Raw genomic sequence first — 57,671 nt, 5'->3', positions numbered from 1 at the left:
GGATCTACAAGGTAATCTCATTACTCAACCGTGGCAGGGACATGAGGAAGGAGTTATTTCTGTCGCCTTTAGTCCAAATAGCGATTCTATTGTCAGTGTTGGTTTTGACGGAACGGTGTGTTTGTGGGATTTACGAGGTAACGCCATTACTCAACCTTGGCGCGGACATAAGGAAGGAGTTATTTCCGTCACCTTTAGCCCAAATGGCGATTCTATTATCAGTGTTGGTTTTGACGGAACGGTGTGTTTGTGGGATTTACAAGGTAACACCATCACTCAACCCTGGCACAAACATGAGGCGAAAATTATTTGCGCTGCCTTTAGCCCCGATCGCAAGTTTATTGTCAGTGGTAGCAGTGATTGTACAGTGCGGTTGTGGGACATCCAAGGTAATCCCATCGGTCAACCTTGGCACGGGCATGAAGGACATGTAAATTCTGTAGCGTTTAGCCCTGATGGCAATTTTATTATTAGTGGTAGCTGCGATCGCACAATACGCTTATGGAATATCAATGGCAACCCCGTAACTCAACCTTGGCGGGGACATCAAGGACAAGTTAATTCCCTAGCCTTTAGCCTTGATGGCAAGTTTATTATTAGTGGTGGCGATCGCACTGTGCGTTTGTGGGAGCTAGATCAAATACTACAAGATCGAGTCATCGGGCGATCGCAGCGCAAATATGAGAATTGGGTTAATTCTGTCGCCTTTAGCCCTGATGGTCAGTGGATTATCAGTGCCAGCAATGATTCGACAGTGCGCTTGTGGGATATTCACGGCAACCCCATTGGTCAACCTTGGCGTGGACATGAAAAAGAAGTTAATTCTGTCGCCTTTAGCCCTGATGGTCAGTGGATTATCAGTGCCAGCAATGATTCGACAGTGCGCTTGTGGGATATTCACGGCAACCCCATTGGTCAACCTTGGCGTGGACATGAAAAAGAAGTTAATTCTGTCGCCTTTAGCCCTGATGGTCAGTGGATTATCAGTGCCAGCAATGATTCGACAGTGCGCTTGTGGGATATTCACGGCAACCCCATTGGTCAACCTTGGCGTGGACATGAAAAAGAAGTTAATTCTGTCGCCTTTAGCCCTGATGGTCAGTGGATTATCAGTGCCAGCAATGATTCGACAGTGCGCTTGTGGGATATTCACGGCAACCCCATTGGTCAACCTTGGCGTGGACATGAAAAAGAAGTTAATTCTGTCGCCTTTAGCCCTGATGGTCAGTGGATTATCAGTGCCAGCAATGATTCGACAGTGCGCTTGTGGGATATTCACGGCAACCCCATTGGTCAACCTTGGCGTGGACATGAAAAAGAAGTTAATTCTGTCGCCTTTAGCCCTGATGGTCAGTGGATTATCAGTGCCAGCAATGATTCGACAGTGCGCTTGTGGGATATTCACGGCAACCCCATTGGTCAACCTTGGCGTGGACATGAGTATTGGGTAAATTCCGCAGCTTTTAGCCCTGATGGTAGACTGATTGCCAGTGGTAGTCTTGATGGAACAGTCCGCTTGTGGCAGTGTGGGTGGCAAGAATGGTTGCAAGTTTGCTGCAACAGGTTACATTATCATCCCGTCTTTCAAAATCCTGACAATGGCAGTGATGTAGAAATTGCCCACCAAACTTGTCAAAAATATGTATGGAATCCACAATGCCCTAAACAGTTGAACAACCAAGGTGAGCTAAAAGAGAAAGCGTTTTCAGCAGCTTTGGAGGATTTTAAGCAAGCAGTTCAACTTAATTTCACATCGCACTGGAAACATCGCCTTGCTTGGCAATCAGTACCCACAGAGAACCAATAACTCGGCCTACGGTATTTAGATAGGGAGTTCTTCTGCATACCTGTAATCAGATGGTTGCAAGCTTTGGATATTCCATTTGAAATACCCGCTATTATCTGAGGTAAACATGGTGGAACTAAACAATTAATTAGAGGTAGGCGGAGTTATAAGACCAGTTACACTTTAAATAGCGATAAATATGGTTCAGTAACTTTTAGTGTGTGGATAGTTTGCGAAGTTTATTTACCGTCTGGGTGATTTTGGTTGATTTTTGGGGTTTATTAATAAATAAAACTTATCATAGAGCCAAGGCAATCAGCTTTTTTATATTCCCCAAAAACGGTATCGTATACTACTATTTTTTAGCGACCGCAAAACTTTTCGGTCTACTGAATGTTGCTCAATTTTTGCGCTCGTTATTGTGTCGTTACAATACTTTTCTATTCCATATTTAAGCTATTTTAAGTATTTTTTCTGATTGACAAAAGTGCAATTATTCTAAACTATCACGGATTGTATTAGCGTAATTAGCCGTTTATTATTTCCACGTAGAATTACACAAACAGCAAGTGAAATGTATTTAGTGATGAAATAATATCAGTTAAATGAGTGTATTGCCAACTTTTTTGGTAAAATATCCCTGACACAGATAAGTAAAATAATTCCTGTAATTCTTTTAACACAAGATTTTATCAGAACTATTGGCGTAAATACAGTTAAGTTAGTTTTACCAACTTTTTGATTAATGGCGGTAATCCCATTATTTTCACTAACTTTTTTGGTAAAAAATAACTGCATTGATACTGATGACAAGCGATCGCATCTAGAAGCGCTTGTAAATCATCCACCCAGAAGATGTACATATAATTCTTTATTTGTATAAAAATATATACAAACTTTTATGCTATCAATAAAAAATTTAATTTGATATAAGCCTAACGATAGATAGATTTTATGTAAACATGGTTTAGATTTGTAACAGGTTACACAGAACTAGGTAAAACACATGGCCAACATCATTGACACTGCCACTAATAATGGTTCTTTCAAGACACTAGTTGCAGCAATCGAAGCGGCTGGTCTGGTAGATACACTGAAAGGCGCTGGCCCATTTACCGTCTTTGCACCTACTGATGCAGCTTTTAATAAGCTTCCAGCAGGTACAGTAGACGCGTTACTGAAAGATATTCCTAAGCTCAAGAAGATATTGACCTATCATGTTGTCTCAGGCAAAGTGCTGGCTGCTGATGTGGCTAAACTGAAGACAGCTAAAACAGTTGAAGGTTCAGATGTAAAAATTGATGCTTCTAATGGCGTCAAGATAAACGATGCAAAAGTTGCAACCGCAGATGTTGCTGCTGATAACGGTGTCATCCACGTAATTGACACAGTTTTGATTCCTGCATAAGCAAACCTCACAATAGCGAATGCTATTTGTAGGACGGCGACTACCTAATAGTCGTTTCTCTATTACAGTCTGGTTGAATGTTTTTTAGTAAACACCAACTACCAACAAATCCATCTAGACAGCATCTAGATGGATTTATTGTTTTATTGGTGTAGGGACGTTGCAATTGCTTGTCTTTCTTTATTAGATGTAATCAAATTTTTAGTTTTGCCAAACCCAAATAACGGATACCTTCGGGGGAAATGTCAAAACGGCAAGGTAAAACTTCTAAACCGAGAGCGATCGCATCCCGTAATAATTTACCATAGACAGGATCTGTGCGATCGCCAGGGGAGAACTCGATACAATCACTACGATTGATAAAGTAAAGCATCACTGCACGAGTGGAAGGTAACAGCGCCATCAGTTCTCGCAAGTGCTTTTGCCCTCTTGTAGTCTCCGTATCAGGAAATAAGGCTAATCTCCCCTCAGACAAAGTTGTATTTTTCACTTCTAAATAAATCGGGCGTTCTTCATCACTCCCCGTCAAGAAAAAATCCACTCGACTTTTTTTATCTAGTCCATAAACTACCTCGCCCTTGATTTGGCTATAGTCGCCCAATTCTGGGAAAAGGTGTTTCGCCAAAGCTAGCTTTACCACCCGATTGGGCAAAAAAGTATTTATGCCTACCCAAGTCGGCTCATTGTCATGTACCTGAATTAGTTCTAAAGTGTAAGCCAATTTGCGGTTAAGATTATCGCTTTTGGAAAGCTGTACCGCACTTTGGGGAGTCGAGACTCCAGTCATCGGCCCTGTATTGGGACAATGTGCTGTAACTATCTCGCCAGAAGTAAGTTGAACATCAGCAAAAAACCGCTTGTAGCGTTTTAGCAGAATACCTGGATACAAAGGTGGGTAACAGTAAAGCCAATCTATCATTGTAAAACCTTGTTGCTGCTAGTAAATATACGTCGATTCCTTCTCCACCTACATCTCAACAGCAAATCTTTTCAGCAGCTACTCCATCCTGTGACAGAATTTGAGTAACTTTACATACCATGAATTGTCAATTTTTGTAGTCAAATTGACAACATATTAATAAAAAGTAGCATATACTAAGTGTTATCAGCCTCCCATAAAAAATCCGGGAGAATTTCAACGTGCAAGGAGGTAAATCCTATGCAAAAAGTGTGGACATCAACGGAATTAGAATATGCTTTTTTGTTTACTCTAAGAAAAGTAAATTCGATCAATCCAGAAGGTTTTAAGCCATTTTTTAGTAATATGCCTATTGATCCTTACATCAAAGGCAACTATCGTTCTAGAAGATTATCTCGGTTCACAGTCTCTGGAAATAAGTTAATCAAATTACCTCATGGCTACTTGTTCCAAAGTAAAGAGTATAATCCCTTAGTAGGTGACATAAAAAGAGAGTTTGCAGAATTAGATGATGCACTCATAGAACTTGATATTTTTAGAAATCTTGTCTTAGCATTTAGTGATTCTTGTAAACTTCATCCCGAAGCTGAAATCGGAATTCATCAAATTAGAACTATTTGTTCGCCAGATAATTTGGGTAATCCAGCACCTGAAGGTATCCATCAAGATGGTACTGATTTTATTGGCATATTTTCAGTAGATAGAGATAATATTCAAGGTGGAGAAACACATTTATACACTGCCAAAAAAGAAAAGCCTGTGTTCAGCAAAGTTCTAAATCCAGGTGAACTCTTATTGGTCAACGATCATGATTTTTTCCACTTCACTACTCCTATAAAACCACAGATTGATGCTCAGGGAAGTAGGGATGTTTTTGTGCTGACTTCTCCCAGTTTGCTTTCGGAATAAGTTTAGTCAACTGTAAATATTTTACAATCTACGAGATATGGGGAATTGAATGTAGTCATTTCCCCAGCTTTTTTATTTGGAATCGGGAATAATCTGGCTGAGAGTGGTTTATTCAACTTGATAGCTAAAGTTGCCATATCAATTAATAAAGCTGTAATTTTTTCTATCGTTATATCACCTGGAATCGGAACTGTATCCAGTCCGCAGCCACAAACTGCTGAATATAATAATAAATTTGTAATATCATAGGTTTGCTCATTAGCTCTTGCAGCTAGTCCAACATCTTCACAAACTGGAAGCATCAGTCCAGAGTAACCACAGATTTTTACTGATACGCTTTTCAATACACGAGTCAGCATCCCAGAAATTGCAAGAGTTCCTGAATGCCCAAACTTGCCACTCATCAATTTTTCATAAGCAAAAGCAATACTATTTTGTTTGTCTAAAGATGGAGCTATAGATGTATCAATTCCTTTATATGCTACGTTAAATTTATCAGATATTTTTTCAGCAATAGCTGCGATTTTATTTAATTCTAATTCTAAAATTAAGTGTAGTTTTTGCTCTGCTGTTGTAATATTTTTAGTTTGTGAGAATGCTTGCATTACCAAGTCGCCTAACTCTAAGCCTATAGCAAAAGATGTATTGCCTGTATGATATGCAGTAGGGAAAAATGGAATATGTGGCTGGCAGTTTGCCCATACACAAAAACGAAAGTTGCCATAGCCATTTTCACTTTCTTGGGAAATACGTTTAATAGCTTTAGCGGATTTCCTAGCATTCTCAAAATTGATGCCATTTTCCCTATCGCCAATTTTGCTAGAGCAATAAATAATCGATGTCTTTTTGTTAATATCTGGAATTATATCTATGGTTTCGGGTTTGCTGGCATAACCAATATTGAAAAAGCTGATATTCTGATTTTGGCAAAGTTGTTCTAGAGTTTGAATTTGATTGATAATTTCGATTGTGGAGAACTCTTGCAGATATTCTTCCCAGGTATTAGTGGCAATTCTAGTTGTTTGTACCTCATAGCCTTGTTTTTCCAAAAAAATCTGCGCTTGCCGATTAAATTCAGCAGCTTGCTTAATTTTTTCCTGTTCTTGTAGAGATTGAAGTGATATACCTGTTGTAATAGTTCTAATTTTCATTGCTATAAATTATGATTGATATTTGCACTACATCTAACTATAAAATCTAGAGGTGTAAAATATTTCATTGGGTGACTTCCATTTATAACAACTTAGGATACCGTGTTATTTTTATTTAACAAAAAATCTGAAATTAAGCAAAGCTATGCTGGATACTTAGAATATTAAGGGTGAGTAGATAGGTTAGAGGATGTTTGCAAAGTATTGGGCGAAAATTCGCTACTACACAAGCATTGTCCACCTCCGTGAACTAATACAAAATTAAGAGTTTTTAACCCACGGTGGTGGGTAAAGTCTCGTAAAGCCGCGACTTCTAGTCGCTCGGTGAGTAATAAATTAGACTTTTCAAAGAATCTCTTAGGCTATAAAGCAAGCTTGCTGGAATTCAACTAACTGAATCAACCAAACAAATGCCATGAATGACGAATTCTACAATAGAGGATTGGAAAAGGCTAGGCGAAAAGACTACGCTGGAGCAATTGAGGAATTTAACCATGCTTTACAACTGACACCTTACTTTAGCGAAGCTTACTTGCAACGGGGTTTGGCATATTATGACTCAGGAGCAATCCTTAAGGCTGTTTCAGATTATACCGAAGCCCTGAAGCTAAATTCTGAAAGTGTAGAGGCGTATTATTGTCGTGGATTAGCCAGGGTGGCGCTGAAAAATTTGCCGGGGGCGCTGGAGGATGTGGAACGGGCTATTCGTCTTAATCTCAATTATGCTGCTGCTTATAATCTACGGGGGATGGTGCGGCGCAAACAGGGTTATATTCAAGATGCGATCGCTAACTTTAAAAAAGCTGCACAATTATATCTTGAGCAACAGGATAAAGAGAATTGTCGTCTGTGTCTGGAACTAATTAAACAGCTACAACCCCCAGAAAAATCTGTTGTACAGCAACCACATTCCACTAATGCGCCAATTTTATCTACAAAGGAATATTTCACACAATTATTAGACAAGGCTGAAAAAGGAGATACCCAAGAGGCACTCGCCGATTTAAACTGGGTATTAAAAGCCGATCCGCAAGATGCCCAAGCTTACTGCTGCCGTGGTGTTGTGCGTTGTAAAATGGGAAATTATCGAGAAGCGATCGCAGATTTTAATCAAGCATTGCGACTAAATTTCCAAGATGCCATTGTCTATCGCAACCGAGGCAAAGCCCGTTCTGTATTGGGAGATCATCAAGGAGCGATCGCAGACCTTAATCAAGCACTCCAAATACAACCCGAAGATGCCTTAGTTTATATTGCCAGAGGTAATGCCTATCGGGCAATGGGCAATTATATCGATGCAATTCAAGATTACACCCAAGCGCTGCAAATTAATCCTGATGATGCTCATGCTTACTACAATCGCGGCATTGCCTATACTTGCTTAGAAGAAATGCAAAATGCCGTGGAGAATTATCAACAGGCGGCGAGTATTTTTTGTGAACAAGAAGATTGGGGAAATTATCAACAAGTCTTAAGTAGCCTAGAAAAGATCCAGAAATTTAGTCCAGAGTCAAAAAAGCAAAAATATAACTTGCTACGTCAGCGACTTTTACGAATGGTGGGGGGATACTGGGAGATTGCCGAACGATTAATTGAGCAAAAGCAGGATTACTATCCTGGGATGTCAGACGAGTGGTATTTGCAAAAAGTGATTGATGATTTAGAACGCGATCGCGGTAGATAAAATATAAATGCCACTACACACGTAAATTCACCCATACACTTGTACGGGTGAATATGCGATCAATCACTTCTGATATTAAACGCACCCTATATTAACAACGTTTTAAAGTTTAGTTAGAAGTGCGAGTTTGACGGCGACGACGCAATCCAAACATCCCAATTGCTCCCACTGCAAACATTGACAGAGTAACAGATGGTTCAGGAACGGTAGCACCAATTAACTCTCTAACATTTGCTTCGCCGATATCAAGAACGACAATAACATCATTAAAGTCACGGTCAGAACCTTCGTTCGACTTCCCAGTTGCAGAATCTACCCCTGAAGCGTGTAAACCACCGTATAAATCCTCGAATGCCAGTATGATGTAGTTGTTGTAAGCATAAGCAACGGCGTGCTGTAGTCCGTCAGCATTAGAGACAGTTTCAGTACCAAATATATTGGCAGAGTTGCCACGGTTGAGACCATCAGCTCTCAACCATAAGTCGAGTTGAGTACCTGCGGTAACATTGCCAATATTGACCCCATCACCAAATTTTAGGGCATTACCGCCCCAACCACCAACACACCCGTCTCCTTCACAAGAAATATCATTAAAAAGCAGCCCAGACTTGTTAGTAGTTCCTGTGGCATTAAAGGCTAACTGGTTTCTATAACCTGCGCCCTCATTGATAAAGTAAACAGAAACATCATGGTCGTATTTTAGGTTTAATTGAGTGGGGTCTAATTTAAATTGTCCACTGTTTGGGAGGGCAACGCTTTCAGCTTGGACAAATTGTTGAAAAGGAGTGTCGTTAAAACCAGTTTGAGACTTATTGTATACCGTTGGTTGAGTCCAGGAACTATCCCAGCTAAAATCAGCAGCAGATGCAGTTTCTACTTTAGAAACTAATCCGGTTAAGGTAGCTGTAGCGGCAATCAAGGCAGTGAGTAAATTAAGTTTCATATCAAGAGTCATTAGTAGGGAAAACAATTTAGATAATGCTTTTGGGAGCAACTATCTGTGTTCTGTCGTCTCTTACTTCTAACAGCTATTCTTCTGCAAAGTCAATCGATAATTTAGCTTTTTTTAGTATATTCAAATAGCTCTTTATTTAAAGTAATTTCACTTAAAACAGACTATTTTATATCAGTTCATTTACTGTTATTAGTACTTAGCATTTAAACTGATAGATGATGAAAAATTTATGAAGAACTTATACTTCTTATGAAAATAAGATGTGCAATTTCGATACTAAAAAGCTAAAAGCTTAATCTATAGGAATTTTCATTTGAATGAGGTCAATAAGTATGGGTATAGTGTCGTGCGTGTCAACTTAAGCTTTGGCGAAGGTTATTCGCCGCTATACAAACAGAGTTTATCTCCGTACCTACGTTGATAAACTTAGTATTCGATCAAGTCAAGGAAACCTGATTAAATAAGTTTGTAGTCAAGACTGAAGTCGTCGCCGGAAGCACTGAAGTGCTTACTATGTAACAAAATTTCGTTGACTTGATGAAGTAGTATTAGTCTGTCAACATCCAGTGGGGTATCGTTAGAATCTGTAAGTTCTGCCAAGGATGGTAGACAATCTGGGGGTTGTATTTTAGGATGACAGTTCTTGCTTGGACTTGATGACTATACTTTAGAGTGAAATAATCAAGCTTTTCCAGAGCTACATTCCCCTTCTCCCAGATAAAATTTATATATGAATGCTACACAAGAACAACTAAAAGAGCAGGTTGAGCAGGCTTTAGTCGCGGCTTTTGGCGCTGACTTCGCTGGAGTAGATCCAATTTTGGTTCCTGCTAGCAATCCTAAATTTGGGGATTATCAGGCGAATGTGGCTTTATCCCTGAGTAAAAAGTTAGGAAAGCAACCAAGAGCGATCGCAGGTGCGATCGTTGAGAAACTAGATGTATCCGAAATCTGCGAACCACCAGAAATCGCTGGGCCAGGATTTATCAATCTAAAACTCAAAACGGCATACTTAGAAGCACAACTCAATGCGATTCAAGCAGATCCCAGACTAGGAGTTCCAGCCGCGAAAACGCCAAAGCGGGAAATTGTGGATTTTTCCAGTCCAAATATTGCCAAAGAAATGCATGTTGGACACTTGCGTTCTACAATTATTGGCGATGCGATCGCTCGGATTTTAGAATTTCAAGGACATGATGTACTGCGGTTAAATCATGTCGGTGATTGGGGTACACAGTTTGGCATGTTAATCGCCTATCTCCGGGAAGTTTACCCAGACGCGCTTACTACCGCAAATGCTTTAGATATTGGTGATTTAGTCTCTTTTTATCGCAAAGCCAAACAACGCTTTGATGCAGATGAAGCTTTTCAAGAGACAGCACGCCAAGAAGTCGTCAGATTACAAGCAGGTGCAGAAGATACAATCCATGCTTGGAAACTACTGTGTGAACAATCACGTAGGGAGTTTCAAATAATTTATGAGTTGCTGGATATCAAGTTAACTGAACGGGGTGAATCTTTTTATAACCCTTTACTATCTGGCGTTGTAGAAGATTTAGATAAATCTGGATTACTGGTAGAAAACCAAGGCGCAAAATGCGTTTTTCTGGAAGGGTTTACAAATAGAGAAGGTGAACCTTTACCCTTAATTGTGCAAAAATCAGACGGCGGTTATAACTACGCCACAACAGATTTAGCATCTCTCCGCTACCGGATTCAGCAGGATCAAGCAAAGCGGATAATTTATGTAACCGATGCTGGACAAGGAAACCACTTTGCCCAATTTTTCCAGGTAGCACGCAAAGCCGGATGGATTCCTGATGATGTGGAATTAGTCCATATTCCCTTTGGGTTGGTGCTAGGAGAAGATGGTAAGAAATTCAAAACTCGTTCTGGGGATACTGTTCGGTTGCGAGATTTGTTAGATGAAGCTGTTTCTCGTTCCCATACAGACTTAAAAACTAGATTACAAGAAGAAGAACGTCAAGAAACTGAAGAATTTATTAATGAAGTTGCTAGGGTAGTTGGCATCAGTGCAGTTAAATATGCAGACTTAAGCCAAAACCGCACCAGTAACTACATCTTCAGCTATGACAAAATGCTGGATCTCAAAGGTAATACTGCGCCCTATATGCTGTATGTTTACGCCCGGATTCAGGGGATTAGCCGCAAGGGTGATATTAACTTTAAGGAGTTGGGAAACAATGCTGTCCTGTTGCAGCATGAAACAGAATTAGCGCTGGCAAAATATTTACTTCAACTGGATGAAATTATTAGTAGTGTAGAGCAAGACTTGCTGCCCAACCGTTTATGTGAGTATTTGTATGAACTGAGTAAAAAGTTTAATCAGTTTTACGATCGCAATCAGGGAGTTCAGGTGTTAGAAGCGGAGGAACCACAGCGAACATCCCGCTTGGTTTTATGTGATTTGACTGCTAGAACCCTGAAGTTGGGACTATCTTTGTTAGGAATTCAGGTATTAGAAAGAATGTAAAATCATCTAGATGAGATTTTTAACGCAGATGCACTTCGCCTTACTTCAGGGTAGTTACGCAGAGTAATATAGGACTCATATTTGATTTCTGAAAAAATTCAGTACAACTAAGAAGCCTTCTTGACTGTTGCCTATTGCCTATTGCCTATCTACGCAAATTCGTTCAGAAATCAAAGCGGATTCCTATATCAAGTTTGGATGATTACTTATAATTAAGCCGCCCTGGTTGTTGGCCACCAGTGGTAGCAAGTTAGTCCAGAGATTAAGTCGTGCTATTTCATGATTTCTTGGCAACGAAACACCATTAGTTCTTCGAGTTCATCTAAAGAACTTGGGGAACAATTGGCTACAATCTCGTTAGTTAGAGGCCACAACCTAACTGAAAAGTTGTAATTCAGGTGAGTAAGCGGGTAAGTAGATTAAATCGACACCTTCTGGTAAATCTAGATCATTACTTGTATGCCAACCAGGTTGATCAACAGCTAAAAGAATTCTTTTGTCAGACCCAATACCAGATGCGCGGACTCAAGAAATTGGAAACTCGCGTAGGCGGGTTTTGTCCTGTGTAGCTGCGAATTCCATTCGCTAGGCTTTTTACAAAAGTGAGATGCTCCCAAATGGAATGGGGAATGGGTAAGAAGCTGCAATGCCCACTTGGTGTTCACCTTATCCATATTAGAGATAAGGATTTGCTACCTTTTCTGAACAATTTTAGCAGCGTTTATTGAACAACTGAGGTACACTCAAATCTTTGTTTTACAGAGTTAGTTTCTTTGAAAATGTACTTCAACATTCCGAGAACCACTATATTGAAATTCAAATTTTTTGTAGATACTCAGGTGGCACATGATCTACTAACCAAACATCATTAGCAGAACAATAGAAGATGTAACCCGCCTGATGCATTGCCGCAGTATTTACAGCAAAAACCACTGGTTTTCCATGTCTTGCACCAACAATCTGTGCTGTTTCTATATCCTTTGATAAATGGACATGATGCCGTGACATTTTGCAAAGTCCTGTTTGCAGAATTGACTCTACAGATTTGCGTCCCGTGCCGTGATAAAGCTCATCTGGCGGAACAACAGGTTCTAATTGTAAATCGACTTTTACACTATGTCCTTGGTTTGCACGAATAAGATTACCTGTAGAATCAAAAGAAAAACGTTGTTTCTCGTTGAATTCAACTACTACCTGTAATTCCTGACGGGTGAGCGGAAATTTGTTTCTAGCACAAGCACTAAGTAGTTCATCAACAGCAACCCAACCGCCGGGAGCAAGTTTAATTCCAATTGCATCCGGTGTGTGTCGCAAATATTTGCTGAGATATTTGCTGATTTTGACGAGGCGAGAATCACTCATTTAATTGTGGTTGGCATATTTATACTACAAATTTATACTTTTATAAAACATCAAAATTTTATTGATGGTAAATTGACAGAATTTGTCTTCCCATCATGGCTAATGCTACTCCAATCATGACAATGAGTGTCACCTTTCCACCAGGAACCAGTGGTTGATTGATGCTATCTAAGTTTTCTTGTTCTTGACGTTGCTTCCAACTCATTAATGCCGGCATAATTCCACCGAGAACTGAGATACTAAATGTTCCAGTGTAATCTAAGGCAGTAAAAAAGATGCTGGGATTAAGCGTTCCGAGAGTCATAGGAGGGAAAAGAACCAGCGAATAGAGGGGGAGGCGTCTAGAAAGTCCACCTTGTGCAAGGAGAAAAATATCTTTGAACAAATCTAGCAATCCATACACAAATCCAATAAATGATGTTGCGATCGCAAATTCTGAAAAAATGGATACTAGCACTCCTAACCATTCCCCAGCCCCACCTGCTCGGAGAATTTGCAGTGGGTCAAAAATACTTGTACCGTCAGATGCGCCATATAGCATATCGGGACTGACGCTTCCTAAAATTACGGCATTCCACGCCAAGAACATAATTAGAGGAATTACAGAACCAATAAAGATGGACTGACGAATTTTGCTAGCATCCCCTTCAAGTTGCGTCACAACCAGCGGCACAACGTTTTGAAAAAATAGCGCCACAGACATTACTGAAATGGCACTACCAAGGGCACTCCAGTCCTGAAATACTAGTTGAGTACTCTGAATGTGCCCTCCTGCCAGAAATAATAGTCCTAAGAAGGAAACAATGACAATTCCGACAAAGGCGCTGTTTAATTTCTCAATAAACTTTTCTCGCCCAAGATACATAATCCCACCAAATAAGAGCGTAAAAGTCGTTGTGCCCACCCACATAGGCAATATTTGCACACCCCAGACTTTTGCCGCCGCAGATCCTAAAATCTCTCCACCTTTGGTGACGTATGCTACCAATAGAGCATAGTGCATGAATAAATATGCGCTGCCTGCAATTCGCGCTCCCAGTTTACCAAGGATTTTCTCAACAATTCCCAAAAAACCTATACTTGGAAGCCCTTCTTTTCGCATTGTGTTTAAGGTAACTTCCGCAACCAATAACCCTGAAACTAAAGCGTAGAGCCAAACAGCAATTAGTCCAGATGTAGACGGCACAATACCAGACGGCAGGGTAACGGCTGGTAGGGCGAGAATCCCAGCCCCAACGGTGGTTCCCGCAATCAATGCAGTACTTCCCAATACACTACCCGGTTGATGATTGAGTTTTTTTCCATCAAATTCGAGATGAGAAAACAACCGAGTGACTTGCTCTGAATCTTTTAGAACAGTCTTTATGGGAATCATACTGAGTATCCGTACCTAAACCAAACAATATTATCATGTGGAAATATTCTTGGCAAAAACCCTGATGTTCCTGCTTTTTCAGCCAAATTTTTGTGGTAAATCAGCGTAGGCGTAGCCCGTCGTAGATATCGCTACTTCATTATCAACACAAATTTTGGATCACAAATGTCACTTCTAGCACTTTACTAATTAAACAGACCACGCAGGAAAAAACATTTTGTCTATATACGGATGTAGTTTAAATAAACGAAAACTTGTTTAAGAAAACGTTTGAAAAGTAGTATTGCTAATATTAAAATCTCAGAAATCTAACCCACCGAGCAAGCTTTCTCTCCAAGAAAATGGTAGAGGATTTTCATCCAAGCAGAGAAAAACTAAAACTGGGTTTCAAAGCGTCTAACCCTGTGGGAGAGATAAATGGAAGTGGGGTAAAAAGCTATGCCACAGTTTTACTAAATATCAGATGGCTCGGTTTCACCAGGGATAAAATTTACGTTTACAGATACTTAGTTTTGCCTTATTATCAAAAATAACTGCATCAATACCTGATTTAGCGTTGAAACTGGCTAATTTTTTCACAAAGCAATATTGTCTTTTGAAAGCCAGTTATTAAGAGGCATTGGCATTTTTTAGAGATGCCAATTGGGTTAAATAAAGAAGTTAGCTCGAATCAAGATAAAGTATGATGTGATGTTTTTCATATTTTATTTAATTTGTCAATCTGGAATTATTGTTCCACAACTATCTTCTTTTATTTTCCTTTGAGAATTTCCTTTATGGAGATGCATCTGCTCAGTTTTAGGTGACGTTGATGAAACAACCAAGCAAACGCAGACGAGGTGTAATCCTTACCCTAAAAGGCTGGGATAAATTTCAAGCTGCTAAAGCTCAAATCGAATTTGATGAGAATGCTGGAGATAGCTTTTCATTAGAAGAACTGAGCGATCGCACCCGTTTAGCTCTACACACTATATCTAGAATTCTGGCACGTTTGGAACCTGTAGATAAAAGTTCCTTGCAGTCTGCCTTCGCTGCCTTTAATTTAGAGTTGTGTAAAGAAGATTATACTCGACCTAGCCCCCCATCTGGGGATTTAGAAATCCGACGCACAAATCCACAGTATGACTGGCAAGAAGCCCCGGATGTATCTGTGTTTTATGGTCGCAGTGAAGAATTATTGCAGCTACGACAGTGGATATTAGAAGAACGATGTCGTTTAGTTGGACTGCTGGGAATTGGTGGTATTGGCAAAAGCACTTTAGCAGTGAAGTTGGGGCTGCAAATTCAAAGCGAGTTTGAAGTCATGGTGTGGCGAAGCCTACTAAATGCACCACCAGTAGAGGAGCAAATAACAAACATACTGCAATTTTTGCTGTGGGCGTTGCGAAAGGAGATGGTAGTACCCGAAAGCTTTGATGGCAAACTATCGAAGTTGATGGAATGTTTGCAATCAAACCGATGTCTGCTGATTTTAGACAATGTTGAGACTATTCTCTCTGGTGGACAAGCAGGGCAATGTCGTCCTGGTTACGAAGGATATGGTCAATTACTAAAGCGCCTTGGCCAAGTACCTCATATTAGTTGCGTTCTGTTCACTTCTAGAGAAAAACCCAGAGAAATTGTACCCCTAGAAGGAGACAGAACAGGAGTGCGATCGCTCCCATTAAAGGGATTAAATTCTGCTGAGGGACAAGATTTATTCCAGCAGAAAGGACAATTCACAGGTACAGAACAAGAATGGCAAGTACTCATCAACCATTATAGTGGTAATCCCCTTGCACTAAAAATGGTCGCAGCCGGAACTCAAGAGCTTTTCAACGGTAGAATTGCCCCGGTTTTAGAGTATATGGAACAGGGAATACTAATTTTTGAGGACATCCGAGATTTGTTAGAACGGCAGTTCCAGCGTTTGTCTACGGTAGAAGAGGAAGTGATGTATTGGCTGGCAATTAATCGAGAGCCAGTATCCTTTGCTGAATTAGCTGCTGATGTCATGACATCTTCTTCTAAAGGTAAGTTACCGCAAGCAATTAAATCCTTATTACAACGTTCTTTAATTGAAAAAAGCGACGAGCATTTCTTCCTGCAACCAGTTGTGATGGAATATGCCACACAGCGATTGGTTGAACAAGTTTGTCTAGAATTAGTAAGAGAAAAAACTGTCCGTTTACGCTTATTTCAAACCCATGCTTTAATCAAAGCAATAAGCAAAGATTATATTAGGGAAACACAAAAGCAATTAATTGTGCAACCTTTGTTAGAGCAATTGTTAATAGAGTTGGGCAATCAACAAAAGTTAGTAATGTTGTTGCAGGATGTAATAGAACAGCAAAGGCATCAACCTGCACTATTAGCAGGATATGCGGGAGGCAATGTCCTCAACTTGTTAGCGCATTTGCAAATAAATTTACAGGGGTATGACTTCTCAAATTTGAACATTTGGCAAGCGGACTTACAGTGTGTCAATTTAGCTGAAGTTAATTTCCAAAATACTGCTTTTGATAAGTCTGTATTTGCTAAAAGCTTGAAGAGTGTTTATTCACTTGCTTTGAGTCCAGATGGAAAACTGTTGGCTACAGGTGATATAAGTGGGCAAATTCATTTGTGGCAAGTGGCGGATGGAAAAAACTTGTTGAGATTTAAGGGACATAAAGGTTGGGTTTGGACAGTTACTTTTAGTCCAGATGGGCAAACCCTGGCAAGTGGTGGTCATGATGGATTGGTCAAATTATGGAATATACAAACGGGAGAATGCTTAAAAATTTTAGATAAACACACAGATATTGTTTGTTCTGTCAGCTTTAGTTCGGATGGACAAACTCTAGCAAGTGGTAGTCAAGACACTTCAATTCGATTGTGGAATGTCCGTCTAGGTAAGTGTCTCAAAACACTGCATGGTCATACTAGTGCGGTATGTTCAGTCAGGTTTAATCCTGATAGTTCTACTCTGGCAAGTGGTAGTCTAGATTATGATATTCGCTTATGGAATGCCAGTACAGGTATCTGTATAAAAACTTTGCAAGGTCATACTGGCAGAGTATGGTCGGTTCGCTTCAGTCCAGATGGTAAAACTCTTGCCAGTGGCAGTAGTGACCATTCTATTCGGCTATGGGATGTGAGTAAAGGTACTTGCACTAATACATTCCACGGTCATAAAGATTGGGTGTGGTCAGTTAGCTTTAGTTCAGATGGTCAAACCATAGCTACATCTAGTAATGACTCAAGTGTAAGGTTGTGGAGCGTGCAACAAGGTACTTGCATTAAAATTTTCCACGGACATACTGGTAGCGTGTTCTCAGTCACTTTTAGTTCAGATAATCAAACCTTAGTTAGTGCCAGTAGCGATTCGAGTGTACGTTTGTGGGATGTAAGTAAAGGTCTGTGTGTGAGAATTTTGCAGGGTCATTTCAGTGGGGCGCATTCGGTCAGTTTTAACGCTAATAATTGTATATTGGCGACAGGTGGTTTTGATGCTTTGGTTCGGCTATGGGATATTGCGTCTGGATACTGTACTAAAATTTTCCAAAGTCACACAGATTGGGTATGGTCAATTAGCTTTAGTCCTAATGGTTTTTTACTAGCAAGTGGCAGTGATGACAAAAGTATTAAACTGTGGGATGTTATTTCTGGTCATTGTATTACAACCATTAACGACCATAGCGGTGGAGTAACATCAGTTACCTTTAGCCCAGATGGTCAAACCTTGGCTAGTGCTAGTAGGGATATAAGTGTGAAGCTGTGGGATATTCACAAGCGTAAATGTATAAAAACATTAGAAGGTCACACGGATGCAATCTGGTCAGTGAGCTTTAGTCCAGATGGCAATACTTTAGCTACAGGTAGTGGCGACTGCTTGGTTAAGTTGTGGGATGTGCGTGAAGGTAAATCTATAAAAACACTAGAAGGTCACACTGATGGAGTCTGGTCAGTGAGTTTTAGTCCAGATGGTAAAATACTTGCTAGTGCTAGTCTTGATGGCTCAATTCGATTATGGGATACCAATAACTTTATTTGCATAAAAATCTTACAGGGACATACTGCTGGTGTATGGTCAGCTAGTTTTAGCCCTGATGGTTGTACCTTGGCATCTGCCAGTTCTGACCAAACAATTCGCTTATGGGATCTCAATAACTTTACCTGTGTCAGAGTTTTGCATAGTCATAGTAGTGGAGTATGCTCGGTTAAATTTAATGCTCTCGGTAATATCTTAGCCAGTACTAGTCAAGATGATGTGATTAAGCTTTGGGATGTAGGAACAGGTGAGTGCATGAAAACCCTGAAGGTAGATCGTCTCTATGAAGGGATGAACATCAGGGGGGTGACTGGGTTAACAGCAGCGCAGCGATCGGCACTTTTGGCTTTGGGGGCTGTGGAAGGTGTGGGGTCAGCTTTATTGTAGGCGATCGCATAAAGCGGGGGTATGAATATTGGGAGTGCGTAGATGCAGCATTTCTAACTCTTGAATGCCAAATTTTAAATAAGATTAACGTAATTGCCGTGTTATAAATAATGTCGTAAAGCTTATTGCAGCTACAGATAATAATAATATATCTCCTGCTTCAAAAATAGATTTAGTTATTCTCAATGAAGAAAACAAAACTGAAACTAACAAAAATCTTGCCATGAAGTTTATTATATATATCAAAAAATCCCATGAAAAATCCTTATTTTCTAGAGGTATTCCTCTATTTATTTCAATAGCTTTAAATAACTTATTTTCTAACTCGTAAATTTCATTTTTAACAAAAAATACTCTTTTGTAAATAAAAGGAAATAGTATAAGAGGAGAGATAGCTATTAATAGTATACAAACTATAAAAGTAGTTAAAAATAGATCATTGTTACTTTTAAAAAAATCTGACAATATTTTTAATAACCCAAATATACTAAAACAACTCCATATAACTTTACTTATAAAAACAATCTTATTTAAGTTAATGACAGAAGACAAATGATTACAATCTTGAATAGCTTGTTCAAGCCAAAGTCTATTTTTTCCTGAATCAGGATTATCTTGCTTATTAATTAATATTAATTTATATACATTTTCTAATTCATTAGATTTTGCTTTAATGTGTAAACTTATATTTTGCAAAGTCAGAAATCTACCAAATCTATTTATTAAGGGAGTTTTAGCTATTACGATAGTAATAATCCATAATTCAATACAATAAGCACATAAAAACAAGAAAACTATAGCTTTAATAATTAATGCAAAAACTCTACCCAGAATAGGTATACTAAGCTTTTTTGTTAAAGAATTTTCAATATCATTAAAAGTTATGTGTAAGTAATCTTTTAAAACAGAGCAAGACTTATTGGAAAGCGTCGTATTTTTTTGAATTATATCTACATATTTACTCATTAAAGTTCGATGATAAACTTTTAAATTATCAATTGTATTGCTCATGACAATCCTTTATTAATACCCTATTCCGTATGAATTACACGAATTTCATCTACTGAAAGTAAAAGGCTTGAAGTTACTTGAGATATATCCCTCTTCTGTCACTCTCCGAAGAGATTTGCCTTTTCTAAAATCTAGAGCTTTTGTATAGCAAGCGATCGCGCGATTATTTTCTAATAACAAATACAAGACCTATTTTTTTAAAGTATAGCTTGTATTGATTGCCTCATGAGGCTTCTAGCGATCGCCCTCCCGGAAAGTGACAGAAGAGGGATAACTTCAGCATAGTTGTTGCACAATTACAGTTTGTATAGTTTAACTTACTTACACCCGACAACTTTAGCAAGTTAATTTCAACTCCTGGCCCTTCTTGGTCTTGGTCTTGGTCTTGCACCTCTGCCCTTGCTAGCTAACTGGGTTGGAGAATTAGTTGATAAAGTGTGAAATCTAAGCACAGAAGAGTTAGTAATCTTCGGATAACTAACAGAGTTCGAGATTGAGGCAAAAGCTTTGCTAGTAGAACCCGCATCCAAAGCTAAACCACAAAAAGCAAGAATCATTAAACCTATGTGCAGGCTTGGTTTTCTAAGATTGAGCATTGGTATTTTCCTTAACCTTTAGTTGTTACATAATTACAGTTTGCGTACTTTCCCTTATTTACACAATGCAACTTTAGCAAGTTAATTTCAACTTAAAGCTTTCGTAAGCAAACAAGAGCGATCGCCCACATAAACCCCATCATCAAAAGTGCGATCGCCTATATCACACCGTTCATCATCTGTGCGTAGGCGTAGCCCGTCGTAGACATCGCTTCTTTGAGACAGTTGGTAGGAGAGCGATCGCATTTTTGAGGATATGAATATTAGGGGGTGCGATCGCCATACAAGGTTTATACTTGATTTTACTTTGCTACATTTGCAATGACACTGTGTAGCTAGAAGAAGACTGACTATTTTTTACATTGTAATTGCCCATTATTGTTAATAATTGTACGTGCTTTACAAGAACGATAGTTGTCTAAGTATGTATTTACCCATCTACCCCGTCGATCCTGACAACTTGCTGACAACCTATCGATGTATTGCCCGCCATTATTATATCTTGATTCTTCAATGCCTCTGCAAGTCCGAGTGTAGCTTCCTGCGGGAGCAGCAAAAGCTGGTGCCAACACTATCTGAGCAGCAAATAGAGAACAAACTAAAATTACTTGCTTCATGAGCATTTTTCCTTTTTTTTACTTGATGCGATCGCTAATGTTTAGCTTGCCAAAAATATGATTAACATAGAATCTGACAGTACTCTCCGCGATATTTAAGACATGCTTATTAGCTGATTCAAAGATTTCTTCTATAGTTTGCGTGTTTTCCCTTACTCACACAAGGCAACTTTAGCAAGTTAATTTCAACTTAAGGCTTTCGTAAACAAACAAGAGCGATCGCCCACATTAACCGCATCATCAGCAGTGCGATCTCAGTAACTAGTTATACCAGATACTTGTAAAATCAAACTAATAGATAAATTTATAGCTAGACTTATAGCTAATAGATAGATTTAAAAAATAACAGAGCTAGATGATGCAAATCACTGTTGAGGTATCTGAGGAGCTAGGACAGCAATTACAGCAGTTCCAAGACCGTTTACAAGAGATAGTAGAACGCGGTCTAAAAGAGTTATTGAGCGAACAGTCTGGCAATTTTCTCGATGAGAAACAGATTATTGGGTTGTTAGCCAGTCAGCCTACACCAGAACAAATTCTAGCAATCCGACCCTCAGCAGAATTCCAGGCTCGTGTCAGTGATTTGCTAGCACAAAGTAAAGCAGGAACACTTTCAGCCAAAGGTGAAGCGGAACTAGAACGCTATTTGACCATAGAACATCTTGTCCGTATGGCAAAAGCTCATACCTTCGAGCAATTACGCCAAAATCCATGAGTTATGTATCAGCCCAATTACGGAAACTCGTAATTGAAAGAGCGAACCAAAGGTGTGAGTACTGCTTATTTCCTCAGAGTGCGGCACTATTTAGCTTTGAGATGGAACATATTATTGCCGAAAAACATCGTGGCACTACCGAAGCAGAAAATCTAGCTCTCGCCTGTCCATATTGTAATCGTGCAAAGGGTACTGATTTGGGGTCACTCGATCCTGAAACGGGGAAACTAACACCCTTTTTCAATCCAAGGACTCAAAAATGGAGCGATCACTTTCAGCTGAATAGAGCAGAGATTGCACCATTAACAGCAGTTGGGCGCGTAACTGTTGCAATTCTCCAATTTAATCAATCAGAACGTTTAGAAGAACGGGACAGATTGATCTGGGCAGGTCAGTATTCTTAGGTTTGCTGTTCATCCTCATGCCACTAAGCTATTTATTTGACTTGCGTAGAGAGCTACGCTTCTTGTCGCCAGACATCACTGATTTGACACAATTTTTCAGAGTGCGATCGCCGAATAGCCCATTGTAGACATCGCCCACATCCAACGCATCATTACAAGTGCGATCGCACTGCCAACTGCGCTCAATTTTTCCATCCCCGCGAGGGATAATAATTCACTGTCTGTCAACTAGTTGAAGACACTTATACTCAACAGCAATATCGATTAAATCAATTAATAAAATCACCGCTTTTGCCCCGTCTTCAACTTCGCTTAGATGATACTCTTCCTCGTTGAATATATTAATACGGTCAATTGGGAATTTAACTTTTCAATCCAATCCCACAGAAAACAATTTACCAACTTGCGCCAAATCTACATTTCCACCACTGATGATCACACCAATTTTCGCCTCTGGTGCTGTCACCACACCTTCAAGTAAAGCTGCTGCGGCGAGGACTCCGGTGGGTTCAACGACAATTTTCAGGCGTTCCCATAAGAAAAAAATGGTGCGAAGAATCGCTTCTTCAGATACCGTCACCATATCATCGACGTAATGCAGCACTAAGGGAAAAGTAATTCTACCAAGGCTAGGAGTCCGCGCACCATCAGCGATGGTATTAGGATTTTTGACAGTTTGCAGAGTTTTGGTGTGAAAGGAGCGGGTAGCATCGTCAGCAAGGGCTGGTTCAACTCCGATTACTTTACAATTAGGTAAAAGTGCTTTGGCTGCGATCGCACATCCTGAAAGTAATCCACCACCACCACAACAAACTAATAATAAGTCCAATTGACCAACTTCTTGGATCAGTTCTAAAGCAGTTGTCCCTTGTCCGGCGACGACATGGGGATGATCGTAAGGGGGAATGAGTATCAAAGAGCGCTCATCTGCTAAATTTTGGGCTAATTCTTCTCGGTTTGTTTCTTGGCGATTGTATAAAATTATCTCTGCACCATAGCCACGAGTGGCAGTTTGTTTGACAATGGGTGCATCATCAGGCATGACAATGGTGGTGGGAATATTTAGGATTTTTCCAGCTAAGGCGATCGCTTGGGCATGATTTCCCGATGAATAGGTGAGAACACCTGTTTGCTTTTCTGCTACCGATAGTTGGGCTAGGGCGTTGTACGCACCTCGAAATTTAAATGACCCTGTGCGTTGAAAGTTCTCGCACTTAAAGAATACTTGGCTATTGGTGCGATCGTTAACAATTGTAGAAGTCAGCACAGGCGTGCGGTGGGCAATTCCCAAAATTCGCTCTTGTGCTGCTTGCACGTCAGTTATAGTAACAGAATTATGCTGTGGCATTGATGATGAGATTAAATATTTTTGCTCTTGTTTATATAGATACAGATTTTTATATGTGCGCCTAATATGCTGAATCGAAGCATACTCAATTTCAGGTGGATAGCATCATTTATTGTCCCCATAAAAATAGCTACAGCAAACATTATATATTGCTGTAGCTAAAATTATGAAGCTTAAATTAATTATCACGTTAGTAATTTTCGCAACATGAATAAAACATCTGAAATTCGGCAAAAAAAAACTGCTCTAATTACAGGGGCGGCTAGTGGAATAGGCTATCAATTAACCCAGATTTTTGCTCGTCATAGTTACAATCTTGTGTTAGTCGATAAGAATGAAGAAAAGCTTACCGAAATTATAAATGAATTCCCGCAAAAGTTTGGCATTTTTGTGAAAATTCTTACTAAGGATTTATCTATACCAACATCGCCAGAAGAAATTTTCACAGAACTACAGCAAGCATCGATCAAAATTGATGTGCTGGTTAACAATGCTGGCTTTGGTACTTATGGAGCATTTAGTGAAACAGACCTCAACCTTGAACTAAAAATGCTACAGGTAAATATGGTCAGTTTGACTCATTTAACTAAGTTATTCCTCAAGGATATGGTCGAGCAAGACTATGGAAAAATATTGAATGTTGCCTCAGCAGCCGCTTTTCAACCAGGGCCTCTAATGGCAGTTTATTTCGCTACAAAAGCTTATGTTTTATCATTTTCCGAAGCGATCGCTAATGAATTAGAGGGCACAGGTGTCAGCGTGACTGTTCTTTGTCCGGGGCCAACAGCATCAGAATTTCAACAAACTGCTGCAATGGAAGATTCCAAGATTGCAAACGTTAACAGAATGATGGATACAGCAACCGTTGCGAATATTGGTTATCGGGGCTTAATGAAAAACAAAACTGTTGTTGTTCCTGGGATGAGAAATAAGCTATTGACTGAAAGCGTAAGATTTACGCCCAGAAATTTAGTAACAAAGGTCGTGAGAAGTATGCACGAACTCAAAAAAAATAGGTAGTTAGATACTCTATAATATTTTCAATTAAATCACGGGAATCCCTTTCCTCAAAGCAATGAAGCTGAGTAGAGAGGGGAGGCATAATGACTAGAAAACAGGGTTTAATGCCCTGTTTTCTATAGGACTCATATTTGATTTTTGAAAAAAACTTGGTACACCTTAATCTTCTGAAATCCTATTGCCTATTGCCTTTTGCCTATTGCCTACCTACGCAAGTGATTTCAGTAATCAAACCGGATTCCTATAGTATCTAGATGATATCCTAGTGACTCTAAATTTCACTCTTCTCAAATGTTTCAATATCTGCCATAAGATAGCTGCTTTTTGGGATATATATATGCTGTGAAATTTGGGCAGAAGTAGCTGGATATAAAAACATCACCATAGTAAGATGTGTACTCACTATCTCAACCGTTATTCTATTTATTAAAGATAAATCCAAGATGTAAAGAGGTAAATAATGGCAATTAAATTAAAAGTTTCAAATATTAAAGGTGATGACTGTGCCAAGAATATAACTAAATCTATTCAGACTATGGAATCTGATGCCAAAATAGATGTGGACGTTAATGCAAAAACTGTAACTGTAGAAGCTGCGGCTTCTGAAGAGTCAATTAAACAGATAGTTCAATCTGCTGGTTATACTATCGAGGGCTATTAATTACATTTCTAAATGTCTGAGGAGATTTAGATGATGTAATTTAGTTAGCACAATTACTTAGTCATAATATTCGCCCGTAAAACGGGCGAATATTATTAATTACTCTACTTGATAAAGCATATTTTCCTCTTCTGACACGCTTGAAATAGTTGGATTTATGCGGAATTATAAGCTGTAACAGATACATATCAAGACTGTAGCATTTTGAAAGTATTGCTGTCTCTTTGTTTGCTCTACAAAATTGTTAAATTTTCTGGTAATCGTTTTCAAGAACGAATTAACATCGGGTCATAAATTTGACATTCTTGAACCCCATAACTGCCTAGAATTAAGCTAGCCTGTTCAAGCTCATTGTCTGTGCCACTAACGATAAGTATGTAATTGCCTTGCTCAATTTGCTCGTTGTAAAAGCGTGCCCAATCATCTGGGATTCCGAGTCTCATAGCGTCAAAACGCTCACTTACATTAACGTCTGTTGACCCAATCAATTGAGACAAGTTTTGGCAAATTAAGGAAATCTGGTTTGTTGGAAAACCGGCGGTATACATATCGTTAATTGCCGCTTCAGCATTATCTAAGTTATTAAAGTAAGCGACAGCATATTTAGGTAAAATTCCGCTTTTATTAGGAATGGCAGGTGCAGAAGTTGTCGTGGTCAGATAATTTGTAGTTCTCTGCTCATTGTTGAAATACTCGTAAATGCCAAACTCTTCTATACCCCAACGTTGTAGAATTGCTTCTACTTTAGGAATTTCAGCAGGTGTACAATCCACGATTATGAAATAGTGTCCATGCTCTACTCGCTCGTTGTATGTTTTAGCTTGTTCTTCGGATATTCCCCAACCAACTAGTGCGCCAGCAAAAGTTCCAGTAGCAGCACCAATACTTGCACCGACAAGGGTTGTAACGAAAGCAGTTGCCGCTGCGCCAGCTAGCATTATTGGTCCAACTCCAGGGATTGCTAAAGTCCCAAGACCTACTAATAAACCAGTTAACCCACCAACAGCGCCCCCAGAAAGCCCTCCTACTGTTGCGCCTTCGTCAGCTTTATCACCAGTGCGCTCTTTAATTTCATCATTGGCAATCTCATGATTGCGGTCTGCATTCTGTACAACTACAGATACTTTCTCCATCAATAAGCCAGAATCTCTCAATTCATGTAGTGCCTGTTCTGCGTCTTGACGATGAGTAAATACGCCTACAGCACGTTGATATTCACTTAAAACCATTATTACTCCTTGATAGTAGGGGAAAATTAATTTTCCACAAATCTAGTTTTTCATTATCTGTAATCTTAAATACAACTTTATTTAACTCAAAACCATCCTAAGTAATAAAATTCATTACAAACCCCGCCCTCAGCATTAGCAGAGCGGGGTAGTTGATGAAAACCCGATCAACGGATTCTTTCGTCTCAAAAATCCGTTGATCGGGTTTAGCCTTTTGCAAAAAATCGTTTAGGATTACACTCTATCTACTTTGATAGTTCTGGTGTGAAGAGAATGCGGCTGTCATTAATGCGATCAAACGTAGGTGTAGACCAGCGATCGACTACTTTGCCTATAATTGACATTTCTTGAACTAAGCGGTCAAATTTATCAGGGGTGAGAGATTGAGGCCCATCGGATAAAGCTTTGGCGGGATTGGGGTGAACTTCAATCATTAAGGCATCTGTACCAGCTGCGATCGCAGCCATTGCCATCGATGGAACATATTCAGACCTACCCGTACCATGACTAGGATCAATCATAATCGGTAAATGGGTTAGCGATCGCAATACCGGAAGCACTGATAAATCTAAAGTGTTCCGGGCATATTTACCATCAAAGGTTCTGATTCCGCGTTCACAAAGAATCACATTTGGGTTTCCAGACGCCAAAATATATTCTGCTGCCATCAACCACTCGTCAATTGTCGCAGACATCCCCCGCTTGAGTAGCACAGGTTTATCTTGAGCGCCTACCTTTTTCAGCAGCGAGAAGTTATGCATATTCCTAGCTCCAATTTGGATTATGTCAGCTGTTCTCGCCACTGCTGATAAATCCGCAGCATCCATCAATTCTGTGACGATACCCAAACCAGTAGCTTCCCGCGCTGCTGCTAATAAATCTAAAGCGCTTTCACCATAACCTTGAAAGGCATAAGGTGAAGTGCGGGGTTTATAGGCTCCGCCACGGAGAAACTTTGCTCCGGCTGCCTTCACGCGCTTTGCTGTTTCGACAATCATCGCTTCATTTTCAACGGAACAAGGGCCGGCTACAACTACGATGGGGTGATGTTCACCGAAATAGACATCACCGTTAGGTGTAGGTACGACAACTTCGCTGGCTTCTCCATGTCGGAATTCTCGACTTACCCGCTTGAAAGGTTGTTGCACTCGTAATACTTGCTCAATCCAAGGACTGAATTCTTGAACCTGTAATTTATCGATGCTGGTGGTATCACCAATTAGCCCTAAGACAACTTTATGAGTGCCAACGCTTTTTTCAACTGTGACTTTCCAAGTTTCACTCAGTTCTTGGCTGATGCGAGTAATTTCTTCAACAGGTGTACCGCTTTTAAGTATGATAATCATCTATTTTTCCTTGTGTAAGTTATTGGGTGTAATACAGTCCGTTCGTAGGACACAGCAATACTCTTTGGTGTCAACTTAAGCTCAAACGCTTATCCCACAGGTGTTTTACCCCACCCTAACCCTCCCCTTGGAAAGGGGAGGGAACAAGATTTTCCGGTTTCCCCCCAATGCATCGGGGGGATTAAGGGGGGTAATTCGACTTGTGTGTACACTGAAACGAAGAGAGATTTGTCTAGTGCAAAAATGCCGCAAGTTGTTCTAGTTTTGTCCAAGCCGCGCCGCTTTGCAGAATTTCCTTCGCAAGGACAATACCTTTAACACAACCGGCTAAAACATCCGTTTCCCCAGGAATGGCTTCACCAACTTGGAGTGCGAGGGCTGTATTTAAAGCGACTACATCTTGCTGCGCTTGAGTACCTTTACCTTGGAGAACTGCCTTCAAAATTTCGGCATTTTCTTCGACATCTCCACCGCGTAACGCCGCAGTGGGGGCAAAATTCAAACCAAGTTCTTGAGGATTCAGCGTTAGAGAACGGACTTTTTTATCTTGGAGTACAGCTAAGTCAGTGACATCTGCTAAACCAGCTTCATCTAAACGTTCCCGTCCGTGAAGTGCGATCGCTTGTTGACATCCCAGTTGCGATAAAGCTTGAGCGATTTCCTCTAGTAAAAGCGGATCGTTCACACCAATAATTTGCCCCGTTGGCCGCATGGGATTTACTAGCGGGCCGAGTAAGTTAAAAACAGTCCGCACTTTCAAAGTTTTTCGCAAAGTAGCGATCGCTTTGAGTGCAGGATGCCAACCTGGAGCAAATAAAAAGGTGATTCCAACTTCACCTACTGCGGCTTGCACTTTTTCAGGAGTGGCGTTGAGATTTATCCCCAAAGCTTCCAGTACATCAGCCGAACCAGTCTTGCTAGATGCTGAACGATTGCCATGTTTGGCAACTTTTACCCCGGCGGCGGCGGCGACAAAGGCGACAGCAGTGGAAATGTTAAAAGTTGAAGCGCCATCTCCACCAGTTCCACAGGTGTCAATTAGGGGGATTGGGGATTGGGTACTGGGGACTGGGGACTGGGATTGTAAGACGGTGGCCATGCCTACTAATTCTTGGGCGGATACGCCTTTAGCTTGGATTGCGGCTAAAATTGCTCCTGATAGGACATGGGGAATGGCATCTGTGAGCCAACCTTGCATCAAATCTGTAGCTTGGGAAACCGTCAACGATTGCCGATTTAACAACTGTTGCAATAAAGCTGGCCAGTTGTAGAACTCAGGAGTAACGGGGATTTCAGGTGGAATTTGAGTTAGAGCTATCATATTGGGTATTTGTCATTAGTCATTAGTCATCAGTCATTAGTCATTGGTCATTCACGAAGGACAAAGGACAAATGACAAATGACAAGAAAATTAAGGAATCAGGACTTTGGCGACGGTTTGCACATCTTTGTCACCTCTACCAGAGCAGTTGATGACGATGCGGGGATTGCCTTTTAATTGAGGACAAAGGGTTTCGAGATATGCGATCGCATGAGCAGTTTCCAAAGCTGGGATAATTCCTTCTAGTTGCGAAAGTCTTTGGAATGCATCTAACGCCTGTTTATCGGTGACGCTGTAATATTCGGCGCGACCAAGATCCTTTAAATAACTATGTTCTGGCCCTACACCGGGATAGTCTAATCCGGCGCTAATTGAATGGGCTTCGATGACTTGACCATCATCATCTTGCAGTAAATAGCTCATTGCACCATGCAATACACCTATTTTTCCCTTTGTCAAGGTAGCAGCGTGTTTTTCTGTATCTACACCTTCACCCGCTGCTTCGACTCCGATTAGACGCACCGAAGGTTCATGGACAAATTCATTGAATAAGCCGATGGCATTGGAACCTCCACCCACGCAAGCTAGTAAAATATCTGGTAATCCTCCCCATTTCTCCTGGGATTGAGCGCGAGTTTCTACACCAATTACCGCGTGGAAGTCACGGACAATCATCGGGTAAGGATGAGGCCCGGCAACGGAACCGAGGATGTAATGGGTTGTTTCCACATTTGTCACCCAATCCCGAATTGCTTCGGAAGTTGCATCTTTGAGAGTGCCAGTACCCGCTTCTACTGGACGAACTTCTGCACCCATTAATTTCATGCGGAACACATTCAGCGATTGGCGTTCCATATCATGGATGCCCATGTAAATCACGCATTTCAAACCAAACCGCGCACACACAGTTGCAGTTGCTACGCCGTGTTGTCCTGCACCTGTCTCTGCAATAATCCGTTGCTTACCCATGCGTTTAGCTAGCAACACTTGAGCTAAAGCATTATTAATTTTGTGAGCGCCTGTATGATTTAAATCCTCACGCTTTAAATATATTTGCGGCCCAGTGCCATCTGGTCTAGCGTAGTTTGTTGTCAGGCGTTCCGCAAAATATAATGGGCTGGGTCTTCCTACATAATCACGCAGTAAGTTTTGCAGTTCTGCTTGGAAACTCGGCTCGTTGCGATATTGATGAAATGCTGCTTCTAATTCACTTAATGCAGGCATTAAGGTTTCTGGGACGTATTTACCTCCGAATTTTCCAAATCTGCCCAAAGAATCTGGTTGAACGGTTGCAGTTTTGATGTCTTGTATGCTTACCACTGGTTAAAATCCTTTTATGTTGAAATATATTTTTGAGAACTGAATATAGCGGTTCTCGGTTGAGTGAGGTAAAGGAACCCCACCCTAGGGTTTACCCCCCTTAATCCCCCCTTGCAAAGGGGGGAAAAAGAAATCCAGTTCTCTCCCCCTTGCAAAGGGGGAAAAAAGAAATCCAGTTCTCTCCCTCTTGCAAAGGGGGGAAAAAGAAATCCAGTTCCCTCCCCTTTCCAAGGGGAGGGTTAGGGTGGGGTAAAACCTTGGCTAATGCAGCTATTTCAGACTTGTGTTTACACCGTAGGTTCTTCGAGAGAGGACTATGATGTACCTTTTTACTTAGCCGAACCAACTTGTTGCAGGGATACTGGGGTAATAGCTGCTTTGAGTTCCTGACAAAATTTTTCCACGGCTTGCAATCTCTCAGTTGGGCTACCTTCAGCTAAACGTTTGACGAAGGCACTACCAACAATCACTGCATCTGCTCCCCATTCCATGACTTGATGCGCTTGTTCTGGTGCTGAGATGCCAAAACCAACGCCAATTGGTTTATCGGTGACGCTTCGCAAGTCGGTAATTAAATCTTTTACGCGGTCTTGGATTTGAGCGCGGATACCTGTAACTCCGGTGACGCTGACTAAGTAGATAAAACCTTGAGATTGACGAGCGATCGCTAAAATTCTATCTTTAGAACTGGTAGGAGCTACGAGTAAAATTACCTCGATTCCAAAAGATGCAGCAGTCTGGATTAATTCTTCTGCTTCTTCTAAGGGTAAATCTGGCACTACTAACCCGCGCACTCCAGCGGCAGCAATTTGCGCTAAAAATGACTTAATACCCCGGTGCAAAATGGGATTGTAATAAGTAAATAGAATTATTGGCGCTTTCAGGGTAGGAGTTACAGCTTCTAACATCTCTAGCACTTGCTCTAATTTCGTGCCTTTTTGCAAAGCGCGAGTTGCTGCTGCTTGAATTACAGGCCCATCTGCGAGAGGATCGGAGTAGGGAATGCCCAACTCGATAAAGTCAGCACCGTTGCGATCTAAGATACGTAAAGCTTCAGCAGTGGTTTTTAAGTTAGGATCGCCTGCTGTGATAAAGGGGATTAAAGCACACTGTTGGCGATCGCGTAAAGTTTGAAAGGAAGCAGATATAGAAGTCATTCTGAAAAATAGTTAATGATTGGTTAATAGTTCTGGAATAATCAACACTTAGCAATTAGCGATACCCACGCTAAATTTTTTGTTAATGAGTCTTTGATACTCGTGAATGAGGCTTTTATCTCCGTTAATGAGTCTTTTAGCTCCATTAATGAGTCTTTTAGCTCCATTAATGAGGCTTTTATCTCCATTAATAAGTCTTTTAGCTCCATTAATGAGTCTTTTAGCTCCATTAATGAGGCTTTGAACTCCATTAATGAGGCTTTTAGCTCCGTTAACGAGTCTTTGACCTCTCTCCAAACCTCTCTCCTAAAAGGAGAGAGGCTTTGAATCTTACTCCCCTTCCCTTGCAGGGAAGGGGCTGGGGGTTAGGTCTGTATTCTAAGAAAGGCTCAAAAGATTACGCACAGCTTGTTCTACATCGCTTTGTTTAACTAAAGACTCTCCAACCAAAACCGCACGGACACCAGCTTCAGCAACAAAAGATAAATCAGCAGGTGTATACAGTCCAGACTCACTAACGACGGTGATATCTAAACTTTGCAAATATTGCTGGCGCTGTGTTAAAAGTTGCTGTGTGATTCCTAAATCAACGGTAAAATCTTCTAAATTGCGATTGTTGATTCCTACTAAATGTAAATCGTCAAGCTTTAGCACCCTATCCAGTTCAGCTAAGGTATGGACTTCTACCAGTGCATTCATGCCCAAATAGTGAATTAGTCGCAAAAAGCTTTGAAGTTCTTGGTCTGATAATATAGCGGCAATCAACAAAACGGCATCTGCACCTGCTGTCCGTGCTAAATAAATTTGATAGGGGTCAATGATGAACTCCTTGCACAGTAGGGGTAATGCTACTTGCTGACGGATACCACGCAGATTATCAAAACTGCCCTGAAAAAACTTATGATCAGTGAGGACTGATAGACAAGCTGCGCCACCTCGTTCATAAGCTTGAGCGATCGCTACAGGGTCAAAATCTGCCCGAATAATCCCACGGCTAGGTGATGCCTTTTTTACCTCGGCAATTAAGCTAGGTTGCTGAGGATTTTGTTGTAAAGCAGCCAGGAAATTTCGGACAGTTGGAGCCGCAATTAACTGCTGTTGCAAATCAGCTAAAGAAAATTCCTGCTGCATCTGTGCAACTTCTTGCCTTTTATGCAACACAATCTCTTCAAGAATATGGCGGGAAGTCGTAACTTGCTTAATCATAAAATTCTTAGGGAAGGAAGAAGTGATGAGTTTATTCTCAATTCTCGTTCCCAGATTCCATCTGGGAATGCATTCTGGGTAGGCTCTGCCTACCCATTACAACTAAAAACACTGTTAATCTGGTATGAGGCGGAGCCTCAAGGATTGCATTCCCATGCAGAGCATGGGAACGAGAAATGACAAATGACAAATGACTAATGACCAATGACCAATGACTAATGACTAATGACCAATGACTAATGACTCTTCGATTTGCGTATATGCCCGTACCACATTTTTAATGATTTCCAGACCGACTTCTCCTGCTAAAGTCATGATTGATTCTGGATGAAACTGAACGGCGGCGATGGGGAGTGTCTGATGTTCAATGCCCATAATTACGTTGTCATCAGAAATTGCTGTCACCTTCAGTTCTTTTGGCAAATGCTGCGGTAGGGCAAATAGTGAGTGATATCTACCGACTGTGAAGGATTCCGGTAAATTTTTGAAGGTGACAGAATCGGAATCAGTAACGAAAATCCGTGAAGATTTACCATGTTGAGGATAGTTGAGAACTCCCAATTCTCCGCCAAAAGCTTCAACGATACTTTGCAGTCCTAGACAAACTCCGAAAATAGGAATTTGGCGATAAAGAAGGGCGCCGATAGTTTCCGAAACTCCAAAGTCACTTGGTCTACCAGGGCCAGGAGATAATACAACTAAGTCAGGGCGTTCTGTGTCGAATAGTGAATCAGAAAAACCGTGACGTAATGTAGTAACGCTTGCACCAGTTTGGCGAATGTAATTAGCTAATGTATGAACAAATGAGTCTTCATAATCTATTAGTAAGATACGTTTGCCATCTGCTCCACTGGGGAAGATTTTAGTTAATTTTAGGGAACTGGATTCATCAATTTTCTGACTCGTTTGCTTAACACGGCGAATCGTTTCAAATAAAGCAGCAGCTTTCGTAATTGTTTCTTGTTCTTCTGCTTGGGGTATGGAGTCATAAAGGACAGTAGCGCCAACTCGCACTTCGGCGATGCAGTCTTTTAATCGAATTGTCCGCAGAATTAATCCAGTATTTAAATTGCCGTTGAAATTTAAATAGCCGACTGCTCCACCATACCAACGGCGGGCGCTGCGTTCATGCTGTTCGATAAAATCTATGGCGGCTTTTTTAGGTGCGCCGGTGACTGTAACCGCCCAAGTGTGGGAAAGAAAGGCATCTAAAGCATCAAATTGCGATCGCAATATACCTTCAACATGATCCACAGTATGGATCAAGTGGCTGTATAATTCAATTTGGCGACGACCAATCACTTGTACTGAACCAGGTTCACAGATTCGGGATTTGTCATTGCGATCGACATCAGTACACATGGTCAACTCAGCTTCATCTTTGTGGGAGTTGAGTAAATGACGAATTTGCACCGCATCATCAAGAGCATCTAATCCCCGGCTAATAGTGCCACTAATAGGACAAGTTTCTACCCGTTTCCCTTCAACTCGCACAAACATTTCTGGAGATGCGCCAATCAGATATTCTCCACCTAAATTAAAAATAAACCCATAAGGACTAGGATTTATATCCTTTAAAGTTTCAAATAGTTTGCTGGGTTCATCTTCATAGTCTTCAAAAAAGTTTTGACTAGGAACAACCTCAAATAAATCGCCTCGGCGGAAATAATCGAGTGCAGCCTCAACTTTTTTGGCATACTCGCCTACTTTATGATCAGCAGCTTGATTCGGGAAAAGATGTTTTCCGCGATAATCAACAGACTCACCTGTTCGAGGCAAATTCTTCGTGTTGCCGTGCGCTGTTTTAAAATCATATTGGAGACGAAATGCCCGTTGCTGATAGTAGTCAACAACTATCAATTCATCTGGTAGATAAAGCACCAAATCACGCTGATCTGTAGGACGTTCCAGAATTTGGGTAATTGGTTCAAACTGAAAAACTAAGTCATAACCGAACGCGCCATATAATCCTAAATGCTCGTCTTCTTGACTAGAAAAAGTGTGTAGAACTTCGCGGACAACAGTAAATGCTGAAGGTTGCTTACTGCGTTCTTCTTCAGTAAATAATCTTTTTGTAGATTTAACGAAGCCAACAATATTGTTATTATCTAGAGTAACTTTCTCAAGTTGTGTCGAGTTAGATAAGCACTCTAAAAGTAATGGTAAAAGTATTTGACCACGTTCATTTAACGCTATCAAATTAAAAGCATTTTCCTGTGTAGTCAATTCCAGTGGAGGATTGACAAATCCGATCGCCCATCTTTTGTATCTGCCTGGATATTCGTAGCTGCTTCTTAGCAAGCCTCCACGCTGAGAATTTAAGTGAAACAGAATATCTTCAAGGGCAGTGTCCATCTTCACTTCAGTGATGGAGCGAGAAACACTTACACCGCCAAGGGTTTTATAAGAACGTGAATCAAAAATCATGGGTAATTTCTCACTAATTGTCATTTGTCATTGGTCATTTGTCATTTGTCATGATTAATAGTTGTTTGTAGATATGACGATGCTATCTGAGTTGTGAAGATTAAATAATCGCCTTATCTACTAGAGGCTTTGCCAACGCGAAGTGTATCGTAGAGAAAAAAGAATATTTATGAATGCTCTAACTAACTTAGATAACTTGATATCAATCTAAATCAACCTATTTTAATCTACGGATTATTTGTGAAAAATATAATCAAAAACTTGTCGCTTCTTACTTAAGAGTACTAGATATCAAGCAGATAATACATTGAATAATTTTTCGATCGGGTGTCAATTTATTCGCTTTTTATACTGCTTATCTAGTACTTTTCCGAGTAACGCTGTTTAAAATTCACCGCCTCCCTCAAAAGTAGTAGATCATCTCATTAAACCTCTGCGTTACTCTGCGCTTCCCTTTGCGTCCCTCTGCGTTTAAAATCCGATCCTAAAACTCCCTCAACAGCGATATTGCTTCCCTATACAACAACAAATTCACCTCATGAACCTCAATTCCTTTCCCAATCCCTTGTAACAACATTAAAGTCAATTCTCCCCCCAAGTGTTCGCGGAATTCAGTTAAACCCCGAAACAAACAATCAGGATGTTCCAATTGTGATAAATTCTGGGCTAGTTCTGGCACATACAACGTGAAACCCAAAGCCGATAAAGTATTTAATATCCGTTGCCATTCTGAGCAATCAAGCAATCCTAATAAATAAGAATAGGTGCTATCCAAAGCAATACCGATCGCAACTGCTTCGCCATGACGCAAGCGATAATTAGTCAAATGCTCCAGTTTATGAGCCGCCCAATGTCCAAAATCCAGGGGACGAGACGAACCCATTTCAAAAGCATCGCCGCTATTGGCAATATGTTCTAAATGCAACTGGGCGCAACGATAGATAACCTGTTGCATAGTATCCATGTCTCGCCGCGCCAGGGCTGCGCTGTGAGAGTAAATATAATCAAAAAAGTTAGCATCCTTAATCAGCGCCACTTTGACGGCTTCTGCAATCCCAGAACGCCAATCGCGATCGTCTAGGGTTGTCAAGAAGGCAGAATCATTTATAACAGCATAAGGTGGCGCAAATGTGCCGAGAAAGTTCTTTTTACCAAAGGCGTTGATGCCGTTTTTTACGCCAACCCCAGAATCATTTTGCGCTAACACCGTTGTCGGAATGCGAATCAGGCGAATTCCCCGGTGAGCAGTTGCGGCTGCATAACCTACCAAATCCAACATCGCCCCGCCCCCGATCGCTAATATGTAAGAGTGGCGACATAATCCGGTGGCTTCAATCTGTTGGTGGATTTGCTCTACTAAAGTGCGATCGTTTTTGGCAGCTTCTCCTCCCGAAATTATCATGGGTTCAGCTGCGATCGCTAGTACTTCTGCATAAAACTTGGTATACGCGACTAATTGCTTCACCAATTCCGGTTGAAACTTTAATATTCCTGCGTCTACCACTGCAATTAATTTCTTCGGCTTTGTCTCCCCATCTGCTGTAACCACTTGCGCTAGCGTCGGGTTTTTCAACTCAAATAAATTTTGAGTGAAGTAAACCTCGTAGTTGAAAGTAACCGCAACACGTTGATGAATTAATCTACTTTTTTGCTTGATGTCAACTATCATATTTTTGCAGGTATATCTAAAAGTGCAGCACGATTCAAAGTTTCGAGGAACACCTCTACCGAGTGAGAACCATTTACCTTGACTTGATTATTCATGATGAAAAACGGCACGCTGTTAATGCCATTTAACCGAGCAAATGTTGATTCAGCAACAACTGCATCACTCACAGCATGATTATTTAATTGCAACTTTAATTCGCCAGCATCCATCTGATATGCTGTACCGATGGCAACAATAACGTTAATATCTCCGAGGTTCAAACCGTCTTCAAAGTAAGCTTTATAAATAGCTTCTACAACATTGTTTTTTATGCTTGTGGGTGCAAGTGCAATCAGTTGATGAGAAAGCTTAGTATTGACAGCCAAACGAACTTTTTCAAAATCTAGCTTAACTCCAGCCGCCTCACCCGCGCGTTGCGTATAATCAAACATCTGTTGCAATTCTTCCGCTTTCATGCCTTTTCTATTTTGCATAAAGCTACGAAATTCATAACCTTCAGCAGGAACGGTATTATCCAAAAGAAAAGGATGCCATCGGATATGCACTTCTTGTTCTTGCCATTGTGCCAATGCATCAAACAGATGTTTTTTCCCAATTCTGCACCAAGGGCAAACGGTATCGTGAAAGATATCTATCAGCATAATTTTTTTACTCAAATGCTAATATTTGTGTGCATCTGTGGTTTAAAATCTCGCTGGAGAGTCGTTGTGTGTAAAGGCTGGAGAAAAGTGTTAATTTTTTCTTCCAAAAAGCTTTGAGTATTTTCAAATTCTTTAATTAATGCGTCTCTATCTTTCCTTGCCACCAGTTTCGCTAATCGGCTGTAAGTATTAGCTAAAAAACTAATAGCATTACATCTTTCTTCGGTAGCCAGCATAATATCAACACATAAATTAGGATTTTGGGAAAACAAACGTTTAAGAATATCAATTTCTTGACGGTAGTTAGGAGTTGACATTGTTAAACTCTGCTCTATGTCCACTCTTGTTTGTGCTAAGAAAACGCCAAGACTAAATCTACAGAAGTGCTGCGTTGCTTGAACAATCACCATTATTTGATCATGTTCTTCAGGCGTGCAAACAATTAACTCTCCACCTTTATTTTTAATAAAGTCTAATAACCATTCAAATGAATCATCGTTCCGACCTGGACACACTACCACTTTTTGTCCCAAAAACGATTTTATATTTGGCCCAAACATTGGATGTAAACCCATGACTGGGCCAGAATGATGTTCGAGCATTGCCTGAGTTGGCTGAGTTTTAATACTCGTGATGTCACACAAAGCTGTAGTTGGATTAAGATATTTTGCTGCTCGCTTGATAACATCAACCGTATGTTCAATAGGAACGCTGACTAATACTAGTTCTGTCTGACTTAACAGTTTTTCTGCATATTCCCAATCTTCATGTTCGAGAACGCTAACATTATGACCTACTAGCGAAAGCTGCTCTTTGAATAATCTTCCCATCCTACCGCGTCCACCGATGATGGTAATTTGTCGGGGGCTGACATGATTTGTGGCAGATTTAGGAATCAGAGTAGCGTGACAACTCTTCAGCACAGCAACCCAAATAGACTCAGGAATACCAGCTTGAGCGAGTAGGGGAGCGACATCAGCCAGTTGTTCATCTAAAGAAGGTTGTTCTGATGCTGCTAATAATGATATGCGATCGCTAAGTAGGGCGATCAAGCTCTGGTCAGTTTTTTTCAGATGCTCAGAATAAGAGGATTTCAAAGGCATTTTTCCTATCCCCAATTTTCAAATATCAACAAGTGATTCCTTGGAACTCATTTCTGGCAAGATATCCAGAGTCGTTGCTTCTTTTGCGATCGCATCATAAAATAACTCTTCATACCGATCTAGCGCTTGTTCAAAGGAATAGTTTTCTACCGCAAACTTTCTTCCTTTACGACCTAATTTTGCTGCTAATTCCGGCTGATTATATAAATCCAGCACCGCCGCAGCCAAAGCATCTGCTGACTCAGGCTCAACGATAACGCCGCCGCCACTTTCTTTGATAGCTTTCGCAGCAGTCCCAGTAGCGGGAACTGAACCCACAATTGGGCGGCCACTAGCTAACAACAGTGGTATTTTAGAAGGCATATTGAAGGAAATCACATTGCACTTTTGCACAATCAACCCCACATCGGCAGCTGCTAACATTTGCGGTAGTTTTTCTCGCGCTTGCAACGGTAGCAGCAAAACGTTATCAGCACCACAAGCAAGACAATGTTTCTGCAACCTTTCGAGGGCTTGGGATTCACCGGCTATGACAAAGACAATTTCTTTGAGATGACGCAACCGAACTGCTGCTTCTATGACTGTCTCCAAACCTTGAGTGAGAGCAATATTACCTGAATAAAGCACTACAAATTTACCATCTAGTTGATGAGTAGTTCTCCAGAAGTTATTCTCCTTCGGTAAAGGGCGAATAAAATTTAAATTTACCCAATTGGGAATGCAAGCAATTTTATTAGCAGGTACATCTTTATTGATTAAATTATCTACAAAGCCATCGGCAATTACGCTAATAGTATGTGCAGTTCGGTAGGCAAATTTTTCTAAAGCTTCCAGAGCTTTAATCATCAACTTATTCTTAATTAGCCCAACACGCACAGCAGCTTCCGGGAGAATATCTTGCACATTCAGCACTACTGGGCAATTGTATAGCCAACCTATCAAAGTTGCAGGTAAACAAACTAGTAGCGGCGGTACTGTTAAGAGAATTACATCAGGTCGTTCACCCTTAAGGGCTTGTGGCAAACTTGTAAAAACAAAGCTCAACTCTAGCAGTAGACGGTCTAGGAGGTTAGGTTTAGACTTAATTCGCAGGTAGCTACGCTGAATTTTGACACCATTTTTCTGTTCAGTAACGTATAACTTACCCCGATATCCGTCGTAAATCTGACGCTGAGGATAGTTAGGCATACCTGTAATTACCCGCACTTGATGCCCCCGCTTCACTAGCCCTTCTGCTAGTTCAGTCATCAAAGGTGCAATACCAATTGGTTCTGGATGATAATTGTATGAATAAATCAGAATGTGCATGAAATGTTAATGTCCTGGAAGCACCTTGATTTTGTAATTCGTAATTCGTAATTACAATTAGCCAGTAGCGAAGCGTAACGTACCGAAATTATTGAGATGGTGCGTTAGCCAAGGGCATAACGCACCCTACGAAACTACAAAACTCTTTAATTACGAATTAGTAATTCTTTAAATTAAAGGCTGGCTTTTGTTGTCCACGTTTCCGCAATGTGATAGTAGCAGCCCCAAGTCCGAGCAATGCTAAACCCAATGCTGAACTAGGCTCCGGTACTTGCTTTCTGCCTTCTACGTTTAAAACTTGGACGCGACCTTGAAAGAAATCGCCCACATACAGCTTGTCATCTTTGAGGGTTGTGCCACCCGTCCAGTTAAATCTGCCGGGAGTAAGGTCGAGGGGGTTGCCAAAAGGAGGGCCAGTTAATGCTGGAGGCGGGACTGGGTTGCCTGATGCATCTAGGGCTGGTTCACCGTAGGAAGTCAAGAAGTTACCGTTTTTATCAAATACCTGAACACGGCTGTTTATAGAATCAGCTACATAAATATTCTCTTGGTCGTCCACTTCGATGCCAATTGGCTGAAGAAACTGTCCAGGTTCGCTACCTGCTGAACCAAATGCCAACAGAGGGCTACCATTTGGATCGAGTACTTGAACCCGGTTGTTATACTGGTCAGCTACAAAGATATTTCCACTAACTGGGGAAATTCTTATACCTGCTACACCTTGGAATTCCCCAGGTGCAGTGCCAAGAGCGCCACCAATGACACCAATTGGCTGTCCGTCTGGTGTGAATTTAAGGATTCTTTCGCCGTTAAAATCACCTACGTAAACGTTGCCAGTTTTGTCAAATGTCAAACCAGATGGGCCAAAGAAAATTCTATCATTTACGCGAGGGGTAAAATCTCCGTTTGCAAAGGATCTAATAAAGTTACCCTGAGAATCAAATTGATTGATGCGGTTGTTGTAAACATCACCCGAATACAGATCCCCTGTTACTGGATTAAAGTCTACAGTTGTTGGCTCGTCAAACTGTCCGGGCCCTGTGCCGCCGGAGCCAATTGCTCCAATATACTGACCGCTAGGATTAAATATTTCAATTTTGTTACCGAGGTCGTAGTTAGGAGTACCATCTGCGGGGTTAATACCGCGTCCGTTAGCTATGAGGGTATTCCCTTGGCTATCCACCGCTATCCCTTGGGGAACAAAAAGTTCTCCAGGGCCGAAGCCGGGGCTACCAATACTTCTGTCGTAAGTTAATGTTACAGCTTTGGCTTGGGCCACTGTTGCCAACACGGTGAATCCTGTACCGAGAATAGCAAGCGACACATTTTTGACTAATCCCATGAGTTTGAAGTCCTGGTTGTATGAGTGTATACTCTTTCCTAGACTAATTTTGTTCCCAGTCCTAGTTGGGGAACCCTAATATTCGGGCTGCTGCCTCTTGTTTGAAATGCAACTTTCTGTGTGGGGCAGCAGCCTATTCTGTAAGCTATGCCTGACAGAATAGGCTGGTAATGAGGAATTAGACTATCTCTGCTTTGGCTAGCAATTCACCCAACTTGTTTTGGCGTTTGCGCTTGGCGATCGCACCAGTTGCGCCTACACTAGCAAGTGCTAATAATCCCAAGATTGAGGTAGGTTCGGGGACTCTTTCTGTAACGACATTATCCACACGAACAACTGAACCTAGTTCTGGGCCAACACCGCGCTTGGTGATGTATATCTTCCCGTCAGGGCCAATATCGATTCCAGCAGATGATTCTAGTCCTTCACCAGCAGCCACCAATGTTGTCCGAGTTAAATCTGGAGCAACTTGAATTAGAGAACCGGGAAGAAACCGTAAGTCACCCTGCAACTGAGATTCGTCGCCGAACTGTAAGACTAGTAAATTGCCTTCTTCATCAAAGGTTAAGTCTGTGATTTGCGTAAACCCATCCAGAAAAACCTCTGGGTTGCCATCTTCGCCGATGCGGAAGATCCGCGATTCATTTTCTGGATATGGAAAACCTGAATATTCGGCAACATATAAGGCTCCATCGGGGCCGATTGTGCCACCTGTAGGTACTGATTGAATTGCGATGTTTCCTCCTGGAAGTACCTCTACTAAACCTGGAGGCAGTTCTTGTCCTGGTGGAAGGGGTGGTAATGATGAGGCACTAAGGACTTTTTGGGGAATTGCGATCGCCTGAAAGTCACTTCCATCAAGTTTGACTTTGTAGGCGGTGTTTCCACCCCCGTCAACGACATAAGCAGTATCACCACTAACGGTCAAATCAAAGGGGTTGGTAACTACGTCCCCACCGTCTGGATTATTAGTAATTTCATACTTGCCGAAGTCGAAAATACTTTCTAGTTCTCCGGTGTTCAAATCAGCTTTGAAAAGTTGTGCTAAAAGCGGGGTATTCAGTACTTTATCGGGTGTGGATGGCGGGAAAGTAACAAGTTGCTGCTCTGGGATCGGGAAATTAGCACCAAGGTTAAGTGATTCTAAATCACGATTTCCTGGATAACCAGCAAACCCAGTTAGAAGATAAGCATTCCCTTGAGAGTCGAATTGTACGTCTTGAATACCAGCGCCTTGGTTGCCACTGGGTTGCTCTGCTATAGATTCAAAGTTATTGAATAGACGCTGTGTGGTTCCATCTGATGCAACTTTGACCAGCGAACCACTATTACCAGCACAAATAGGCTGAAACAAGGTACTCGGAGATGGTTGGCAATTTCCGTTTCCGCCGATACCTGGCTCTGCTACGTAAAGACTGCCGTCAGGGCCAAAGCTAACAGCCCGTGCATTACTGATTCCATCGACAATTGTCGTTAATGTTGCAGCTTGTACAGATGGTGTTCCGCAAATAGCAGCAAAACAAAATGTCAGAGATGTAAGAGCAAATGATTTGAGTTTCATACCTTTGGAGATTGAGAATTAAATAAGTGGAAAACTTTATGGTTATTAAAAGATGACTAATCCCAGTCTTTGAGGAACTTAGGATTGGTTTGAAACTCTTTACTTGAGCGCCACAACTCCATTTATGGGAGGTTTAGTAACTTCTCTTTTTGTGCAACCAACCAATGCCCAAAGCACCGATCGCAAACACGCCGAAAGCAGAATTGGGTTCAGGGACAGATTTGGTATTCTCAATTCTGATCACTTGTCCAAGTCCTGGGCGATCGCTCCGGTTTGTGACGTATACTGCACCATCAGCACCAATAGTCAGGGCGCTAGGTGACTCTAATCCATTGCCACTCAGAAGAGTTGAGCGTGTCCCATCAGCAGCTATTTTGATGACAGAACCATCAAAATCACCCTTCCAGGCTGACTGATTGGCGTACTGCAAAGCATATAAATTGCCTTCAGTATCAAATTCCAAGTCTGTAAGTTGGGTGAAACCATCGGCGAAAACTGATGATTTACCATCAGCACCGACTCGATAGATTTTTGCCCCACCTTCAGGGAAGGGAAAACCAGTAAATTGGCTGACGTAATAAGCGCCATCAGGGCCTTTTGCCACACTTGAGGGTACTGGTTGAGTTGCAAACTGCGATCGCACCTCTTCACCTTGAGATGGAACCTGTGCAGGTTCATTGGATGGTGTACCAGAGGGTGGAAAGACTGGATTAGTCAGTATGTCTTGGGGAAACGCAACTATAGATTGCAAATTCCCGCTATCAGTATTAACACTAAGTAGGTCGTTTGCACCTGCATCAACTGCAACTAACTTATTGCCATCGATGACAAAACCCAAGGGATTGCTACCGACATCACCACCATCGGGATTGTTGGCGAGTTCATAGTTAGCTAAATCGGCAACACTCGTCCAGGAATTAGTATTAAAATCGGGAGCGATGATTTTACCGAGGTCAGTGTAACCTAAATTGCGATCGCGAAATGCTGGATTCGCCCCATACCCAATCAGAACATAAGGTTTACCTTTAGCATCAAATTGGATATCACGAGGCCCACCGGCTCCAGTACCATCTGGTAATGCTAAAGAAGGAAGTCCTGTAAGTATGCGTTCGGTTTTACCATTCTCAATTTTGCTAACTGCACCACTAGTGCCATAGCATAAAGAATCGCCTTGACCACTTGGTGGTGGAACACAAGCCCCATTTCCCCCGATTCCTGCCTCTGTAACATAAAGATTGCCATCAGGGCCAAAACTCAGACCTCCGGCATTATATAGACCGTCGGCGATTACGGAAAACGATGCAGCGGAGGCAGCTTTCATTCCCGAAAAAACGGCAACACAAAAAGTTAGGATGGTAATAGTGAGTGGCTTCAGTTTCATATTTTTGTCCTTTGTCATTTGTCATTTGTCCTTTGTTAATTCACCAAAGACTAATGACCAATGACCAATGACTAATGACTATTAACTAATGATTCTTGAATTTTTGGGAGGTAGCTCATTCCTCGGTCAAATGATTTGAGGTTGCCAGCTTTGGCTTCGAGTAAACGTTTGATGTTCATGCTCTCAGCACCATAGTCTTCAATTTGAAGTTTGCCGTGGCTAACAGTTCTATCTGTTTTCCAAAATGTGATTCGATGCAGAATAAAACCAGAAGCTTCGGGGTCAGCGAAAGCGTAGGCAGTTGGAATAAGTAACGCTACAGAACGCTGATAATATTCGTAGTCTGGATAAAAGTGTTCTTGTTCAAGTAAGTAGTATTTACTCAAACTATGAACTCGCACAGAAACTTTTACTCTTTGGTCATATTCATCTTTGAATTCACCTGATTCAGAAGTAATATCACCATTCGGTCTTAGTAAATGCGCCCATTCATCTACGTTTTGTAAGTCTTTTAAGTATTCAACGCCGATTTCAATTGGGGCATCAACATAAATGGTGTCTGTATCGATAAAGTGGCTTCCTTTGGCTGCTGAGGTCAGACCCGCCTTGCGTTCCAAATTACCTTTGAGAGAACGGCATTCGGAAGTATGTACTGTGTGAATCCCCTGCATAATCATCTGAGTCTGTCGTTTGGGATCGACAAAGCTCAACCAATGAAAGTACACACCTTTTTCATCTGTTCCCGGCTCGATGTAGTCTGTAGGAAACAGCAAAACCGGGTAAACCTGAAAATATTTCTGATACTCTAATCCGCAGTGCCACTCAATACCATAAAATAGGGGATTTTCTAGTTTCTTAACATGATAGTAAAGATTTTTGTGATAACCAGATGCAGTTCCGAGCCAGGTATCTTCATCAATTTGCTCTTTCATCCGGCTATAAAGTGTCCATTCATCCAAGTTCTTTAAACTACAAAGGTAGTCAAAGGCGCTCTCTGGTGAAGTCGCAATATATGCTGATGTTGCAAAGGTATTTTTTTCCACTTCTCACTCCTGAAGATAATAATAATTAAGCTGCGATCGCTTTAGTTTTGTTCCGCTTACCATTCTTGATCCGGTCTTCTGCTAAACGTTTGGCAGCATCGTTGGTAGTAACTCCCTGCGCTTTAGCAATCTCAAAAATCGCTAATAGAGTGTCATATATGTTATGCACTTGTTTGAAAGCTTTTTCTTCGTCATAACCAATCATTTCGTTGTAAACATTAATTAATCCTCCAGCATTAATTACATAATCAGGGCTGTAGAGAATTCCTTTTTTGGTAAGCATTTGACTATGTAGTTGCTCATTCTCCAATTGATTATTAGCTGCACCAGCAATAATCGAAGCTTGGATGAAAGGAATTGTGTGACTATTAAGAATTCCTCCTAAAGCGCAAGGAGCAAAGATATCTACATCAAGAGAGTAAATTTCAGTTGGTTCTACAATAGTTGCGCCAAAAAGCCGTTTTGCTTCTTCCGCTTTGGCTGGATCGACATCGCTAACAAAAAGCTTGACATCATGCTCATGTAAGTGCCGACAAAGATTTTTACCTACATTTCCTAAACCTTGAACTGCAACTTTCATCCCATCAAGTCTTTTGCTCTGCCAACGAGACTCTACAGCAGCTTTAATTCCGAGAAAAACTCCTAGTGATGTTATGGGAGCAGGCCCACCAGATTTTTCTGATACCCCAACAACGTGTTTTGTTTCTTGACTGATTGTCCGCACATCGTCAGGAGTAATATTGACATCTTGTCCGGTGATAAAACGTCCGTTTAGACTATCAACAAAACGTCCATAAGCTCTCAACAAATCATCTGTTTTATTTTCAGGGTTAGCGATAATGACTGCCTTTCCTCCACCAGCCGGAATGTTGGCACAGGCAGCTTTATAAGTCATACCCCGACTCAGACGAAGCGCATCTTTTAAAGCTGCTTCTTCGTTAAGATAAGGCATCAGTCTTGTAGCTCCCATCGCTGGACCTAAGCTCGTATCATGGATGGCAATAATTGCTTTAATTTCGGGATTTTTACCATGACAAAATAGAACTTGTTCGTGACCCATTTCTCTAACAGTTTCAAATAGCAGCATGTTGACCTCTTGATGTTGTTTGGGGTTGGTTAGAGAAAGTAATAACCATTACAAAATGTAAAGATATAGACACAAAAACACTGGCGAAGATTAAGATTGGATGAAGTTAAGAAAAACTTGGTACTTTGCGTAAAATCGTGGCGAATTGAAAGTGGAAATTTAAACGCAAAGGGATTCAGAGGTAAACGCAGAGGGACGCAGAGAGTTTGCTACGAATTAGTAGAGTTAAGATTAGTTATTTCTGACTTTGCGTCCTTCTCTAACGGTTGGCGGTTCGTACTTATTCGATTACCAACTTTCCAAATCAAACCATTGGAAATGAAACTTGCTTGGCTGCACTTTTTGCCGAGCTTGATTTCACTCCTTGTGCTGCCAAGCTCTTATTACGTCCACCAGAAGGTGCTGGTCGATCGGCGTCAATCACTACATCGATCAGAAAAGGAACGCTTGATGCGATCGCTTGTTCTAATGCCGCTTCAATATCCGACTCTCTAACAACCACGATCGCTTCTGCTCCCATCCCACGAGCAATCATGGCAAAGTTTGTCGGTGGAAGTGTTGCATCTGCGCCCTTTAATCCCAAGATTTTCATCCCTTGATGGCACATGTTGTAACGCGCATCATTGAGTACAATCCAGATGGCGGGAATTTTGTATTTCACGGCTGTGCTGATTTCGTTATTCATCAGCATTGCTCCATCACCAACAATCCCTACAGCCTTGCTATTGTTCGCCAAAGCTGCACCCAACACTCCGGTGACGGCGTGACCCATTGCACCAACTCCGGTGCTGACTCGGTAACGATTGGCTTGGGCAAATTGGAGTAGATGGGTTGACCAAGTAAAGGAGTTACCACACTCCGCCATGACTATCGCATTGCTACCCTCAACAATGATCTTTTGAATTGCTGCCATCAATACTTCTGGCCGCACTGGATAGTCTACGTCTGATGCAGGTTCAATTGCTTTGTGTTCTGGACGAGGTAAAGACAAAGTTGTGGAATGAGGAGCATCTGGTAATTGCTGCAACAACTCTTCCACAAAAGCTTTGATATCAGACCGAACCCCGAAAGTTTCCACGTGTGGATATGCAACCCCTGGCACTTCGGGATCAATATCGACATGGACAAAACCTCCTTTGGGAACTAGCGCCGAACTCCAAAAGGAAGTCGGTTCACCAAGGCGAGTTCCTAATACGAGTGTGCGTAGTGGAGGTTGTTCTTCCATATAAGTTAAGACGGAAGCATGACCGCCTAAACCTGTGACACCCACAAATTGCGGATGATCTTCGGGAAAGATACCTTTAGCACGGGGTGAGCAGATAACGGCAGCTCCAGTTTTTTCTGCGAGTTGGAGGATTTCGGCTGCTGCGTCACGCGCACCAAAACCAACCCAGATAGCAAAGGGGCCGGATGATAATAACTCTACCGATTTAGCGATCGCTTCTTTAGAAGCAGTCATCGGAAAGGGAGAAATATCTAGTTGAGGTAAGGCTATATCTTCAACTAAACTTGTCTGCACAGCGGTGGGAATGCTCAAATGTGCCACAAATCCGCCTGGTTGCGCCATAGCCAGAGCCAGTTTACGAAAAATCTGCGGTAATTGAGCCGCAGATTCAATAGTGATTGCATAGTTGAATAGCGCTCCTGGGGTAAAAATTCCCCCACTGGGCAATGTATAAGTGCTGGTTTCTTGAATAGCCCAACGTCCACGCTGTGGTGCTGAGGTGCAAGCTGACAACAAAATTACCTTTGCACCTTCCCCACGAGCCGCAAATAATCCAGTCAGTGCATTGGTGATCCCCGGCCCAGCTGTGGTAAAAACTACCGTGGGGCGATTATTGGCAAAGTATGCTTCGGTAGCTGCAAATGCTGCTCCGGCTTCATGGCGGAAGTTCAACACTTCTATATTGCTATTGGATAGCGCCCCCCAAAGGCTGGCCATTGCCCCACCGGCGACACCAAAAGCGTAACCTACTCCCAAATTTACCAACATCTGAGCGATCGCATCGGCAACTGAAAGCGTTGGGGGTGTTTCGTCATTTAAAAAAGGCTGAATTCCCCCATTTTTCTCCGATTCATCAAGCTGACGGGAGTCAGATACAGATTCTACATATCTATTTGCTGGAAATTCCTTGTATGGTTCGGTAGTGATGAGAGGAGAGTTTGAACCAGTATAATTTTGACTCATTAGTTTCACTTAATTACATAAAGTTACACAAAGACTTTTCAGTTTACAATCACAGCGCTAGAAATCTAGAAATATCTAATACAAACAACTCTGTTGTTTCTTACAGCTATGACCTAACTTGGTCGCTAGTAGAAATGGTTGATCGCTGCTGATTGATGCTTGTGAGCGCGGTAGCAAAAAATTTTTACCAAAAGCAGACAACAATCGGGGTTGTGCTTCTTGTGACCAGAATAAGGCAGAGAAAGACTGTTGTGCAATCAAAAATCTTTTGATAGAAGTGTCAAATTTTTCGCTTCTGTGGTGATGATTACAGTACAAAAGGTAGGTTTGCGGCGAAAAACTAAATCATGTAAGGGTATATAAACTAGCAACTAACCTGAATTCAACCATGTCTCAGAATCTTTACAAAGCTTAATATAGCTAGCTTTAATTGCACCTATCTACTTGCTAAATTGCCTGGGGAGGTTCTTGATTTATCAGGGTTATTATAGTTGAAAGCTAATCTGCAATGAAAAATCTTTTGATGTGGGTGTCAATTCTTTCGCTTTTATTATGATTGCGACATTCTCAAATTAGTCACTTTGAAAGATTGATATTTTACCTAGGCGTAACCCAACCTAGGCATCGCAGAAGCAGCAGATGACCAAATTTACAATAGGAAATTTTTTGATTTGGTGATCAATTCTTTTGCTTTAGAACTTACACAACTTTTCACCTGAATTAAAGCATGAGTTGAATTACACCACTTTGGTGGTTTTCATATTGCCACCAAAAACTCTTTGAGTCAATTATTTGTAACGATAAATACATCGTTTTTTAACTTGTGATATTTCCTTAGAGAGATGACTAAGGGTTTAGTATGCATTGCCTAAGAAGTATGTTTTATTGCTACTGAAACAAGTTATATACTTAGTATAGTAATGCAGTGTTTCTTTATGACAAAACAAACACAACGCTATACGTAAAAATATACGTATATATTTAATACAAATGTACTTCTTGCGACAGATGACTAAGCATATTCTTCTATAGTTAAATCCCTGAAAGAGTAAGTTAAGATAAATTAAGAAAATAAGTTGATGAGTAAAATTTGTTCATTTAAGCCAAGCACTGCAAATTCATTTATGTTGAAAATAAAACGACTTTACAGTATTACAGCACCGTGGGAATCTACCTACTATCTCAACTAACCAGACAAGTTGCCTAGAGCAACTGGTTAAAGATTGGGCAAACTTCCGCCGTGTTGTACTAGTAGTTCGCCAAAGTCCTTGGCGAGCGAAAAATTAAAGGATAATTTGTTATCCTTTAACTTTTCCCCAGTCCAAACGCAGCAATTTTAGGTTGATAAACTACTAGTTACCTCTGTAGAGAGCTAGTTTAAATTTAAAATATCTTTCCTACTGATAGATTAAAAGTTTTGAACTCTTAATCTATCATATCTATTGACTAATCTAGATTTGATTTGTCTATATTTTGTGCTGCTATAAAAAGCTGCTTAATTCCAAGACAAAATTTTTAATGTTTTAGTTTTTTTAGGAAAAATTGGTTCAATAATTTGCATTTTATTGTTATGATAAGTTTTGTTAAGACAATTAGTAAGATTTTTTAAATTACTAACTAATTTTATTTTTTACCAGCCGAAGAGTGCACCAAAGATTTTAGTAAGTTATGACTATTAACTCATTAATGGCTACAGTGCTGATTGATTACCAGGAGGAAGTAGGAATATGAATTCTGGCGAATATACACTAGCTAGATCAAACAATCAATGGGCACTACAACCTGAAGTAGAAATGAAGTTTGCTCACTTCCTAATAAATCACGCTGTAGATGCTGCCTTTTGTTTAGGAGCAAACGCGCAGTTTCTTTACGTCAACGATGCCACTTGCCTGATGACTGAGTATTCCCGTGAAGAATTACTTTCCATGAGGCTGCATGATATAGATGTAGACTTTTCTCTGCACAATTGGTCAGATATTTGCTCACAGGGTTCTCTTACATTTAAATCTCGCTATCGGACAAAAGGAGGCCGGATATTTTTAGTAGAAATATCCATGAGCTATGTAAAACAACAAGATATGGAATTTGGTTGTGCTTTTGCTCGTGAGAAAAATGACGAAATAGTAGAACTGAGCGTGCAAAAGTGGACTGATGAATTAAGGGATGCCAAAGATAATCTACAACAAGAATTTTCTCAACTCAAAGCAAAAGAAATAGAACTAGAAGCATCTCTTTCGTTACTTCGTTCTACTCTCGAATCTACTGCCATTGGTATTGTTGCAGTTAATTTTGAGGGAGATATTCTGAGCTTGAATCAGAGATTTGTAGAGATGTGGCAGATTCCAGAGTCTCTAATACTATCTAAGAAATGCCCTCGATGCAAAGCCTTTTTTGAGAATAAACTTAAAGATCCACAAGCTTTTAGTCGGCTGATTTGGGAAGTGTCTAGCCAATCTGATTTCGAGAGCTACGACATTCTAGAGTTGAAAGATGGGAGAGTTTTTGCACACTATTCTAAACCTCAGTTGCTTGAGGGCAAAATTATTGGGAGAGTGTGGAGTATTTGGGATATTACTGAATCGAAACAGACTGAAGAAGCATTACGATTAAACGCAACTAGATTTCGGACTTTAGCAGAAACAACAGATACTAGTACTTTTCTGATTCAAGGCACGCGACTTTGCTATATAAATCCGGCAGTAGAGCAACTCACTGGCTATACAAAAGAGGAACTGCTAACAGGTTTTGATCTTCGCCGACTGATTAAGAGCAAAAAACGCAGGCAGATACGTAAGCAGAGTGAAGTAGGTAACTTTGAATACCAGGAAATGAATATTCTGACAAAAAGCGGCACGGAGCGCTGGCTAGCCTGTGCCGTTGCCAAGCTTGATGGAGGCCTGGATTTTGGGGGTAACCCAGTTGAATTAATTGCAGGTATCGATATTACCGATTACAAATATGCAGAATTAGGTCTTAATCAAGCTTTAGAACAAGCCAAACAACTTAGCGAACTTAGAGCGCGTTTCCTTTCTACGGTTTGCCATCAATTCCGAACTCCACTGAATATTGTTTCATTTTCTAATAGTTTACTAAAGGAAGAAGTAGATAAACGTACACAGAAGAAAATCCAACCACTACTAGATCATATTCAAAAAGCCACTGAACAACTGAGCTTGATGTTGGATGATATTTTGTTCTTCTCTAAAGCAGAAGCAGAAAAATTAAACTTTGAACCAAAACCTATTGAGTTAGTTCAGTTTTGTGATGATTTGGTTGCACAAATGCAGATGACTGTTAACCAAAATCCAATCATTTGCATAAGTCCAGATAACTCTCTAACAGCCAATATAGATAAAAAGTTGTTAGAGCCTATTTTGAAGAATTTGCTCGATAATGCCATCAAGTACTCTTCCTCGAAAATGGCAATTGAATTGAAATTTTATTGTCAAAACGAAAAATTAGTTTTTCAGGTAAAGGATATGGGTATCGGTATTTCAGCAATAGATCAACAACGAATATTTGAACCATTTTATCGTGGTAGTAATATTGATCATATACCTGGTACTGGATTAGGGCTATCGATTCTTAAAACTCTTGTAGATTTACATCACGGTCAAGTCTCTGTGGAAAGTGAAGTTGGTGTTGGGACTACGTTTACTGTGATGCTGCCATTAATGAAATTAGCAACTGGTTACGAGTTATGAGTGTTGAAATGAAGATAGTTGTTAATTAACAACTTAACAATCATAACTATCGGAACCAGATAGTTCATTTCATCTCTATTTAGATACCCACTAAAGGGTCTAGTAATCAGCTTTTGTAAAAAGTTATGGGAATAAAAAATGATGCACGAATCGTCAAAGAAAATTCTCGTCATTGAAGATGATACCGTTACCCGCGATCTTTATTTAAAGGGTCTTGAGGCTAAAGGCTTTGATATGATAGGTGCTGATAACGGTCGTGTTGGTATCCAACATGCACAAAAGAGTACACCCGACTTAGTGATTTGCGATATCACAATGCCTGATATGGATGGTTATAGCGTTTTAACTACGCTACGCCAAGATCCTGTTACAGCAATTATTCCTTTCATTTTTCTAACTGGTAGTAGTACCAGATCAGATATTCGCAAAGCTATGGAATTGGGAGCAGATGACTATCTTACCAAGCCCTCGACACTAGAAGAACTGCTCAGAGCGATCGCTATTCGCTTGCAAAAGCAAGCTAATCTGCAATACTGGTGCGCTATGAAGTTCGAGAAAGCACCAAAATCAGTATTTACAGATGATACTACAGCGATCGCTGGAGGTGTTGCTGTAGCCTCTGATCAAGAAGCCCCTGATAGAGAAGCCAACATTCCTTCTAAGTCAATCTTTCCCTCCATTCCCCAATTAAAAGAGGTTTTTGACTTTATCGAAGCCCATTATCATCAAGGAATTACTTTATGTGATGTCGCTCTTGCTGTTGGTTACTCACCTGCTTACTTAACAAACCGAGTAGCGCGGCAGACAGGAGAAACTGTAAACTGCTGGATTGTCAAACGCCGAATGGCGGGAGCGCGTTTTTTACTCCAAAATAATAATCAGACAGTCGAGAAGATAGCGAAAGCATTGGGCTATCAGGATGTGTCTCATTTCTCCCGTCAATTTCGCCAACATCACGGTTTACCTCCCCAAGCTTGGCGCAAACAGCATCAGCTTGTATTGCAAGAACAGGTGCAACTCTGGTGAAAGTAGATTTACAAAAAAGGCAGAAGGCAGGAGGCAGGAGGCAGGAGGAAAGAAGTATTAATAAAAACTTTAGTTGTAGGTTTAGCAGCCCACTAGTACCGCAAGGCGGAATTAAAAATTAAAAATTAAAAATGAAGACAGCGTAAGGGTTTTGTTGATTGGAAATGGGTGGTTTATTTCTGCCGTGCTGTACTAGCATAAAAGATTTGTGTCGATAGCGCAGCGTTAGCAAATCATTGAGCGTAGCGGAAATTTTCCCCTGCCCTCTGCCCCCTGCATTCTTCATACAAATAGTTGCGTAAACTCATATATTAAATCCACCCTGCCCTTGCGTAACATGGCTGGATCTAATCTTTCTGTAGTATTGCAAGTCATCAAGACAACTAACCGTTGCTGCATCTGAATACCAGAGTCATCAATTACACTCTGATACAAAGTGCCATCCAGCAAACTCAGAATGTGTTCGGTTTTGTTATTGTATTGCGCCACTTCAGAAGCACGATTTTGCGCTAGATTATCAGCTTCGTTAATAACGATACAAATACGCTCTATGTAAGTCGGTGGGACAAAGTTAGCGATCGCATCATGATCTAAAATAAAGATTACATACCCCAAAGGTACAAGAATTTCTTTTGCAACTGCCTGTGTCCAAACTGTTTTACCAGTACCCGGTTTCCCATGTACAACAACCGCTAACTGGTTTTGATTCAGAATCGCTTGCTGTACAGAATCAGTAAAGTTTTGTATATCTGCGGGAAATGTCCGAATGGAAAATTGACTATGAACCTTACCTACACGACTTTGATATCCACTCAGCATCACGGCTAAGTCGTAAGTCGCTTTGTTAATCAGTGGCGCAAGATTTTTCGCCATTAAACTATATTGTCGTCGCCCGCGATCGTAGGGGTCAATTTGCAACCAAACGTCATACTTCGACCAGTAAGCATAAACAGTATTTATAACATCTAAGCGTTCCCAACTGACAAATCTATCTATAGGAAAATAAAAATCTCTTTCTGAGTAATACTGCGTAATAATGTCAGGATTACCCAACACACCTAAAACTCGCAGTACAGTAATTTCTTGCAGTCGGTTAAGAACATAATCAATGGGAATGCTACTACGACTCACAAATTGGAGAATGGGTGTTTCTGTACTCAAAACATCTTTGTAGCGATGATCTGGTGATTGAGGATCTGGCGTGATGTAATTCCAAAACTTTTCAACTTCGTAGCGGGTATTATCAGATACAATATTTAATAAATTAGCCCACCAAGCATAATTATTTCGTCCCAAAATATCAGCAACATTACTTGCTAAATTCAAACTTTTTTGAGTTAACTCGCGGGAGTCACTGTGCAATAGTTGCCATAAAAACCCCCAGTCTAATTCTCGGTTAAACGGTCGCCAACCGCTAGCAAGCAAGCTTTGTCGGGTATTATTTGTAGGAGTGCCTTCATTGCTTCTAAAATAGTCAAAATCCATATTTATTAGTTATGCAGCGTTAATCGAATTATTTGGTATTAAGTAGGAGATTTTGAAAAATTTTTCTCGTAATATTAACTAATTGCGTACAAATAGTAATTTTATTTTCACCGTGCTGTATTGGCTAGGAAGTTTTTTTAATTTAACTCATCCTGCCTGTATTATACTGTACTACATCAAGATTACCTATGTCAACTTTTTTGACAAAGCAACTGGTAAATGGGGGGCTTACTTTTAGCTATTGATATATCTATGCTACTTATCCATCTCTAGATGACAACTAATACCATGTCCGTGGAATTGCCCTCAAGATAAAGCACTTAACCCCATTTTTAGCTGATGCCAAAGTTTCTCTCCCTAATCTTGGCTCATAATAAGCGGTTATAACCGTATTTTCAGGGCTAGAACTGCTATTCATAAAGCCAGTTGCGTAAGTCCTGATAGTATCAGTCTGAGTAATTACAAATTTTTACCATTCTTTCTGAAAATAGTTGTGGTTTTAGCGATCGCAGCCTGTAACAACAACCCACCGATGGGAACTCACAAGTCAACGCTTGCACGAACGCCTATAGAAACAAAAACCGTTAGCAATACTTTAGGTAAAGTTGAAGTTCCCCTAAAACCGCAGCGAGTTATTGTGCTAGAAGAAAATGTGGTTCTCGATTCTGTAGTGGCGCTGGGTATAAAGCCAGTTGGTGTAGTGTATTGTGGGGGCTGTGAGGAAAAGTTTCGAGGTATACGCAGCGAATTACTTGCTGGCGTTCCAGTTTTGGGCAGTATTGGGAGTCTACCTTCCCTAGAGAAAATTCTTGCTTTAAAACCCGATTTAATTCTGGGGTTAACAAACCTCAAGAGTTCTTATTTATTACGTGAAAAAATTCCCTTCAACTATTGCGATCTGCCATTCGCGCAGCGTCTCTAAGAGTTGGGATGGGATTCCCGCCGATTTTCATTGAACTTTCTGAAATTTCATGGCTTTAAACCCTTGCTGTATCATCTGATTCACGCCCCTTCAAATCAATATACTCACAACATATAAAAATAAAATAATACAAATGACTATTGTTACTAAAAATAAAAAATTATTATTGAAAATTTTCCCTAAAACAGTAGGTTTCCTTTTTTTAATTTTCTTCTTCTTGTTTTTCTCCCCTACTATGCCTTGTCTCAAACGATTGTTGGGTTCATCTCGTCTGGATATTAAATATTTTGAGATTCCCTCTTTCTCTTGACTTGCACGTTCAATACCTCTAGGAATTATAGGCAAAGAAAGATTTATTTTATTCTGATATTGACCGTAACCCTGAGAATTCTTATTTGGTCTTTGCGCTACATTACTACGCTCCATTAACTGAATAACTTGTTGCAAATATGCGTTCTTTGGAAATTCAAACCACTCCCTATAAACATTAAATGACTTACAAGCTTGATGAATTTCTTTCTCTACTTTGTAAACGTCAGCAACAAACACATAATGAATGAGTTTCAATGGGTAGGGACTTTGACGGCTATTCAGTTCTTTTAATCTATCCTCTGGTGTCCGTGGTGCTACAGTTAGCCCTATTTTGTATCTATATGTACCTACACTATGAATTAAATAAATGTACCCTGGTTTCATTCTTGTATTCAAAAAACTAATTATCCGAAAAATGGGTTTAAAACCCCGTGCTTCCAGCACGGCTTTAAAGTAATGAGTAAGGAGTAATGAGTAATGAGTGGATGAAAAACGGGTATTGACTCATTACTTATTACTTATTACTCATTACTCCAGAATCACAGTGTGTTCACGGTGGTGAGGATGTCAAACTTCCAGGTCTTCATAACAAAGTCATTGGCGAAACGTTTGTTGATTTAATTAATGAAGCTTTTAGGAATTACGCTCAATGCTTCCAGACGCTTGACTCCTTCACTTACGATATAGTTAATTATCTCATACCATTTCCACAAATATTTGCAATACATGAATCGGCTGTAGAAGTATAGAGATTTAACGCCTATCTTGCTGCATTCCACTCTTATTCAGGCTAGTCAATATTTAAATGTGTTTGTCCTGGATCTGTATAGGAATCAACAAAGAAGTGCTATTTTTATTAAAAACATGAAATAATATCCCCTTTAGAATATTTCTAAAGGGGATTTTTAAACAACAACAAAAACTATGAAAAAAGAACTCTGCAATCAATATTGATAGGCAATAAATTATTGCAGTTGTAGGTCTTTTTATCTATATACATAGCGAGCTGGTATCCACTGGCGACCACGATTTCGTTGTACCCAACGTCCAGGAACCAATATCCTCCTTCTCGCTTGAGCAGGAGTATAAACCCTAACTGGCGCTGGTCTTTTGATTATTCTAACTGGTACTGGTCGCCTAACTGGCCGTCTGATCTGGGCATCGGCTTGGGAAGGAATAAAGGTAACAGCAATTGGTAAAATCAGCGCTAAACTAGCAAGTATTCTTTTAATACTCATTCGCAAACTTTCCTTCTATGATGTAGACATCAAAGTGATTAATATCTCGCGAAATATTAATCGCTTTGACAAATAAATGATAAAACTGAAGGGATATATACACTAGTGAAAAAGGTAATTAGTTAAACCGTGACTAATGTCATATAGGAATCCGCTTTGATTTCTGAACTAATTTGCGTAGACAGGCAATAGGCAATAGGCAATAGGCAAGAAGGCTTCTTAGTTGTACTGAGTTTTTTTAGAAATCAAATATCAATCCTATAGTTCCCGAATCAGATATGCAGAAAGCCCAACAACCCCTCTTCTCTGCGGTCTTAATGATAAGTCTTTAACCAGGCACGATATTACAGTGATTGCAACTCAACTTTGCAACCTGAAAAAAAGGGACGGGCAAAATACCCATCCCAGAAAATTCACTTTTATTCAATTGATAGCAAAACTTTTATTGCACTGCGGTGGGGAAAGCACCAGGTTGCACAGCTACATTAATATTCTGCCCATTGCGACGTAATTCCATACGTAAATCGCCCCCGACTTGGCTGTTTTCTACTGCTTTTTGGACACTACTGGCATCTGTGACTGCTTGTCCACCAAGCTTTTGGATTACATCACCAGCACGTATTCCTGCTTTAGCGGCTGGCGAATTTGGCACAACTTTCACAACTAATACACCTTTATCTTCACTCACATTCAAACCGCTGTTGGGATCTGAGTTGATATTTTGTTTTAGTTGAGGCGTTAACCCCATCATCTGAATTCCCAGATAAGGATGTTCTACTTTGCCTGTAGCTATAAGTTGATTAGAAATGCGTTGTACTGTGTTGATGGGAATAGCAAAGCC

General features: G+C 40.6%; 48 protein-coding genes and 2 pseudogenes (2 of these 50 only partly in view). 15 read left to right on the top strand and 35 right to left on the bottom strand.

Annotated features, from left to right (window positions below; genetic code table 11):
* Positions 1 to 1,807, top strand: partial view of an nSTAND1 domain-containing NTPase gene (locus tag ACWATR_RS25185; protein WP_460338426.1) — the 3' portion only. Its footprint begins 1,505 nt before the window's first position; the window shows 1,807 of its 3,312 coding nt (coding positions 1,506-3,312); the start codon falls outside the window, past its left edge; its stop codon occupies positions 1,805 to 1,807.
* Between the two features lie 12 nt (positions 1,808 to 1,819).
* Positions 1,820 to 2,020: pseudogene (locus ACWATR_RS25180) on the top strand (ISH3 family transposase); the annotation flags it as partial.
* Positions 2,021 to 2,502: 482 nt separating this feature from the next.
* Here ACWATR_RS25180 and ACWATR_RS25175 read toward each other — a convergent pair.
* Positions 2,503 to 2,649 (bottom strand): hypothetical protein, encoded by a 147-nt coding sequence (locus ACWATR_RS25175; RefSeq protein ID WP_460338424.1) that lies wholly within the window; start codon positions 2,647 to 2,649, stop codon positions 2,503 to 2,505.
* A gap of 143 nt (positions 2,650 to 2,792) precedes the next feature.
* Here ACWATR_RS25175 and ACWATR_RS25170 point away from each other — a divergent pair, with 143 nt between their 5' ends.
* A complete protein-coding gene (locus ACWATR_RS25170; protein WP_069070322.1) occupies positions 2,793 to 3,194 on the top strand; it encodes a fasciclin domain-containing protein in 402 nt (133 codons plus the stop codon).
* 193 nt (positions 3,195 to 3,387) lie between these two features.
* Here ACWATR_RS25170 and sfsA read toward each other — a convergent pair whose 3' ends face one another.
* A complete protein-coding gene (gene sfsA / locus ACWATR_RS25165) occupies positions 3,388 to 4,113 on the bottom strand; it encodes a DNA/RNA nuclease SfsA (RefSeq protein WP_460338421.1) in 726 nt (241 codons plus the stop codon).
* Between the two features lie 240 nt (positions 4,114 to 4,353).
* On the opposite strand from sfsA, the gene ACWATR_RS25160 reads away from it, so the two are divergent.
* Complete coding sequence (locus tag ACWATR_RS25160; RefSeq protein WP_460338419.1) at positions 4,354 to 5,022, top strand: 2OG-Fe dioxygenase family protein; 669 nt, start codon at positions 4,354 to 4,356, stop codon at positions 5,020 to 5,022.
* Positions 5,023 to 5,024: 2 nt separating this feature from the next.
* Here the strand turns inward: ACWATR_RS25160 and ACWATR_RS25155 are convergent, their stop codons facing one another.
* The gene (locus ACWATR_RS25155; protein ID WP_460338417.1) at positions 5,025 to 6,173 is read right to left on the bottom strand and encodes a DUF711 family protein; all 1,149 of its coding nucleotides are present in this window, start codon (positions 6,171 to 6,173) and stop codon (positions 5,025 to 5,027) included.
* A 415-nt stretch (positions 6,174 to 6,588) separates the two neighbouring features.
* Here ACWATR_RS25155 and ACWATR_RS25150 point away from each other — a divergent pair, with 415 nt between their 5' ends.
* Complete coding sequence (locus tag ACWATR_RS25150; protein WP_460338415.1) at positions 6,589 to 7,857, top strand: tetratricopeptide repeat protein; 1,269 nt, start codon at positions 6,589 to 6,591, stop codon at positions 7,855 to 7,857.
* Positions 7,858 to 7,966: 109 nt separating this feature from the next.
* Here ACWATR_RS25150 and ACWATR_RS25145 read toward each other — a convergent pair whose 3' ends face one another.
* Positions 7,967 to 8,800 carry a PEP-CTERM sorting domain-containing protein gene (locus ACWATR_RS25145; RefSeq protein WP_460338413.1) on the bottom strand — a complete coding sequence of 278 codons (834 nt, stop codon included), beginning with the start codon at positions 8,798 to 8,800 and terminating at the stop codon, positions 7,967 to 7,969.
* Positions 8,801 to 9,542: 742 nt separating this feature from the next.
* Here ACWATR_RS25145 and argS point away from each other — a divergent pair.
* Complete coding sequence (gene argS / locus ACWATR_RS25140) at positions 9,543 to 11,306, top strand: arginine--tRNA ligase (RefSeq protein ID WP_460338411.1); 1,764 nt, start codon at positions 9,543 to 9,545, stop codon at positions 11,304 to 11,306.
* 816 nt (positions 11,307 to 12,122) lie between these two features.
* On the opposite strand, the gene ACWATR_RS25135 is transcribed toward argS, so the two are convergent.
* Both ACWATR_RS25135 and ACWATR_RS25130 read right to left on the bottom strand, forming a co-directional pair.
* On the bottom strand, positions 12,123 to 12,668 hold the full coding sequence (locus tag ACWATR_RS25135) for an RNA 2'-phosphotransferase (protein WP_460338409.1): 546 nt from the start codon (positions 12,666 to 12,668) through the stop codon (positions 12,123 to 12,125).
* Positions 12,669 to 12,726: 58 nt separating this feature from the next.
* Complete coding sequence (locus ACWATR_RS25130) at positions 12,727 to 14,043, bottom strand: amino acid permease (protein ID WP_460338408.1); 1,317 nt, start codon at positions 14,041 to 14,043, stop codon at positions 12,727 to 12,729.
* Between the two features lie 811 nt (positions 14,044 to 14,854).
* On the opposite strand from ACWATR_RS25130, the gene ACWATR_RS25125 reads away from it, so the two are divergent.
* Positions 14,855 to 18,442 (top strand): NB-ARC domain-containing protein, encoded by a 3,588-nt coding sequence (locus tag ACWATR_RS25125; RefSeq protein WP_460338406.1) that lies wholly within the window; start codon positions 14,855 to 14,857, stop codon positions 18,440 to 18,442.
* Positions 18,443 to 18,526: 84 nt separating this feature from the next.
* Here ACWATR_RS25125 and ACWATR_RS25120 read toward each other — a convergent pair whose 3' ends face one another.
* The 5 genes from ACWATR_RS25120 to ACWATR_RS25100 form a co-directional block, all read right to left on the bottom strand.
* Positions 18,527 to 19,453, bottom strand: a complete 927-nt coding sequence (locus tag ACWATR_RS25120; RefSeq protein ID WP_460338404.1) for a hypothetical protein — start codon at positions 19,451 to 19,453, stop codon at positions 18,527 to 18,529.
* A 223-nt stretch (positions 19,454 to 19,676) separates the two neighbouring features.
* On the bottom strand, positions 19,677 to 19,844 hold the full coding sequence (locus ACWATR_RS25115; protein WP_460338402.1) for a hypothetical protein: 168 nt from the start codon (positions 19,842 to 19,844) through the stop codon (positions 19,677 to 19,679).
* Positions 19,845 to 20,136: 292 nt separating this feature from the next.
* A complete protein-coding gene (locus ACWATR_RS25110) occupies positions 20,137 to 20,295 on the bottom strand; it encodes a hypothetical protein (RefSeq protein ID WP_460338400.1) in 159 nt (52 codons plus the stop codon).
* 104 nt (positions 20,296 to 20,399) lie between these two features.
* A complete protein-coding gene (locus ACWATR_RS25105) occupies positions 20,400 to 20,666 on the bottom strand; it encodes a hypothetical protein (RefSeq protein WP_460338398.1) in 267 nt (88 codons plus the stop codon).
* 18 nt (positions 20,667 to 20,684) lie between these two features.
* The gene (locus ACWATR_RS25100; protein ID WP_460340663.1) at positions 20,685 to 20,759 is read right to left on the bottom strand and encodes a hypothetical protein; all 75 of its coding nucleotides are present in this window, start codon (positions 20,757 to 20,759) and stop codon (positions 20,685 to 20,687) included.
* A gap of 262 nt (positions 20,760 to 21,021) precedes the next feature.
* Here ACWATR_RS25100 and ACWATR_RS25095 point away from each other — a divergent pair, with 262 nt between their 5' ends.
* The 3 genes and pseudogenes from ACWATR_RS25095 to ACWATR_RS25085 form a co-directional block, all read left to right on the top strand.
* On the top strand, positions 21,022 to 21,381 hold the full coding sequence (locus tag ACWATR_RS25095; RefSeq protein WP_460338396.1) for a hypothetical protein: 360 nt from the start codon (positions 21,022 to 21,024) through the stop codon (positions 21,379 to 21,381).
* Positions 21,378 to 21,785: an HNH endonuclease gene (locus tag ACWATR_RS25090; RefSeq protein ID WP_460338394.1), complete on the top strand. Its 408-nt coding sequence runs from the start codon at positions 21,378 to 21,380 to the stop codon at positions 21,783 to 21,785. The genes ACWATR_RS25095 and ACWATR_RS25090 overlap by 4 nt, the downstream gene beginning before the upstream one ends.
* A gap of 213 nt (positions 21,786 to 21,998) precedes the next feature.
* Positions 21,999 to 22,121 (top strand): annotated as a pseudogene (locus ACWATR_RS25085) (Uma2 family endonuclease); the annotation flags it as partial.
* A gap of 34 nt (positions 22,122 to 22,155) precedes the next feature.
* Here the strand turns inward: ACWATR_RS25085 and ACWATR_RS25080 are convergent.
* Entirely contained in the window at positions 22,156 to 23,133 is a 978-nt protein-coding gene (locus tag ACWATR_RS25080) for a threo-3-hydroxy-L-aspartate ammonia-lyase (protein ID WP_460338392.1), read from the bottom strand.
* Positions 23,134 to 23,340: 207 nt separating this feature from the next.
* Here ACWATR_RS25080 and ACWATR_RS25075 point away from each other — a divergent pair, with 207 nt between their 5' ends.
* Together ACWATR_RS25075 and ACWATR_RS25070 are read left to right on the top strand one after the other, a co-directional pair.
* A complete protein-coding gene (locus ACWATR_RS25075; protein WP_460338390.1) occupies positions 23,341 to 24,153 on the top strand; it encodes an SDR family NAD(P)-dependent oxidoreductase in 813 nt (270 codons plus the stop codon).
* Between the two features lie 460 nt (positions 24,154 to 24,613).
* Positions 24,614 to 24,814, top strand: a complete 201-nt coding sequence (locus ACWATR_RS25070; RefSeq protein ID WP_460338388.1) for a heavy-metal-associated domain-containing protein — start codon at positions 24,614 to 24,616, stop codon at positions 24,812 to 24,814.
* A gap of 266 nt (positions 24,815 to 25,080) precedes the next feature.
* Here the strand turns inward: ACWATR_RS25070 and ACWATR_RS25065 are convergent, their stop codons facing one another.
* The 19 genes from ACWATR_RS25065 to ACWATR_RS24975 form a co-directional block, all read right to left on the bottom strand.
* Positions 25,081 to 26,043 carry a general stress protein gene (locus ACWATR_RS25065; protein ID WP_460338386.1) on the bottom strand — a complete coding sequence of 321 codons (963 nt, stop codon included), beginning with the start codon at positions 26,041 to 26,043 and terminating at the stop codon, positions 25,081 to 25,083.
* 245 nt (positions 26,044 to 26,288) lie between these two features.
* Entirely contained in the window at positions 26,289 to 27,389 is a 1,101-nt protein-coding gene (aroF, locus tag ACWATR_RS25060) for a 3-deoxy-7-phosphoheptulonate synthase (protein WP_069068851.1), read from the bottom strand.
* Between the two features lie 232 nt (positions 27,390 to 27,621).
* On the bottom strand, positions 27,622 to 28,710 hold the full coding sequence (gene trpD / locus ACWATR_RS25055) for an anthranilate phosphoribosyltransferase (RefSeq protein ID WP_460338384.1): 1,089 nt from the start codon (positions 28,708 to 28,710) through the stop codon (positions 27,622 to 27,624).
* Positions 28,711 to 28,800: 90 nt separating this feature from the next.
* The gene (gene trpB / locus ACWATR_RS25050) at positions 28,801 to 30,030 is read right to left on the bottom strand and encodes a tryptophan synthase subunit beta (protein WP_460338381.1); all 1,230 of its coding nucleotides are present in this window, start codon (positions 30,028 to 30,030) and stop codon (positions 28,801 to 28,803) included.
* A 329-nt stretch (positions 30,031 to 30,359) separates the two neighbouring features.
* On the bottom strand, positions 30,360 to 31,187 hold the full coding sequence (trpA, locus tag ACWATR_RS25045) for a tryptophan synthase subunit alpha (RefSeq protein WP_460338379.1): 828 nt from the start codon (positions 31,185 to 31,187) through the stop codon (positions 30,360 to 30,362).
* 48 nt (positions 31,188 to 31,235) lie between these two features.
* Positions 31,236 to 31,484 carry a hypothetical protein gene (locus ACWATR_RS25040; protein WP_460338377.1) on the bottom strand — a complete coding sequence of 83 codons (249 nt, stop codon included), beginning with the start codon at positions 31,482 to 31,484 and terminating at the stop codon, positions 31,236 to 31,238.
* A gap of 81 nt (positions 31,485 to 31,565) precedes the next feature.
* Positions 31,566 to 32,393, bottom strand: coding sequence for an indole-3-glycerol phosphate synthase TrpC (trpC, locus tag ACWATR_RS25035; protein ID WP_460338375.1), 828 nt, complete (start codon positions 32,391 to 32,393; stop codon positions 31,566 to 31,568).
* 222 nt (positions 32,394 to 32,615) lie between these two features.
* Positions 32,616 to 34,820, bottom strand: a complete 2,205-nt coding sequence (locus tag ACWATR_RS25030) for an anthranilate synthase (protein WP_460340659.1) — start codon at positions 34,818 to 34,820, stop codon at positions 32,616 to 32,618.
* A gap of 484 nt (positions 34,821 to 35,304) precedes the next feature.
* Entirely contained in the window at positions 35,305 to 36,489 is a 1,185-nt protein-coding gene (locus ACWATR_RS25025) for a 3-dehydroquinate synthase (RefSeq protein ID WP_460338373.1), read from the bottom strand.
* On the bottom strand, positions 36,486 to 37,130 hold the full coding sequence (locus ACWATR_RS25020; protein ID WP_460338371.1) for a DsbA family oxidoreductase: 645 nt from the start codon (positions 37,128 to 37,130) through the stop codon (positions 36,486 to 36,488). The genes ACWATR_RS25025 and ACWATR_RS25020 overlap by 4 nt, the downstream gene beginning before the upstream one ends.
* 11 nt (positions 37,131 to 37,141) lie before the next feature.
* The gene (tyrA, locus tag ACWATR_RS25015) at positions 37,142 to 38,233 is read right to left on the bottom strand and encodes a bifunctional chorismate mutase/prephenate dehydrogenase (RefSeq protein ID WP_460338369.1); all 1,092 of its coding nucleotides are present in this window, start codon (positions 38,231 to 38,233) and stop codon (positions 37,142 to 37,144) included.
* A gap of 18 nt (positions 38,234 to 38,251) precedes the next feature.
* Positions 38,252 to 39,541 (bottom strand): glycosyltransferase family 4 protein, encoded by a 1,290-nt coding sequence (locus ACWATR_RS25010; protein WP_460338367.1) that lies wholly within the window; start codon positions 39,539 to 39,541, stop codon positions 38,252 to 38,254.
* A gap of 157 nt (positions 39,542 to 39,698) precedes the next feature.
* On the bottom strand, positions 39,699 to 40,883 hold the full coding sequence (gene scyF / locus ACWATR_RS25005) for a scytonemin biosynthesis PEP-CTERM protein ScyF (protein WP_460338365.1): 1,185 nt from the start codon (positions 40,881 to 40,883) through the stop codon (positions 39,699 to 39,701).
* A gap of 178 nt (positions 40,884 to 41,061) precedes the next feature.
* A complete protein-coding gene (locus tag ACWATR_RS25000) occupies positions 41,062 to 42,444 on the bottom strand; it encodes a ScyD/ScyE family protein (RefSeq protein ID WP_460338363.1) in 1,383 nt (460 codons plus the stop codon).
* Positions 42,445 to 42,577: 133 nt separating this feature from the next.
* A complete protein-coding gene (locus ACWATR_RS24995) occupies positions 42,578 to 43,843 on the bottom strand; it encodes a ScyD/ScyE family protein (RefSeq protein WP_460338361.1) in 1,266 nt (421 codons plus the stop codon).
* A 53-nt stretch (positions 43,844 to 43,896) separates the two neighbouring features.
* A complete protein-coding gene (gene scyC / locus ACWATR_RS24990; protein WP_460338359.1) occupies positions 43,897 to 44,868 on the bottom strand; it encodes a scytonemin biosynthesis cyclase/decarboxylase ScyC in 972 nt (323 codons plus the stop codon).
* A 25-nt stretch (positions 44,869 to 44,893) separates the two neighbouring features.
* Positions 44,894 to 45,955: a tryptophan dehydrogenase ScyB gene (scyB, locus tag ACWATR_RS24985; protein WP_460338357.1), complete on the bottom strand. Its 1,062-nt coding sequence runs from the start codon at positions 45,953 to 45,955 to the stop codon at positions 44,894 to 44,896.
* A 304-nt stretch (positions 45,956 to 46,259) separates the two neighbouring features.
* Positions 46,260 to 48,143, bottom strand: a complete 1,884-nt coding sequence (gene scyA, locus ACWATR_RS24980; protein ID WP_460338355.1) for a scytonemin biosynthesis protein ScyA — start codon at positions 48,141 to 48,143, stop codon at positions 46,260 to 46,262.
* Between the two features lie 75 nt (positions 48,144 to 48,218).
* Positions 48,219 to 48,404: a hypothetical protein gene (locus ACWATR_RS24975; RefSeq protein ID WP_460338353.1), complete on the bottom strand. Its 186-nt coding sequence runs from the start codon at positions 48,402 to 48,404 to the stop codon at positions 48,219 to 48,221.
* A 1,466-nt stretch (positions 48,405 to 49,870) separates the two neighbouring features.
* On the opposite strand from ACWATR_RS24975, the gene ACWATR_RS24970 reads away from it, so the two are divergent.
* Together ACWATR_RS24970 and ACWATR_RS24965 are read left to right on the top strand one after the other, a co-directional pair.
* Positions 49,871 to 51,847 carry a scytonemin biosynthesis sensor histidine kinase gene (locus ACWATR_RS24970; RefSeq protein WP_460338351.1) on the top strand — a complete coding sequence of 659 codons (1,977 nt, stop codon included), beginning with the start codon at positions 49,871 to 49,873 and terminating at the stop codon, positions 51,845 to 51,847.
* A 138-nt stretch (positions 51,848 to 51,985) separates the two neighbouring features.
* Positions 51,986 to 52,873 carry a response regulator transcription factor gene (locus ACWATR_RS24965; protein WP_460338349.1) on the top strand — a complete coding sequence of 296 codons (888 nt, stop codon included), beginning with the start codon at positions 51,986 to 51,988 and terminating at the stop codon, positions 52,871 to 52,873.
* Between the two features lie 282 nt (positions 52,874 to 53,155).
* Here ACWATR_RS24965 and ACWATR_RS24960 read toward each other — a convergent pair whose 3' ends face one another.
* A complete protein-coding gene (locus tag ACWATR_RS24960) occupies positions 53,156 to 54,358 on the bottom strand; it encodes an AAA family ATPase (RefSeq protein ID WP_069068869.1) in 1,203 nt (400 codons plus the stop codon).
* A gap of 493 nt (positions 54,359 to 54,851) precedes the next feature.
* Here ACWATR_RS24960 and ACWATR_RS24955 point away from each other — a divergent pair, with 493 nt between their 5' ends.
* The gene (locus ACWATR_RS24955) at positions 54,852 to 55,280 is read left to right on the top strand and encodes a hypothetical protein (protein ID WP_460338346.1); all 429 of its coding nucleotides are present in this window, start codon (positions 54,852 to 54,854) and stop codon (positions 55,278 to 55,280) included.
* Between the two features lie 90 nt (positions 55,281 to 55,370).
* Here ACWATR_RS24955 and ACWATR_RS24950 read toward each other — a convergent pair whose 3' ends face one another.
* From ACWATR_RS24950 to ACWATR_RS24940, 3 genes are all read right to left on the bottom strand, one after another.
* A complete protein-coding gene (locus ACWATR_RS24950; RefSeq protein ID WP_460338344.1) occupies positions 55,371 to 55,976 on the bottom strand; it encodes a GIY-YIG nuclease family protein in 606 nt (201 codons plus the stop codon).
* Positions 55,977 to 56,578: 602 nt separating this feature from the next.
* A complete protein-coding gene (locus tag ACWATR_RS24945; protein WP_460338342.1) occupies positions 56,579 to 56,830 on the bottom strand; it encodes a hypothetical protein in 252 nt (83 codons plus the stop codon).
* 442 nt (positions 56,831 to 57,272) lie between these two features.
* Positions 57,273 to 57,671: the end of an HhoA/HhoB/HtrA family serine endopeptidase gene (locus ACWATR_RS24940; protein WP_460338340.1), read on the bottom strand. The gene runs 864 nt beyond the window's last position; only the last 399 of its 1,263 coding nucleotides appear in the window; the start codon falls outside the window, past its right edge; its stop codon occupies positions 57,273 to 57,275.

It is taken from the genome of Nostoc sp. UIC 10890 (assembly GCF_054786515.1).
This window is presented reverse-complemented; position numbering and strand designations above follow the sequence as displayed.

Excerpts from the sequence above, each read along its gene's own strand:
- ACWATR_RS25175 (WP_460338424.1), bottom strand. The coding sequence starts at position 2,649 with ATGTACATCTTCTGGGTGGATGATTTACAAGCGCTTCTAGATGCGATC.
- ACWATR_RS25170 (WP_069070322.1), top strand. The coding sequence starts at position 2,793 with ATGGCCAACATCATTGACACTGCCACTAATAATGGTTCTTTCAAGACA.
- sfsA (WP_460338421.1), bottom strand. The coding sequence starts at position 4,113 with ATGATAGATTGGCTTTACTGTTACCCACCTTTGTATCCAGGTATTCTG.
- ACWATR_RS25160 (WP_460338419.1), top strand. The coding sequence starts at position 4,354 with ATGCAAAAAGTGTGGACATCAACGGAATTAGAATATGCTTTTTTGTTT.
- ACWATR_RS25155 (WP_460338417.1), bottom strand. The coding sequence starts at position 6,173 with ATGAAAATTAGAACTATTACAACAGGTATATCACTTCAATCTCTACAA.
- ACWATR_RS25150 (WP_460338415.1), top strand. The coding sequence starts at position 6,589 with ATGAATGACGAATTCTACAATAGAGGATTGGAAAAGGCTAGGCGAAAA.
- ACWATR_RS25145 (WP_460338413.1), bottom strand. The coding sequence starts at position 8,800 with ATGAAACTTAATTTACTCACTGCCTTGATTGCCGCTACAGCTACCTTA.
- argS (WP_460338411.1), top strand. The coding sequence starts at position 9,543 with ATGAATGCTACACAAGAACAACTAAAAGAGCAGGTTGAGCAGGCTTTA.
- ACWATR_RS25135 (WP_460338409.1), bottom strand. The coding sequence starts at position 12,668 with ATGAGTGATTCTCGCCTCGTCAAAATCAGCAAATATCTCAGCAAATAT.
- ACWATR_RS25130 (WP_460338408.1), bottom strand. The coding sequence starts at position 14,043 with ATGATTCCCATAAAGACTGTTCTAAAAGATTCAGAGCAAGTCACTCGG.
- ACWATR_RS25125 (WP_460338406.1), top strand. The coding sequence starts at position 14,855 with ATGAAACAACCAAGCAAACGCAGACGAGGTGTAATCCTTACCCTAAAA.
- ACWATR_RS25120 (WP_460338404.1), bottom strand. The coding sequence starts at position 19,453 with ATGAGCAATACAATTGATAATTTAAAAGTTTATCATCGAACTTTAATG.
- ACWATR_RS25110 (WP_460338400.1), bottom strand. The coding sequence starts at position 20,295 with ATGCGATCGCTCTCCTACCAACTGTCTCAAAGAAGCGATGTCTACGAC.
- ACWATR_RS25105 (WP_460338398.1), bottom strand. The coding sequence starts at position 20,666 with ATGAAGCAAGTAATTTTAGTTTGTTCTCTATTTGCTGCTCAGATAGTG.
- ACWATR_RS25095 (WP_460338396.1), top strand. The coding sequence starts at position 21,022 with ATGATGCAAATCACTGTTGAGGTATCTGAGGAGCTAGGACAGCAATTA.
- ACWATR_RS25090 (WP_460338394.1), top strand. The coding sequence starts at position 21,378 with ATGAGTTATGTATCAGCCCAATTACGGAAACTCGTAATTGAAAGAGCG.
- ACWATR_RS25080 (WP_460338392.1), bottom strand. The coding sequence starts at position 23,133 with ATGCCACAGCATAATTCTGTTACTATAACTGACGTGCAAGCAGCACAA.
- ACWATR_RS25075 (WP_460338390.1), top strand. The coding sequence starts at position 23,341 with ATGAATAAAACATCTGAAATTCGGCAAAAAAAAACTGCTCTAATTACA.
- ACWATR_RS25070 (WP_460338388.1), top strand. The coding sequence starts at position 24,614 with ATGGCAATTAAATTAAAAGTTTCAAATATTAAAGGTGATGACTGTGCC.
- ACWATR_RS25065 (WP_460338386.1), bottom strand. The coding sequence starts at position 26,043 with ATGGTTTTAAGTGAATATCAACGTGCTGTAGGCGTATTTACTCATCGT.
- aroF (WP_069068851.1), bottom strand. The coding sequence starts at position 27,389 with ATGATTATCATACTTAAAAGCGGTACACCTGTTGAAGAAATTACTCGC.
- trpD (WP_460338384.1), bottom strand. The coding sequence starts at position 28,710 with ATGATAGCTCTAACTCAAATTCCACCTGAAATCCCCGTTACTCCTGAG.
- trpA (WP_460338379.1), bottom strand. The coding sequence starts at position 31,187 with ATGACTTCTATATCTGCTTCCTTTCAAACTTTACGCGATCGCCAACAG.
- trpC (WP_460338375.1), bottom strand. The coding sequence starts at position 32,393 with ATGATTAAGCAAGTTACGACTTCCCGCCATATTCTTGAAGAGATTGTG.
- ACWATR_RS25030 (WP_460340659.1), bottom strand. The coding sequence starts at position 34,820 with ATGATTTTTGATTCACGTTCTTATAAAACCCTTGGCGGTGTAAGTGTT.
- ACWATR_RS25025 (WP_460338373.1), bottom strand. The coding sequence starts at position 36,489 with ATGATAGTTGACATCAAGCAAAAAAGTAGATTAATTCATCAACGTGTT.
- ACWATR_RS25020 (WP_460338371.1), bottom strand. The coding sequence starts at position 37,130 with ATGCTGATAGATATCTTTCACGATACCGTTTGCCCTTGGTGCAGAATT.
- tyrA (WP_460338369.1), bottom strand. The coding sequence starts at position 38,233 with ATGCCTTTGAAATCCTCTTATTCTGAGCATCTGAAAAAAACTGACCAG.
- ACWATR_RS25010 (WP_460338367.1), bottom strand. The coding sequence starts at position 39,541 with ATGCACATTCTGATTTATTCATACAATTATCATCCAGAACCAATTGGT.
- scyF (WP_460338365.1), bottom strand. The coding sequence starts at position 40,883 with ATGGGATTAGTCAAAAATGTGTCGCTTGCTATTCTCGGTACAGGATTC.
- ACWATR_RS25000 (WP_460338363.1), bottom strand. The coding sequence starts at position 42,444 with ATGAAACTCAAATCATTTGCTCTTACATCTCTGACATTTTGTTTTGCT.
- ACWATR_RS24995 (WP_460338361.1), bottom strand. The coding sequence starts at position 43,843 with ATGACAAAGGACAAAAATATGAAACTGAAGCCACTCACTATTACCATC.
- scyB (WP_460338357.1), bottom strand. The coding sequence starts at position 45,955 with ATGCTGCTATTTGAAACTGTTAGAGAAATGGGTCACGAACAAGTTCTA.
- scyA (WP_460338355.1), bottom strand. The coding sequence starts at position 48,143 with ATGAGTCAAAATTATACTGGTTCAAACTCTCCTCTCATCACTACCGAA.
- ACWATR_RS24970 (WP_460338351.1), top strand. The coding sequence starts at position 49,871 with ATGAATTCTGGCGAATATACACTAGCTAGATCAAACAATCAATGGGCA.
- ACWATR_RS24965 (WP_460338349.1), top strand. The coding sequence starts at position 51,986 with ATGATGCACGAATCGTCAAAGAAAATTCTCGTCATTGAAGATGATACC.
- ACWATR_RS24960 (WP_069068869.1), bottom strand. The coding sequence starts at position 54,358 with ATGGATTTTGACTATTTTAGAAGCAATGAAGGCACTCCTACAAATAAT.
- ACWATR_RS24950 (WP_460338344.1), bottom strand. The coding sequence starts at position 55,976 with ATGAAACCAGGGTACATTTATTTAATTCATAGTGTAGGTACATATAGA.
- ACWATR_RS24945 (WP_460338342.1), bottom strand. The coding sequence starts at position 56,830 with ATGAGTATTAAAAGAATACTTGCTAGTTTAGCGCTGATTTTACCAATT.